General features: G+C 69.8%; 55 protein-coding genes and 4 pseudogenes (1 of these 59 only partly in view). 29 read left to right on the top strand and 30 right to left on the bottom strand.

Going from position 1 to position 55,296, the window contains the following annotated elements:
* From HPS01S_RS12320 to HPS01S_RS12280, 9 genes are all read left to right on the top strand, one after another.
* Positions 1-330: the 3' portion of an FAD-dependent oxidoreductase gene (locus tag HPS01S_RS12320; RefSeq protein WP_066156250.1), read on the top strand. 813 nt of this gene lie to the left of the window's left edge; only the last 330 of its 1,143 coding nucleotides appear in the window; the start codon falls outside the window, past its left edge; its stop codon occupies positions 328-330.
* Complete coding sequence (gene thiS / locus HPS01S_RS12315; protein ID WP_066156248.1) at positions 324-521, top strand: sulfur carrier protein ThiS; 198 nt, start codon at positions 324-326, stop codon at positions 519-521. Before HPS01S_RS12320 ends, thiS begins: the two co-directional genes overlap by 7 nt.
* A gap of 29 nt (positions 522-550) precedes the next feature.
* Positions 551-943, top strand: coding sequence for an aspartate 1-decarboxylase (panD, locus tag HPS01S_RS12310; RefSeq protein ID WP_066156245.1), 393 nt, complete (start codon positions 551-553; stop codon positions 941-943).
* On the top strand, positions 940-2,238 hold the full coding sequence (locus HPS01S_RS12305) for an adenosylmethionine--8-amino-7-oxononanoate transaminase (protein ID WP_255284210.1): 1,299 nt from the start codon (positions 940-942) through the stop codon (positions 2,236-2,238). The genes panD and HPS01S_RS12305 overlap by 4 nt, the downstream gene beginning before the upstream one ends.
* Complete coding sequence (gene bioD / locus HPS01S_RS12300) at positions 2,235-2,894, top strand: dethiobiotin synthase (RefSeq protein WP_066156243.1); 660 nt, start codon at positions 2,235-2,237, stop codon at positions 2,892-2,894. Before HPS01S_RS12305 ends, bioD begins: the two co-directional genes overlap by 4 nt.
* Positions 2,891-4,156, top strand: a complete 1,266-nt coding sequence (gene bioF / locus HPS01S_RS12295) for an 8-amino-7-oxononanoate synthase (protein WP_066156240.1) — start codon at positions 2,891-2,893, stop codon at positions 4,154-4,156. The genes bioD and bioF overlap by 4 nt, the downstream gene beginning before the upstream one ends.
* Before the next feature lie 2 nt (positions 4,157-4,158).
* Positions 4,159-4,938, top strand: a complete 780-nt coding sequence (locus tag HPS01S_RS12290; RefSeq protein WP_066156236.1) for a thiazole synthase — start codon at positions 4,159-4,161, stop codon at positions 4,936-4,938.
* Positions 4,935-6,533 carry a bifunctional hydroxymethylpyrimidine kinase/phosphomethylpyrimidine kinase gene (locus HPS01S_RS12285; RefSeq protein ID WP_066156233.1) on the top strand — a complete coding sequence of 533 codons (1,599 nt, stop codon included), beginning with the start codon at positions 4,935-4,937 and terminating at the stop codon, positions 6,531-6,533. The genes HPS01S_RS12290 and HPS01S_RS12285 overlap by 4 nt, the downstream gene beginning before the upstream one ends.
* Before the next feature lie 97 nt (positions 6,534-6,630).
* The gene (locus HPS01S_RS12280; protein ID WP_066156230.1) at positions 6,631-7,713 is read left to right on the top strand and encodes a TRAP transporter substrate-binding protein; all 1,083 of its coding nucleotides are present in this window, start codon (positions 6,631-6,633) and stop codon (positions 7,711-7,713) included.
* 15 nt (positions 7,714-7,728) lie between these two features.
* On the opposite strand, the gene HPS01S_RS12275 is transcribed toward HPS01S_RS12280, so the two are convergent.
* From HPS01S_RS12275 to HPS01S_RS12265, 3 genes are all read right to left on the bottom strand, one after another.
* Positions 7,729-9,510 carry a monovalent cation:proton antiporter-2 (CPA2) family protein gene (locus HPS01S_RS12275; RefSeq protein WP_066156227.1) on the bottom strand — a complete coding sequence of 594 codons (1,782 nt, stop codon included), beginning with the start codon at positions 9,508-9,510 and terminating at the stop codon, positions 7,729-7,731.
* Positions 9,511-9,662: 152 nt separating this feature from the next.
* Complete coding sequence (locus tag HPS01S_RS12270) at positions 9,663-11,012, bottom strand: dicarboxylate/amino acid:cation symporter (RefSeq protein WP_066156224.1); 1,350 nt, start codon at positions 11,010-11,012, stop codon at positions 9,663-9,665.
* 105 nt (positions 11,013-11,117) lie between these two features.
* Positions 11,118-12,140 (bottom strand): DctP family TRAP transporter solute-binding subunit, encoded by a 1,023-nt coding sequence (locus HPS01S_RS12265; RefSeq protein ID WP_066156221.1) that lies wholly within the window; start codon positions 12,138-12,140, stop codon positions 11,118-11,120.
* A gap of 21 nt (positions 12,141-12,161) precedes the next feature.
* On the opposite strand from HPS01S_RS12265, the gene HPS01S_RS12260 reads away from it, so the two are divergent.
* The 4 genes and pseudogenes from HPS01S_RS12260 (at position 12,162) to HPS01S_RS22215 (ending at position 15,277) form a co-directional block, all read left to right on the top strand.
* Complete coding sequence (locus HPS01S_RS12260) at positions 12,162-14,147, top strand: two-component system sensor histidine kinase NtrB (RefSeq protein WP_066156218.1); 1,986 nt, start codon at positions 12,162-12,164, stop codon at positions 14,145-14,147.
* Positions 14,126-14,782: a response regulator transcription factor gene (locus HPS01S_RS12255; protein WP_255284209.1), complete on the top strand. Its 657-nt coding sequence runs from the start codon at positions 14,126-14,128 to the stop codon at positions 14,780-14,782. Before HPS01S_RS12260 ends, HPS01S_RS12255 begins: the two co-directional genes overlap by 22 nt.
* Positions 14,783-14,806: 24 nt before the next feature.
* Positions 14,807-15,037, top strand: a pseudogene (locus HPS01S_RS22220) (DUF1653 domain-containing protein); the annotation flags it as partial.
* A 21-nt stretch (positions 15,038-15,058) separates the two neighbouring features.
* Positions 15,059-15,277, top strand: a complete 219-nt coding sequence (locus tag HPS01S_RS22215; protein WP_371836598.1) for an oxidoreductase-like domain-containing protein — start codon at positions 15,059-15,061, stop codon at positions 15,275-15,277.
* Here HPS01S_RS22215 and HPS01S_RS12245 read toward each other — a convergent pair.
* The gene (locus tag HPS01S_RS12245; RefSeq protein WP_066156215.1) at positions 15,274-16,368 is read right to left on the bottom strand and encodes a PA0069 family radical SAM protein; all 1,095 of its coding nucleotides are present in this window, start codon (positions 16,366-16,368) and stop codon (positions 15,274-15,276) included. The genes HPS01S_RS22215 and HPS01S_RS12245 overlap by 4 nt on opposite strands.
* Before the next feature lie 133 nt (positions 16,369-16,501).
* Between HPS01S_RS12245 and HPS01S_RS12240 the strand changes: the two genes are divergently transcribed.
* From HPS01S_RS12240 to HPS01S_RS12215, 6 genes are read left to right on the top strand one after another with little or no spacing between them, the layout of a single operon-like run.
* A complete protein-coding gene (locus tag HPS01S_RS12240) occupies positions 16,502-18,025 on the top strand; it encodes a wax ester/triacylglycerol synthase family O-acyltransferase (RefSeq protein WP_169803944.1) in 1,524 nt (507 codons plus the stop codon).
* Positions 18,026-18,070: 45 nt separating this feature from the next.
* The gene (locus HPS01S_RS12235; protein WP_066156210.1) at positions 18,071-18,910 is read left to right on the top strand and encodes an alpha/beta hydrolase; all 840 of its coding nucleotides are present in this window, start codon (positions 18,071-18,073) and stop codon (positions 18,908-18,910) included.
* 2 nt (positions 18,911-18,912) lie between these two features.
* Positions 18,913-19,791: an alpha/beta fold hydrolase gene (locus HPS01S_RS12230; RefSeq protein WP_066156206.1), complete on the top strand. Its 879-nt coding sequence runs from the start codon at positions 18,913-18,915 to the stop codon at positions 19,789-19,791.
* A 33-nt stretch (positions 19,792-19,824) separates the two neighbouring features.
* Positions 19,825-20,787 (top strand): ABC transporter ATP-binding protein, encoded by a 963-nt coding sequence (locus tag HPS01S_RS12225; RefSeq protein ID WP_066156201.1) that lies wholly within the window; start codon positions 19,825-19,827, stop codon positions 20,785-20,787.
* An 11-nt stretch (positions 20,788-20,798) separates the two neighbouring features.
* On the top strand, positions 20,799-21,560 hold the full coding sequence (locus tag HPS01S_RS12220; protein ID WP_066156624.1) for an ABC transporter permease: 762 nt from the start codon (positions 20,799-20,801) through the stop codon (positions 21,558-21,560).
* 22 nt (positions 21,561-21,582) lie between these two features.
* Positions 21,583-21,969: a DUF488 domain-containing protein gene (locus HPS01S_RS12215; RefSeq protein WP_066156198.1), complete on the top strand. Its 387-nt coding sequence runs from the start codon at positions 21,583-21,585 to the stop codon at positions 21,967-21,969.
* A 95-nt stretch (positions 21,970-22,064) separates the two neighbouring features.
* Here HPS01S_RS12215 and rbp read toward each other — a convergent pair whose 3' ends face one another.
* The 4 genes from rbp to HPS01S_RS12195 form a co-directional block, all read right to left on the bottom strand.
* On the bottom strand, positions 22,065-22,421 hold the full coding sequence (gene rbp / locus HPS01S_RS12210) for an RNA-binding regulator (RefSeq protein ID WP_066156195.1): 357 nt from the start codon (positions 22,419-22,421) through the stop codon (positions 22,065-22,067).
* A 134-nt stretch (positions 22,422-22,555) separates the two neighbouring features.
* A complete protein-coding gene (locus tag HPS01S_RS12205; RefSeq protein WP_066156192.1) occupies positions 22,556-23,530 on the bottom strand; it encodes a PAS domain-containing protein in 975 nt (324 codons plus the stop codon).
* Positions 23,523-24,530: a PAS domain-containing protein gene (locus HPS01S_RS12200; RefSeq protein ID WP_169803943.1), complete on the bottom strand. Its 1,008-nt coding sequence runs from the start codon at positions 24,528-24,530 to the stop codon at positions 23,523-23,525. Before HPS01S_RS12200 ends, HPS01S_RS12205 begins: the two co-directional genes overlap by 8 nt.
* A gap of 58 nt (positions 24,531-24,588) precedes the next feature.
* Positions 24,589-25,068 (bottom strand): hypothetical protein, encoded by a 480-nt coding sequence (locus tag HPS01S_RS12195; RefSeq protein ID WP_066156186.1) that lies wholly within the window; start codon positions 25,066-25,068, stop codon positions 24,589-24,591.
* Between the two features lie 57 nt (positions 25,069-25,125).
* Between HPS01S_RS12195 and HPS01S_RS12190 the strand changes: the two genes are divergently transcribed.
* Positions 25,126-25,770 (top strand): glutathione S-transferase, encoded by a 645-nt coding sequence (locus tag HPS01S_RS12190; RefSeq protein ID WP_066156183.1) that lies wholly within the window; start codon positions 25,126-25,128, stop codon positions 25,768-25,770.
* Positions 25,771-25,796: 26 nt separating this feature from the next.
* Here the strand turns inward: HPS01S_RS12190 and HPS01S_RS12185 are convergent.
* The 11 genes and pseudogenes from HPS01S_RS12185 to gcl all read right to left on the bottom strand — a co-directional run.
* Positions 25,797-26,270 (bottom strand): annotated as a pseudogene (locus tag HPS01S_RS12185) (DUF2894 domain-containing protein); the annotation flags it as partial.
* Entirely contained in the window at positions 26,189-26,884 is a 696-nt protein-coding gene (locus HPS01S_RS12180; protein ID WP_255284208.1) for an OmpA family protein, read from the bottom strand. The gene HPS01S_RS12180 and the pseudogene HPS01S_RS12185, both read right to left, overlap by 82 nt.
* The gene (locus tag HPS01S_RS12175) at positions 26,881-29,166 is read right to left on the bottom strand and encodes a DUF802 domain-containing protein (RefSeq protein WP_066156177.1); all 2,286 of its coding nucleotides are present in this window, start codon (positions 29,164-29,166) and stop codon (positions 26,881-26,883) included. The genes HPS01S_RS12180 and HPS01S_RS12175 overlap by 4 nt, the downstream gene beginning before the upstream one ends.
* Positions 29,156-29,875, bottom strand: coding sequence for a DUF3348 family protein (locus tag HPS01S_RS12170; RefSeq protein ID WP_066156173.1), 720 nt, complete (start codon positions 29,873-29,875; stop codon positions 29,156-29,158). Before HPS01S_RS12170 ends, HPS01S_RS12175 begins: the two co-directional genes overlap by 11 nt.
* Before the next feature lie 163 nt (positions 29,876-30,038).
* Positions 30,039-30,419, bottom strand: coding sequence for a glyoxalase/bleomycin resistance/extradiol dioxygenase family protein (locus HPS01S_RS12165; RefSeq protein WP_066156168.1), 381 nt, complete (start codon positions 30,417-30,419; stop codon positions 30,039-30,041).
* Positions 30,420-30,429: 10 nt separating this feature from the next.
* The gene (locus tag HPS01S_RS12160; RefSeq protein ID WP_066156165.1) at positions 30,430-31,587 is read right to left on the bottom strand and encodes an MFS transporter; all 1,158 of its coding nucleotides are present in this window, start codon (positions 31,585-31,587) and stop codon (positions 30,430-30,432) included.
* A gap of 7 nt (positions 31,588-31,594) precedes the next feature.
* A complete protein-coding gene (locus tag HPS01S_RS12155; protein ID WP_066156162.1) occupies positions 31,595-32,371 on the bottom strand; it encodes a DeoR/GlpR family DNA-binding transcription regulator in 777 nt (258 codons plus the stop codon).
* A gap of 59 nt (positions 32,372-32,430) precedes the next feature.
* Positions 32,431-33,750, bottom strand: a complete 1,320-nt coding sequence (locus tag HPS01S_RS12150) for a glycerate kinase type-2 family protein (RefSeq protein WP_066156158.1) — start codon at positions 33,748-33,750, stop codon at positions 32,431-32,433.
* Positions 33,751-33,773: 23 nt separating this feature from the next.
* Positions 33,774-34,691 (bottom strand): annotated as a pseudogene (glxR, locus tag HPS01S_RS12145) (2-hydroxy-3-oxopropionate reductase); the annotation flags it as partial.
* A gap of 15 nt (positions 34,692-34,706) precedes the next feature.
* Entirely contained in the window at positions 34,707-35,504 is a 798-nt protein-coding gene (gene hyi / locus HPS01S_RS12140; RefSeq protein ID WP_066156149.1) for a hydroxypyruvate isomerase, read from the bottom strand.
* Positions 35,505-35,527: 23 nt separating this feature from the next.
* Positions 35,528-37,315 (bottom strand): glyoxylate carboligase, encoded by a 1,788-nt coding sequence (gene gcl / locus HPS01S_RS12135; protein WP_066156146.1) that lies wholly within the window; start codon positions 37,313-37,315, stop codon positions 35,528-35,530.
* A 123-nt stretch (positions 37,316-37,438) separates the two neighbouring features.
* Here gcl and HPS01S_RS12130 point away from each other — a divergent pair, with 123 nt between their 5' ends.
* A complete protein-coding gene (locus tag HPS01S_RS12130) occupies positions 37,439-38,344 on the top strand; it encodes a LysR family transcriptional regulator (RefSeq protein WP_066156143.1) in 906 nt (301 codons plus the stop codon).
* A 1-nt stretch (position 38,345) separates the two neighbouring features.
* On the top strand, positions 38,346-39,794 hold the full coding sequence (locus tag HPS01S_RS12125) for an 8-oxoguanine deaminase (protein WP_066156140.1): 1,449 nt from the start codon (positions 38,346-38,348) through the stop codon (positions 39,792-39,794).
* Positions 39,795-39,806: 12 nt separating this feature from the next.
* Here the strand turns inward: HPS01S_RS12125 and HPS01S_RS12120 are convergent, their stop codons facing one another.
* Together HPS01S_RS12120 and HPS01S_RS12115 are read right to left on the bottom strand one after the other, a co-directional pair.
* A complete protein-coding gene (locus HPS01S_RS12120; RefSeq protein ID WP_066156136.1) occupies positions 39,807-40,523 on the bottom strand; it encodes an alpha/beta hydrolase in 717 nt (238 codons plus the stop codon).
* 94 nt (positions 40,524-40,617) lie between these two features.
* Positions 40,618-41,319, bottom strand: a complete 702-nt coding sequence (locus tag HPS01S_RS12115; protein ID WP_066156134.1) for an alpha/beta hydrolase — start codon at positions 41,317-41,319, stop codon at positions 40,618-40,620.
* Positions 41,320-41,477: 158 nt separating this feature from the next.
* On the opposite strand from HPS01S_RS12115, the gene HPS01S_RS12110 reads away from it, so the two are divergent.
* From HPS01S_RS12110 to HPS01S_RS12095, 4 genes are all read left to right on the top strand, one after another.
* On the top strand, positions 41,478-43,166 hold the full coding sequence (locus HPS01S_RS12110; protein ID WP_066156131.1) for an AMP-binding protein: 1,689 nt from the start codon (positions 41,478-41,480) through the stop codon (positions 43,164-43,166).
* A gap of 95 nt (positions 43,167-43,261) precedes the next feature.
* Positions 43,262-43,654: a COG4315 family predicted lipoprotein gene (locus tag HPS01S_RS12105; protein ID WP_066156128.1), complete on the top strand. Its 393-nt coding sequence runs from the start codon at positions 43,262-43,264 to the stop codon at positions 43,652-43,654.
* 6 nt (positions 43,655-43,660) lie between these two features.
* Positions 43,661-44,179 carry an RNA polymerase sigma factor gene (locus HPS01S_RS12100; protein WP_066156126.1) on the top strand — a complete coding sequence of 173 codons (519 nt, stop codon included), beginning with the start codon at positions 43,661-43,663 and terminating at the stop codon, positions 44,177-44,179.
* A gap of 3 nt (positions 44,180-44,182) precedes the next feature.
* Positions 44,183-44,965, top strand: a complete 783-nt coding sequence (locus tag HPS01S_RS12095; protein WP_066156123.1) for an anti-sigma factor family protein — start codon at positions 44,183-44,185, stop codon at positions 44,963-44,965.
* A 28-nt stretch (positions 44,966-44,993) separates the two neighbouring features.
* Here HPS01S_RS12095 and fghA read toward each other — a convergent pair whose 3' ends face one another.
* From fghA to xdhC, 8 genes are all read right to left on the bottom strand, one after another.
* Positions 44,994-45,857, bottom strand: a complete 864-nt coding sequence (fghA, locus tag HPS01S_RS12090) for an S-formylglutathione hydrolase (protein ID WP_066156118.1) — start codon at positions 45,855-45,857, stop codon at positions 44,994-44,996.
* Positions 45,858-45,880: 23 nt separating this feature from the next.
* On the bottom strand, positions 45,881-46,789 hold the full coding sequence (locus HPS01S_RS12085; protein WP_066156115.1) for an alpha/beta fold hydrolase: 909 nt from the start codon (positions 46,787-46,789) through the stop codon (positions 45,881-45,883).
* Positions 46,790-46,796: 7 nt separating this feature from the next.
* Positions 46,797-47,903, bottom strand: coding sequence for an S-(hydroxymethyl)glutathione dehydrogenase/class III alcohol dehydrogenase (locus HPS01S_RS12080; protein ID WP_066156111.1), 1,107 nt, complete (start codon positions 47,901-47,903; stop codon positions 46,797-46,799).
* 46 nt (positions 47,904-47,949) lie between these two features.
* A complete protein-coding gene (locus tag HPS01S_RS12075) occupies positions 47,950-49,149 on the bottom strand; it encodes a urate hydroxylase PuuD (protein ID WP_066156108.1) in 1,200 nt (399 codons plus the stop codon).
* A 228-nt stretch (positions 49,150-49,377) separates the two neighbouring features.
* A complete protein-coding gene (locus tag HPS01S_RS12070) occupies positions 49,378-50,130 on the bottom strand; it encodes a GntR family transcriptional regulator (RefSeq protein WP_066156106.1) in 753 nt (250 codons plus the stop codon).
* A 15-nt stretch (positions 50,131-50,145) separates the two neighbouring features.
* Positions 50,146-51,516 carry an NCS1 family transporter gene (locus HPS01S_RS12065; protein WP_157576292.1) on the bottom strand — a complete coding sequence of 457 codons (1,371 nt, stop codon included), beginning with the start codon at positions 51,514-51,516 and terminating at the stop codon, positions 50,146-50,148.
* Between the two features lie 38 nt (positions 51,517-51,554).
* On the bottom strand, positions 51,555-52,286 hold the full coding sequence (locus tag HPS01S_RS12060) for an aspartate/glutamate racemase family protein (protein WP_066156101.1): 732 nt from the start codon (positions 52,284-52,286) through the stop codon (positions 51,555-51,557).
* Positions 52,287-52,430: 144 nt separating this feature from the next.
* A complete protein-coding gene (gene xdhC, locus HPS01S_RS12055) occupies positions 52,431-53,252 on the bottom strand; it encodes a xanthine dehydrogenase accessory protein XdhC (protein ID WP_066156098.1) in 822 nt (273 codons plus the stop codon).
* 163 nt (positions 53,253-53,415) lie between these two features.
* Here xdhC and HPS01S_RS12050 point away from each other — a divergent pair, with 163 nt between their 5' ends.
* Positions 53,416-53,937 (top strand): hypothetical protein, encoded by a 522-nt coding sequence (locus HPS01S_RS12050; RefSeq protein ID WP_066156096.1) that lies wholly within the window; start codon positions 53,416-53,418, stop codon positions 53,935-53,937.
* A 12-nt stretch (positions 53,938-53,949) separates the two neighbouring features.
* Here the strand turns inward: HPS01S_RS12050 and uraH are convergent, their stop codons facing one another.
* On the bottom strand, positions 53,950-54,303 hold the full coding sequence (gene uraH / locus HPS01S_RS12045; protein ID WP_066156094.1) for a hydroxyisourate hydrolase: 354 nt from the start codon (positions 54,301-54,303) through the stop codon (positions 53,950-53,952).
* 71 nt (positions 54,304-54,374) lie between these two features.
* Between uraH and HPS01S_RS12040 the strand changes: the two genes are divergently transcribed.
* Complete coding sequence (locus HPS01S_RS12040) at positions 54,375-55,043, top strand: GntR family transcriptional regulator (RefSeq protein WP_066156089.1); 669 nt, start codon at positions 54,375-54,377, stop codon at positions 55,041-55,043.
* 8 nt (positions 55,044-55,051) lie between these two features.
* A pseudogene (locus HPS01S_RS12035) lies at positions 55,052-55,296 on the top strand (allantoinase); the annotation flags it as partial.

Below are 55,296 nucleotides of genomic sequence, written 5' to 3'. Positions count from 1 at the left end.
CGCCACCGCGTCTACATCGTGCCCAGGCCCTGCGACCACATCGTCATTGGTGCCAGCGAGATCGAGAGCGAGGACCGATCGCCCGTGAGCCTGCGCAGCGCGGTGGAGCTGATGGCCGCCGCCCAGAGCGTGCTGCCCGAGCTGGCCGAGGCGCGCATCGTGCACCTGGAGACCAACCTGCGCCCCGCCCTGCCCGACAACGAGCCGCGCATCGACCACCAGGACGGCCTGCTGCGCATCAACGGCCTGTACCGCCACGGCTGGCTGCTGGCGCCCGCGCTGGTCGAAGACGCCCTGCGGCAATGCTTCTCCCCCGTCACAACATGCTGACCTTCAACGACCTCACCCTGCCCTGCCCCGAGGGCCTGACGCTGGCCCAGCTGCTGGACGAACGGAGCATGGACCCCGATACCATCGCGACCGCCGTGAACGGCGCCTTCGTCCCGCGCGATCAACGCGCCACCACCGTCCTGCAGCCCAACGACACCGTGCTGACCTTCCAGGCCATCGTCGGCGGCTGACCCCCTTCACCGAACCCGGAGACCCCACCATGTTCCGCACCCTGCTCAAGTCCAAGATCCACCGCGTCGCGGTGACCCAGTGCGAGCTGCACTACGAAGGCTCCTGCGCCATCGACGAAGACCTGCTGGAGGCCTCGAACATCGCCGAGAACGAACAGATCCACATCTGGAACATCAACAACGGCGAGCGCTTCATCACCTACGCCATCAAGGGCGAGCGCGGCAGCGGCATGATTTCGGTCAACGGCTCGGCCGCGCGCCGCGCCTCGGCGGGCGACCTGCTCATCATTGCGGCCTTCGCGCAGGTGCACGAGGACCAGGTCGCCACGCACAAGCCCAAGCTGGTGTTTGTCGACGAGCACAACCGCGCGAACGGCTCGCGCGACCACGTGCCGGTGCAGGCACAGGAACAGGCGAAGTGAACACCGCCGACCTGGCGCAGCGCAGCCTGCGCAGCGTGTGGCACCCCTGCACACAGATGAAGCGCCACGAGGCCCTGCCGCCCGTGGCCATCGCGCGCGCCGAGGGGCCGTGGCTGTACGGCACCGACGGCCGCCGCTACCTGGACGCGGTCAGCTCCTGGTGGGTCAACCTGTTCGGCCACAGCCACCCAGCCATGCGCGCCGCGCTGGCCGACCAGATGGCCACGCTGGACCACGTGATGCTCGCGGGCTTCACCCACGCGCCGGTGGTGGAGCTGTCGGAGCGGCTGTCGGCGCTGACCGGCCTGGGCCACGCCTTCTACGCCAGCGATGGCGCCTCGGCCACCGAGATCGCGCTCAAGATGAGCGCACACTTCTGGCGCAACAGTGGGCGCCCGGCCAAGAGCCGCTTCGTCGGCCTGGCCGGCGGCTACCACGGCGAAACCGTGGGCGCGCTGGCCGTGACCGACATCGCCCTGTTCCGCGAGGCCTACGCGCCGCTGGTGCGGCTGGCCGCCACCGTGCCCAGCCCCGACCGGCGCGGCATCGGGGCCGACGCCGCCGCAGATGCATTGGCCGACTGGCTGGCGCAGCACCACGAGACCACGGCCGCGCTGATCGTGGAGCCGCTGGTGCAGTGCGCCGCCGGCATGGCCATGCACGATCCGGCCTACCTGCGCCAGGCGCGTGCGCTGTGCGACCGTCACGGCGTGCACCTGGTGGTGGACGAAATCGCCACCGGCTTCGGCCGCACCGGCACCCTGTTCGCGCACGAGCAGGCGGGCATCCGGCCCGACTTCCTGTGCCTGTCCAAGGGCCTGACCGGCGGCACGCTGCCGCTGTCGGCGGTGCTGACCACCGACGCGGTGTACAGCGCCTTCTACGACGACGACGTGGCGCGCGGCTTCCTGCACTCGCACTCCTACACCGGCAACCCGCTGGCCTGCCGCGCCGCGCTGACCACGCTGGACCTGTTCAAACAGGAAGACGCGCTGGCCCGCAACCGCCGCACTGCACAGGCGCTGGACGCGCTGCTGGCACCCCTGACCGCGCACCCGCGGGTGCGGCACGCCCGGCGCCAGGGAATGATCTGGGCCTGGGACATCGAGACGCCACTGCCCGACTTCGCGCGCCGCTACCAGGGCCACGCCCTGGCGCGCGGCCTGGTGCTGCGACCCATCGGCAAAACGCTGTACTTCATGCCGCCCTATGTGCTGGACGACGAAGCGATGCAGCACCTGGCCCACGGCGCGCTGGCCGCGCTGGAGGCCACCCTCAGCGAGGAACCCCGATGACCGCCTTCTTCGTGACCGGCACCGACACCGGCGTGGGCAAGACCTTCGTGAGCTGTGCGCTGCTGCACGCGATGGCACGCCGCCACCCGCGCGTGGTGGGCATGAAGCCGGTGGCCGCGGGCCTGGTTCAGACGCAGGACGGCTGGGACAGCGAGGACGCCATCGCCCTGCGCGCGGCCTCCACCGTGCGGGTGCCGCCCGCGCTGGACAACCCGGTGCGCCTGCCCGACCCGCTCTCGCCGCACCTGGCGGCCGAGCGCGCAGGCACCCGCATCGACATCCACCACCTGGTGGCCTGCCAGCGCGAACTGGCGCAGCACGCCGACGCCATGGTGGTGGAGGGCGCGGGCGGCTTTCTGGTGCCGCTCTCGCCCGAACACACCGGCGCCGACCTGGCCCAGGCCCTGGGCCTGCCGGTGCTGCTGGTCGTGGGCCTGCGCCTGGGCTGCCTGAACCACGCGCTGCTGAGCGCCGAGGCCATCCGCGCGCGCGGCCTGCCGCTGGCCGGCTGGGTGGCCAACCGCATCGACCCGGGCATGGCAGCGGCGGACGACAACATCGCCTTCCTGCGCCAGCGCCTGGGTGCGCCGCTGCTGGCCGACATCGCGCACAGCGCCGCACCGGACTTCCGCACGGTGCCCATCGAACTGCCATGACACACACACCATCCGCCAGCTCCTGGCTCGACGAGATCCCCGCCCGCATCGCGGCCCTGGACGCCGCCCACCTGCGCCGGCGCCGCCGCGCGGTCGAACCCGCGGGCGACAGCGCGGGAGGCGCCGTGCTGCGCGTGGACGGGCGCGAGATGCTGGCCTTCTGCAGCAACGACTACCTGGCCCTCGCCGGCCACCCCGACCTGGCCGACGCGGCCTGCGAAGGCGCAAGGTCCTTCGGTGTCGGCGCTGGCGCTTCGCCCCTGGTCAGCGGCCACAGCACCGCCAACGAGGCGCTGGAGCGCGAGCTGGCCGCCTTCGTGGGCCTGCCGCGCGCGCTCTACTTCTACGCCGGCTACGCCACCAACATCGGCATCGTGCCGGCCCTGGTGGGCGACGGCGATGCGATCTTCTCGGACGCGCTCAACCACGCCTGCCTGATCGACGGCGCGCGGCTCTCGCGGGCGCGCATCCACCGCTTCGCCCACACCGACCTGGCCGACCTCGCGAGCCAGCTCACCGCCAGCACGGCCCGCCGCAAGCTGGTGATCAGCGATGCGGTGTTCAGCATGGACGGTGATGTGGCCGACATCCCCGCGCTGCTGGCGCTGTGCGAACAACACGACGCCCTGCTGCTGCTGGACGACGCGCACGGTTTCGGCGTCTGCGGCCCGCAGGGGCGCGGCAGCCTGGCCGCCGTGGGCCTGACCGGCGACAGCGCCTCGCGCCGCGTGCTCTACATGGCCACGCTGGGCAAGGCCGCGGGCGTGGCCGGCGCCTTCGTGGCCGGACCGGACGACCTGGTGGAATGGCTGCTGCAGAAAACGCGCAGCTACATCTTCGCCACCGCCGCCCCCGCCCTGCTGGCCTGCGCGCTGCGCAGCAGCCTGCGCCTGATTGAACAGGGCGACGACCGCCGTGCGCAGCTGCGGCGCCTGATCGCCCAGCTGCGCGAGGGCCTGCAACCGGTGCTGGCGCGCAGCGGCTGGCAGCTCGGCCACTCGGACACGCCCATCCAGCCGCTGCTGATCGGTGGCAACGCCGAGGCACTGGCCGTGATGGAAGGCCTGCGCGAACAAGGCATCTGGGTGCCGGCCATCCGCCCGCCCACCGTGCCCGAGGGCACGGCGCGGCTGCGCATCGCGCTCTCGGCCGCCCACACCGACGAGCACATCCACCGGCTGGTCCAGGCGCTGGACCGGCTCGCCCCCGCATCGGCATCCAAGCCCGCACCCATGCCCGCAGCGTCCTTGCCAGGAGCCTGAACATGAGCACCCTCACCGTCTACGGCACCGCACTCGCCAGCCGCTTCCTGCTGGGCAGCGCGGGCTACCCCTCGCCCCAGGTGCTGCGCGAGGCCATCGCGGCCAGCGGCACGCAGGTCGTCACCGTGGGCCTGCGGCGCACCCTGGCCGCGGCCGGCGACAACGGCTTCGTCGCCGGCATCGTGAACAGCGGCGTGCGCCTGCTGCCCAACACCGCCGGCTGCCGCACGGCGCGCGAGGCCATCACCCTGGCGCACATGGCGCGCGAGCTCTACGGCACGCGCTGGATCAAGCTCGAAGTGGTGGGCGACGAACACACCCTGCAGCCCGACCCCTGGGGCACGGTGGAGGCCGCGGCGCAGCTCATCAGGGACGGCTTCGCGGTCTTCCCCTACTGCACCGACGACCTGGTGACCTGCCAGCGCCTGCTGGACGCCGGCTGCGAAGTGCTGATGCCCTGGGGCGCCCCCATCGGCTCGGGCCAGGGCCTGATCAACCCGTTCGCGCTGCGCACCCTGCGCGCGCGCCTTCCCGGCGTGCCGCTGGTGGTGGACGCTGGCATCGGCGCGCCCTCGCACGCGGCGCAGGCCATGGAGCTGGGCTTCGACGCGGTTCTGCTGAACTCCGCCGTGAGCCAGGCGGTGGACCCGGTGCGCATGGCGCGCGCCTTCGGCCTGGCCATCGAGGCGGGGCGCACCGCCTTTGAGGCCGGCGTGATGGCGCCGCAGGACATGGCCGTGGCCTCGACCCCGGTCAGCGGACACCCATTCCTGATCGCATGAACACGCCCCCCATCCTCTGGAGCATCGCCGGCACCGACAGCGGCGGCGGCGCAGGCTTGGCGGCCGACCAGCGCGCGGCCGATGCCTTCGGCGTGCACCTGTGCCCGGTGGTCGCCGCCGTCACGGCGCAGAGCACCACCGCGGTGACCCGCATCGACGCGGTGCCGCCCGATCTGCTGGACGCCCAGCTGGCCGCGCTGGCCGAGGACATGCCGCCCGCCGTCATCAAGACCGGCCTGCTGGGCAGCGCCGCCAACGCGCGGGTGGTCGCGCGCTGGGTGGACCGGCTGCGCACGCGCGCACCGCTGGCCTTCGTGATCGACCCGGTGCTGCGCGCGAGCACCGGCGCCGGTTTCGTGGACGAGGCGCTGATGCAGGTCTACCGCGACGAGCTGCTGCCCCGCGCCACCGCGATCACCCCCAACCAGCACGAGGCAGTGCTGCTGCTCGGCCCGGACGGCGACAGCGGTGTGCCGGCCATGGCCTCGGCACTGCGTGGGCAGGGCGTGCAGGCGGTGGTGGTCACCGGCGGCGACGCCGCCACGCCCGGGCTGTCGCACGACTGGATCGACACGCCGCACGCCCGCGGCTGGCTGACGCTGCCGCGGGTGGACACGCCGCACCACCACGGCACCGGCTGCACGTTCGCCACCTCACTGGCCGCCGCCCTGGCGCTCGGCTTTGTGGCGGCCGACGCCGCGGTGCTGGCCAAGATGGCGACCACGCACGCGCTGCGCCACGCACGCGCCGTGGGGCGCGGCGCCGGACCGGTGGTGGCCCGGGAGGGCTTCGCCACCGCCCCCTCGCTGCTGCCGCGCCTGTCGGTCGGCGCACAGGCACCGACCGACAGGCCCTCGAAGGCGCGCAGCCGCGACCCCGGTGTCTACGCCATCGTCGACAGCGCCGAACGCGTGGAGGCGGTGCTGCGCGCCACGCCCACGGTGGACACGATCCAGTTGCGCATGAAACGCCCGTCGGGCCTGGACGACGGCGCTTGGGCCACGAAGCTGCACGCCGCCATCGCCCGCGCCCAGCACGCGGCCGACGCGGCCGGCGTCACGCTCGTGGTCAACGACCACTGGCAGACCGCACTGCACGCCGGTGCCCGCGCCCTGCACCTGGGGCAGGAAGACCTGCTGGCACTCGGCCCCGACGAGCACGCGGCGCTGCAGGCGGCGCGCGAGGCGGGCGTGCAGCTGGGCCTGAGCTCGCACAGTCTCTGGGAGCTGTGCCGCGCCGCCGCGCTGCAGCCCGACCTGATCGCCTGCGGCCCGGTCTGGCCCACCACCACCAAGGACATGCCCTGGCGGCCCCAGGGCCTGGACAACCTGGCCTGGTGGGCCCACATGGCGCCGGCGCCGGTGGTGGGCATCGGCGGCGTCCTCGATCCGCCGCAGCTGCGCGCGGTGGCCGCCGCAGGCGCGGCCGGCGGCTGCGTGGTGCGGGGCCTGGGCGACGAGCCATCGCAGACGCTGTCGGCCTGGCGCAGTGCCTGGGCCGAGGGGCGGGCCGCCGCACAACGACACCCGGTGCCGACCCTGCCACACCCCTCGCTGTCCGGCCCATGCCAGCGTCCGGTAGGTGATAAGGGTTAGCCCATCTCTCTGGTAAGGTTCACGGGTTTGCCAACCGCCGGGCGACCGGGGCGCCAGACGCCCCGGGGCACCGGCATTTTTCATCCCGGAGAAAACCATGGATCGTCGTTCCCTGATCAAACACGCCGGCATCGCGGGCGTGCTCGCCGCTGGCGCGGCCCCCGCCGTGCACGCCCAGGCCGCCGTGCGCTGGCGCCTGGCGTCGAGCTTCCCCAAGTCGCTGCCCACCATCTTCGGTTCGGCCGAGAAGTTCTCGGAAACCGTCAAGGCCCTCTCGGGTGGCAAGTTCGAGGTGTCGGTGCACGCGGCGGGCGAGCTGGTGCCGCCGTTCGGCGTGGTCGATGCGCTGCAGAACAGCACCATCGAGATGGCGCAGACCGCGTCCTACTACTTCACCGGCAAGAACTCGATCTTCGCTTTCGGATGCGCGGTGCCCTTCGGCCTGACCGCCCGCCACATGGACGCCTGGATGGAACACGGCAACGGCCGCAAGCTGATGGACGAGTTCTACGCCGAGTACAACATCACCTCCATGAGCGCGGGCAACACCGGCACCCAGATGGGCGGCTGGTACCGCAAGGAGATCAAGTCGGCGGCCGACCTCAAGGGCCTGAAGATGCGCATGGGCGGCGGCCTGTTCGGCGAGGCCATGACCAAGCTGGGCGTGGTGGCGCAGAACATGCCCGCGGGCGAGGTTTACCAGGCGCTGGAAAAAGGCACGCTGGACGCCACCGAATTCGTCGGTCCGTTCGACGATGAAAAGCTCGGCTTCCACAAAGTCGCCAAGAACTACTACTACCCCGGCTGGTGGGAAGGCGGCGCCGAACTGGAGTTCTTCATCAACAAGAAGGCCTTCGACGCGCTGTCGGCCGAGAACAAGGCCATCGTGCGTGCCGCCGGCGCCGTGGCCGCCCGCGACATGACCGCCAAGTACGACGCCCAGAACCCGGCCGCCCTGCGCCGCCTGGTGGCCGCCGGCACCAAGCTGCGCGCCTTCGACAAGTCCATCATGGACGCCGGCTACAAGGCGTCGATGGAGGTGTTCGCCGAGCACGAGGCCAAGTCGCCCGAGTTCAAGAAGATCCACCAGGACATGCGCGCCTTCCAGCGCGACCAGGTGCTGTGGAGCAAGTTCTCCGAGTGGCGCTACGACAGCTACATCGCCGGTCTCAAGCTCTGAACCCGGCCTGACGGCTCAGCCAGTGACGCCGCCATGGGCGGCGTCCTTGTTCGCCATGTTGCGCAACACCAGGGCCCGGCCGGCGAACAGGCCGCCGGCCAGCTCCAGGTCGAAGCGGCCGGCGTCGCGGCGGCGCACCTCGGCCATGACCTCGTCGGCTTCTTCCGCGCTCGCACCGGTGGCGATCACCGCCTCGCGGCCCAGCAGCATGGCCGACTCGAACGTCTCGCGCACGAAGAAGTCGGCACCAGCCCTGGACAGCTCGATCGCATGTTCGCGGTCGAAGGCCCGCACCAGCACGCGCGCCTGCGGGCAGGCGTCCCTGGCAATCTCGGCGATGTGCGTGGCCGCCGCGCGGTCGTCGATGCACACCAGCACCGCGCTGGCAGCGTGCGCACCGGCCGCATGCAGCACGTCGGGGCGGCTGCCGTCGCCGTAATAGACCTTGAAGCCGTAGGATTCGGCGTCGCGGATCACCTGGGTGTCGTTGTCGATGATGGTCAGAGAGGCCCCGCGCGCCAGCACACCCTGGCTGGCGATCTGGCCGACACGGCCAAACCCGACGATGAGCACGCTGGCGGTGCGCTCGCCCACCGCCTCCACACCGTCCATCGACACCACGGCCTGGCGGGCGAAACGCTTGTGCAGCAGCACCGTCAGCGGCGTGAGCGCCATGGACAGCACCACGATGGCGGTCATGTTGGCATTGACCACCGGGTCGATCACCTTGGCGGCCAGCGCCGCTGCGAACAGCACGAAGGCGAATTCACCGCCCTGGGCCATCAGCACCGCGCGGTCCAGCGCGTCGATGTGCGAGCTTCTGGCCAGACGCGCCACGCCGTAGATGCACAGCGCCTTGACCACCATCAGCGCCAGCACGCCCGAGACGATGAGCGGCCAGTTCTGAGCCACCACCGCCAGGTCGAGCGACATGCCCACGCCCAGGAAAAACAGCCCCAGCAGCAGACCACGGAAAGGCTCGATGTCGGCCTCCAGCTGGTGACGGAAGGTCGATTCCGACAGCAGCACACCGGCCAGGAATGCGCCCATGGCCATCGACAGGCCACCCAGTTGCATCAGCAGCGCCGAGCCCAGCACCACCAGCAGCGCGGCGGCGGTCATGACCTCGCGCGCCTTGGCGTTGGCGAGCACGCGGAACAGCGGATTGAGCAGCCACAGGCCGGCCGCCACCAGCACGCCGATGGCGGCCAGGGCCATGCCCACCGCCGTCCAGCGCGCGCCCGCCGAGGCCACCACCTCACCGGCGACAGGGGGGGCCATGAAGGCCACCAGCGCCAGCAGCGGCACGATCAGCAGGTCTTCGAACAGCAGGATGGCCACGATCTTCTGTCCGCGCGGCGCCGCCAGGTCGCCCCGTTCGCCCAGCAGCTGCATCACGATGGCGGTGGAGGTCAGCACAAAGCCCATGGCGCTGATGAAGGACACCGGCCACGAGAAGCCGAACGCCACCCCCACCAGCGTGAGCAGCGCGCCGCACACCACCACCTGCAGGCTGCCCAGGCCGAAGATCGAGCGGCGCAGGTTCCACAGGTGCGAGGGCCGCATCTCCAGTCCGATCACGAACAGGAACATCACCACGCCGAGCTCGGCGGTGTGCAGGATGCTCTGCGGATCGGTGAACAGGCCAGCACCGAACGGGCCGATGGCCAGGCCCGCGGCCAGGTAACCCAGCACCGAGCCCAGGCCCAGGCGCTTGAACAAGGGCACGACCACCACCGCCGCGCCCAGCAGGGTCACCACCTGGATCAGGCTGCCCGAACTTGCTTCAGCCGCCATGAGTCCAGCCCGCAAGAGTTGCCACAACGACCCCCACCATCGCCACGTGCATGGCACGCCTCCTCGTCAGATTGGAACGAAACAGTCGTCGACTGCCGCGCTAGTGTGACGCAAAGCTCATGGGACCGGGTGGTCGACCGGCATGCCCCCGCTCAGCGTGGCGCGTCGGCGGCCACTGCCATGTGCGCCACCTGCTGGTCGAGGATGGCCTCGGGGTCGTCGGCTTCCTGGGCCGTGGGGTGGGCCAGGCCTTCGTTCAGGCGCTGCATGTCCAGGTCGCCGGTCCACTTGGCCACCACCAGGGTCGCCACGCCGTTGCCCACCAGGTTGGTCAGGGCGCGGGCCTCGCTCATGAAGCGGTCGATGCCCAGGATCAGCGCCAGGCCGGCCACCGGCACGCCGCCCACGGCCGAGAGCGTGGCCGCCAGCACGATGAAGCCGCTGCCGGTGATGCCGGCCGCGCCCTTGGAGGTGAGCAGCAGCACGGCCAGCAGGGTCAGCTGCTGCACCAGGGTCATGGGCGTGTCGGTGGCCTGGGCGATGAACACCGCGGCCATGGTCAGGTAGATGGACGTGCCGTCGAGGTTGAACGAATAACCGGTGGGGATCACAAGGCCGACCACCGACTTGCGGGCGCCCAGGTTCTCCATCTTCTCCATCATGCGCGGCAGCACCGATTCGCTGGACGAGGTGCCCAGCACGATCAGCAGTTCTTCCTTGATGTACTTGATGAACCGGACGATGGAGAAGCCGTGCAGGCGCGCGATCAGGCCCAGCACGCCGAACACGAAGATCAGGCAGGTCAGGTAGAAGGTGCCCATGAGCTTGCCCAGCGAGAACAGCGAATCGATGCCGTACTTGCCGATGGTGAAGGCCATGGCGCCGAAGGCACCGACGGGGGCCACCTTCATGATGATGCCGACGATGTCGAACAGCACGTGCGAGGACTTCTCGATGAAGTCGAACACCAGGGTGCCGCGGCCGCCGAACTTGTGCAGCGCGAAGCCGAACAGCACCGAGAACAGCAGCACCTGCAGGATGTCGCCCTTGGCGAAGGCGTCCACCACCGAGGTCGGGATCACGCCCATCAGGAAGTCGACCGTGCCCTTCATCTTGCCGGGCTCGGTGTAGGCGGCGATCGCCTTGGTGTCCAGCGCGGACGCGTCCACGTGCATGCCGTTGCCGGGCTGCACGAAGTTGACCACCAGCAGACCGATGACCAGCGCCAGCGTGGACACGATTTCAAAGTACAGCAGGGCCAGGCCGCCGGTCTTGCCGACCTTCTTCATGTCCTCCATGCCGGCGATGCCCACCACCACGGTGCAGAAGATGATGGGCGCGATGATCATCTTGATCAGCTTGATGAAGGCGTCGCCCAGCGGCTTCATCTGCTCCCCCAGTTCGGGGTGGAAGTGGCCCAGCAGCACGCCGATGGTGACGGCGGCCAGGACCTGGACATAGAGGGATTTGTAGAGCGGCTTGCGCTCGGCGGTTGCAGCCATGGCGTGTCTCCGTGGGGCTGTTTTGGGGGATGCGGGACGATACGCAGCCCCCCGCCGCGCGCCAACTGTGGCGTTCAACAGTCGTAGAACTACGTACCGGGCGGTTCAGCCGCTGCCGATGGCCCGCTGGACGTCGCGCAGCAGCCCCGCCCCCACGCTGCGCCCGAAGCCGTCCACCACCGGCCGCAGGTGGCGGCGCAGTGCCTCGCGCTCGGCCGCGCCCAGCGCGTGCAACCGCAGGCCGGGGGTCTGGCGCAGGGTCGCCAGGGCCTGGCGGTCCAGCGCCTCGGCCAGCCGGTTGCCGTGCGCCAGCGCCTCGGCCAGCGCGTCGTCCACCAGCGCCCGGTCGACCCGCGACAGGCTCTCCCAGAAGCGCGGGTGCGTGACCACCGCGTAGCCCAGGTAGCCGTGCTGCGTCAGCGTCAGGTGCGGCTGCAGCGCGGCCAGGCCCTGGGTCAGGAAGTTGCTCGGCGGATTCTCTGCCGCGTCCACCACGCCGCTGGCCAGCGCCCGCTGGGTTTCGCCAAACGGCAGCACCACCGGCTGCGCCCCCAGGGCGCGCATCTGCTCACCCAGCACCCGGGAGGCCTGCACCCGCACGCGCAGGCCGCGGTAGTCGGCGGGGGTGCGCAGCGCGCGCCGGGCGCTCATCTGCTTGAAACCGTTGTCCAGAAAACCCAGCCCCCGCATCTGCTGGCGCGCCAGCCGTTCCAGCAGCCCGCGCCCCACCGCCCCCTGCGTCACGCGGCGCACCTGGGCCAGGTCGGCGAACAGGTAGGGCAGGTCGAAGACCTCGAACTCGGGCACCCCGGCCATGCCGAACTTCGACAGCGAGGGCGCCAGCATCTCCACCGCGCCCAGGCGCAGCGCCTCCATCTCGTCGTCGTCGCCCCAGAGCTGCGAGTCCGGGTAGAGCTCGACGCGGATGCGCCCGCCTCCGCGCTGGTGCACCAGGGCCTGGAAGCGCAGCGCCATCTGGCCTTTGGGCGTGTCGGGCGCCACCACGTGCGAGAAGCGCAGCAGCACCGGCGGCGCACCCGCCAGCGCCGGCGCCCCCACCGCCGCACAGGCCGCCACCAGCAGGCGGCGGCGAGCGCACAACAGGGACGACGGGCGTTCGACAGACATGCTGGCTATGCTAGCGGGCCCATGGCTTCCGACACGCCCACGCGGCCCGCCCCCGACCTCGACGCGCTCGATCTGGACACGCGCCAGACCGCGGCCTTGACGCGCCGCGCGATGGGCTGGCTGGTGGCGCTGCTGCTGCTGGTGGCCGCGTCGGCGCTGGCGCTCTGGCTGTTCCTGCGCAGCGAGGAAACGCGCGAGGCCGACCGCCGACGCACCGCCGACGCCGAGTGGCTGGACCAGACCCTGCGCTTCCACTTCCGCCGCCTCGAAACCGACCTGGCCGCGCTGGCACAGGCCCACCAGAACGGCGGCGACGACCACGCGGTGGCCGCGCGCCACGGCCCCTGGTGGCAGAACCCCGGCCGCATCGCCTTTCACGGCTGGGTGCCGGCCGCGGCGCCGGGCGAGCGCAGTGGCTGGCCAGCCGAAATGATGGCCGCGGCCCAAGCCCCCGAACACGCCGCCGCCCTGGCCACCATGCTGGACACCACCCGCGGCCTGCAGCGCCCGGCATACGCCGGCCCCTTCGAAACGACGGACGGGGCCGACGCTTGGCTCTGGCTGGCCGTGCCGCACTTCGAGCAGGGCCGCTTCACCGGCGATGCGGTGGCCGCCGTGCCGCTCAAGCGCCTGCTGGCCGACGTGCTGCCCGCCTGGTTCCTGCAGGACCACGCGGTCGCGCTGGCCGGCGCAAGCGCCACGGCTGCGGCCGGCGACGCTCAACACTTTGTAGCGCCCATCCAGTTGCCCGGCGCGCAGCTGCGCCTGCAGGTCGCACTGACCGACAGCGCACCACCGATGGCCCCGCGCGCCTTTTTCGCCGTGGCTCTGCTGTGCCTGCTGGGCATGCTGCTGGCGCTGCTGGCCCTGTGGCGCGACAGCGCCCGCCGCCAGCGCGCCGAGGCCCGGCTGCAGACCCAGCTGGCGCTGCGCACCGCCATGGAACGCTCGGTCACCCTGGGCCTGCGCGCCTGGGACACCAGCGGCCGCCTGCTGCACGTCAACCCCGCCTTCGCCCGCCTCGTGGGCTGGACGCCGGCCGAGCTGATGGCGCACGGCGGCCCGCCGCCCCACACGCCACCCTACTGGCCCGCCGAGCAGGGCGATGAGTTCGAACAGGTGCAGCGCGCCGCACAGGCGCCCGAGGCCCTGGCCCTGCAGCTGCAGCACCGCGACGGCCAGCGGCTGGACGTGCTGGCGCACAGCGCGCCCTTGCGCCTGGCCAGTGGCGAGGTGGTGGGCTGGGTCGGCTCGGTGCTGGACGTGACCGAGCGCCGCCGCATCGAGCGCCTGGCCGCGCGCCAGCAGGAACAGCTCGAAGCCTCGGGCCGCCTCGTGGCCATGGGCGAGGTGGCGTCCACCCTGGCGCACGAACTCAACCAGCCGCTGGGCGCGCTCAGCAGCTTCGCCACCGGCCTGCTCAACCGGGTGCGCGAGCAGCGCATCACACTCGAAGAGATCGTGCCGGTGGTCGAGCGCATGGAGCGCATGGCCGACAAGGCCGGCCGCGTGATCCAGCGCGTGAACGCCCTCGCCCGGCGCCAGGAAACCGTGCGCCTGCCGCTGGCGCTGGCCCCGTGGGCTGCGCGCGTGGCGCAGGCCGTGCCGCTGCCCGAGGGCGTGCGGCTGGAACTGGCCCTGCCTGGGAGCGACGGCCCCACCGTGCCGGCCGACGCGCTGCTGCTGGAAAACGCCCTGCACAACCTGGTGCTCAACGCCGGCGAGTGGGCCGCGCGCAGCGGCCGTACCCCGCCCACCGTGCGCGTAGGCCTGGTGACCGGCGACGGCCAGATCGGCCTGCGCGTGTGCGACAGCGGCCCCGGCGTGCCGCCCGAGCAGCGCGCCACGGTGTTCGACGCCTTCGCCAGCCACAAACCCGGCGGCATGGGCATGGGCCTGGCCATCTGCCGCTCCATCGCCGAAGCGCACCACGGCCACATCGACCTGAGCGACTGCCCCGACCTGCTCGGCGCACAATTCACGCTGTGGCTGCCCCTGAACCCCTGACCCCCCCGAACCCGCCGGTCCACATCGTGGACGACGACGCGGACTTCCGCGACGGCCTGGCCTGGCTGCTCGATTCGCGCGGCCTGCACACCCGCGTGTGGACCGGGGGCGACGCCTTCGTGCAGGCGCTGCAGCGCGGCGAGCTGGGTGAACTGGCCCGGGCCTGCAGCGTGGTGCTGCTGGACATCCGCATGGAACCGCTCTCGGGCCTGGCCACCTTCGAGCAGCTCAAGGCCGCCCGCTGGCCCTGGCCGGTGCTCTTCCTCACCGGCCACGGCGACGTGGGCATGGCGGTGGCCGCGGTCAAGAACGGCGCCTGGGACTTCCTGGAAAAGCCGTTCCAGAACAACCAGCTGGTGGACAAGGTGGAGGCCGCGCGCGAGGCCGCCGTGCGCCTGCACACCGAGGCGCGCGAGAAGCTGCGCTTCCAGCAGGCGCTGGCCGCGCTGAGCGCGCGCGAACGCGAGGTGCTGGATGAGCTGCTGCAGGGCCACTACAACAAAAACATCGCCGACCACCTGGGCATCGCCCAGCGCACGGTGGAGTTCCACCGCGCCAACATCTTCGAAAAACTCGGCGTGGCCTCAGCGGTGGAACTGGCCCACCGCATGGGCCGGCTGATCGCCGACGACTGAGCATCTTCCGTTTTCTGTTTCTGCATGACCGCGCCGACCGACCACGACCTGCCCCCGCTGAACGCCACCCCGCCCGGCCTGTACCGCCACTACAAGGGCGGCTGGTACGACGTAATCGACACCGTACGCTGCAGCGAAACCCTGCAGGGCATGACGCTGTACCGCGCGCTCTACGGCGGCTTCGGCCTGTGGGTGCGGCCGGCAGCCATGTTCGCCGAGCGCGGCGTGTTCGAGGGCAAGGAACAGCCGCGCTTCACCCCGCACGACCCGGCGCGGGTGCCGCTGGGCGACCTGGCCACCGCCCGCGCCCTGATCGCCCACCTGCGCGGTCGCGCGCAGCGGGAGCGCGGCACCGACCTGGACACCGCCCTGCGCCCGCCGCCCCCCGAGCCCGACAGCTGCTGCGGCCGTGGCTGCAACGGCTGTGTGTGGGAAGGCTTCTACGAGGCGATGCACCACTGGCGGGTGGATTCACTCGATCTGCTCAAGGCCTAGAACAGATCCCCCTGCCCGCGCAGCGCCGCCGGCCGGAATAGGCTCAGTTCCAGCGGCTCGCGCTCGCGGTTGAAACCGAGGCGGTCGCAGGTCTTCACGAAGCGCTGGCGGATCAGGTCGGCCCAGATGCCCTGGCCCTTCATGCGCGTGGCGAAGTCGGCGTCGTAGTCCTTGCCGCCGCGCAGGTCCTGCACCCGCGCCATCACACGCTCGGCCCGGTCGGGGTAGTGCAGGTCCAGCCACTGGCGGAACATGGGCGAGAGCTCCCAGGGCAGGCGCAGCACCTGGTAGAACGCGCGCCTCGCGCCGGCCTCCCAGGCCGCTTCGAGCACGCGCTCCATGTCGTCGTTGAGGAACGGGATCTGCGGCGAGACGCTCACGCCGGTGGGCACACCCGCCTCGGCCAGGGTGCGGATGGTGCGCAGCCGCCGGTGCGGCGCGGCGGCGCGCGGCTCCAGCACGCGGGCCAGCTTCGCGTCCAGCGTGGTGACCGTCACGTACACGGCCGCCAGACCGGCCTGCCCCATGGGCGCCAGCAGGTCCAGATCGCGCTCGACCCCGCTGCCCTTGGTCACCATGCCCACCGGGTGCTGCGCCGCGCTCAGCACCTCCAGCACCGCGCGCGTGAACCGCAGCTCGCGCTCCACCGGCTGGTAGGCGTCGGTCACCGTGCCCACCACCAGCAGGTCGGGCTGGTAGCGCGGGGCCAGCAGCTCGCGCCGCAGCAGCTCGGCGATGTTGCGCTTGGCGACGATCTTCGTTTCGAAATCGAGCCCCGGCGAGAGGTTGAGGTAGCTGTGCGTGGGCCGGGCGTAGCAGTAGACGCAGCCGTGTTCGCAGCCGCGGTAGGGGTTGAGGCCGAGCCGGAAGCCGATGTCGGGCGAGTCGTTGGTGGTGATCGCGCTGCGCGCCTCTTCGAACATCACCTCGGTGGCCGGTGCCGCAGCCTCTTCGCCCTCGGCCCGCCGCTCGTCCAGCGTGCCCCAGCCGTCGTCGAAGGCGGCACGCTGGTCGCGCTCGAAGCGGTGCGGCTGGCGGTGGGCCACGCCGCGGCCTTTGAGGGCGTGCAGGGGAATGTGGACGTCGTTCATGGCGGTGCAGGGTCGGGATGGATACTGTACATAAATACAGTTATTTCGCAAGAGACAGGCGACGGTTTCCCGCGCTGCGGCGGCGGCCCACAATGGCCGGCAACCCCCACACACACCGGGACACACCATGGGCATGCGACAACTCTCCGGCCTGGACGCCACCTTCCTCTACCTGGAAACGCCGGAGATGCCGATGCACGTCGGCGCCATGCACCTGCTGGAACTGCCGGCCGGCCACCGCGGGCGCTATGTGAACGACCTGCGGCGGCACATCGCGGCCCGCCTGCCCGCCACGCCGGTGCTGCGCCGCCGGCTGTGGTGGATGCCGCTGAACATGGCCAACCCGGCCTGGGTGGATGCGGAACCCGACCTCAACGAACACATCGTCGAGATCCGGCTGCCCAGCGGCAGCGCCCGCCGCGCCGACGCGCGTACGCTGATGGAGGAACAGGTCTCGTTGCTGCACCCGGTCCTGCTGGACCGCCACCGGCCGCTGTGGAAGATGCACGTGATCGAAGGCCTTCCGCGCAGCGCCGCAGGGCGCAAGCAGGTGGGCCTCGTCACCCAGTTGCACCACGCGGCGGTCGACGGCCAGGCCGCGGTGGCGCTGGCCAATGTGCTGTTCGACCTGACACCCGAGCCGCGCGACATCGAGATCCGCCCGTCCCGGCGCACCAGGACCTTCCGGCTCGACATGGTCGAGATGCTGCGCGGCGCGCTGAGCCATGAGGCGGTGCAGGTGGCGCGCATCGTGCGCGATCTGCCGGCCACGCTGGGCACCGTCGCCGGCACGGCCAGGAGCGTGCTCAGCGCCAAGAACCTGCTGGGCCAGGGTTCGGGCAATGTCACGCTGGCGCCCGCCACGCCGATGAACGCCACCGTGACACCCGCGCGCGCCTTCGCCGCCGCCAGCGTGCCGCTGGCCGAACTCAAGGCCCTGGCGCGCGCGCATGGTGCCACCCTCAACGACGGGGTGCTCATGCTCTGTTCGTCCGCGCTGCGCGCCTACCTGCAGCAACACGGCGCGCTGCCGCGCAAGAGCCTGGTGGCCGCGGTGCCGATCTCGCTGCGCGAGGCAGGCGACACCCGCGCCGACAACCAGGCCTCGATGAGCCTGGTCAGCCTGGGCACGCACCTGGCCGACCCGGCCAAGCGGCTGGCGCACATCCGCGCCGCCACCGGGGCGATGAAGTCGACCATGGGCCGCATGAAGAGCATCCTGCCCACCGACTTTCCGTCCATCGGCGTGCCCTGGCTGATCGAGGCCGCGGCCTCGCTCTACGGCAAGGCCAAAGCCGCCGAGCGCCTGCCGCAGGTGGCGAACGTGGTCATCTCCAACGTGCCCGGCCCGCAGGTGCCCCTGTACCTGGCCGGCGCCCGCGTGCGCTCGAACCACCCGACCAGCATCGTGGTGCACGGGCTGGCGCTGAACATCACGGTGCAGAGCTTCGACGCCGCGATGGACTTCGGGCTGATGGCCGACGCCGCGGCGCTGCCGGACGTGAAGGCGCTTGCGCAGGCGGTGGACGCGGCACTGGACGAATTGCGGGCGCTGCCGGTGCCGGCGCCGGACGCCGCAGTGACATCCGCCACCGTGTCCCCCAAGCGACCCGCCTCTAGGGCCGCCGCACCAAAGAAAAAGCCGCGCGCTGGCTAACATGGACCGATGCCTATTTCGATGCCACCCGGCGTCTGCGCACGCATGAGTTCCACCCGCCACCGCCGCCAGCCCGCGCCTCCCGACCCGTCAGACCCGGACGCCGGGCTGCACACCGTGCCGCCCGGCCTCTGGCTGATGATGCTGGAGGCCCGCGCCCCCTGGGAGGCCATGGCCCTGGCCGCCGTCTCGCCCTGGCTCTCCCGCATGCCCTCGGGCGACGGCCACGCCGTGCTGGTGTTCCCGGGCCTGGGCGCCAACGACATGAGCACGCTGGCGCTGCGCCGTTTCCTCAGGCAGCACCGCTACGCCGCCTACGGCTGGGAGCAGGGCTTCAACCTCGGCCCGCGCGACGGCGTGCTCGAACGCTGCCGCGCGCGCATCGAGGCGCTGCACAAGAAACACCGGGGCAAGATCAGCCTGATCGGCTGGAGCCTGGGCGGCATCTACGCGCGCGAGATGGCCAAGGAGCTGCCCGATCTTGTGCGCTGCGTGATCACGCTGGGCACGCCCTTCACCGGCCACCCGAAGGCCACCAACGCCTGGCGCTTCTACCAGCTGGTCAGCGGCCAGCACCCGCACGACGAGGAGCTGCTGGCCCAGGTGCGCAGGCCACCGCCGGTGCCCACCACCTCCATCTACAGCAAGACCGACGGCGTGGTGGCCTGGCAGTGCAGCATCAACCCCATGCGCCACGCCCACACCGAAAACATCGAGGTGCACGCCAGCCACATCGGCATGGGCATGAACCCGATGGCGATGTACGCCATCGCCGACCGCCTGCGCCAGGACCCTGACCACTGGCGGCGCTTCGACGTGCAGGGCGCGCGGCGCTGGTTCTTCAAGGTGGCGCACCAGCCTGAAACGCTGACCCGTTGGTACTGAGCATGAAGGTCGAAGCCAACGGCGTCCGGATCGAGGTCGACGACCAGGGCCCCGCCGATGGCCCGGTGGTGCTGCTCATCATGGGCCTGGGCATGCAGCTGATCGCGTGGCCGCAGACCATGGTGCAGATGCTGGTGCGGCAAGGCTTTCGCGTGGTCCGCTTCGACAACCGCGACATCGGCCTGAGCCAGGGCTTCGACGCCGCCGGGGTGCCCAACATGGCGCTGGCCGGGCTGCGCCACGCGATGCACCTGCCGGTGCACAGCCCCTACTCGCTGGCCGACATGGCGCGCGACGCGCTGGGCGTGCTCGACGCCCTCGACATCGAACAGGCCCACGTCTGCGGCGCGTCGATGGGCGGCATGATCGCCCAGCACCTGGCGGCCATGGCACCCGAGCGCGTCGCCAGCCTCACGCTGATGATGACCACCAGCGGTTCGCGCCGCCTGCCCCAGCCCTCGTGGCGGGTGCGGCGCGCGCTGATGTCGCGGCCCATGAAGCCGGGCGCCGACGCCGCCGTGGACTGGATCATCCAGGTGCTGCACCTCATCGGCAGCCCCGCCTATCCGAGCGATCCCCAGGCCCTGCGGGCGCGGGCGCTGGAATCGGTGCAGCGCGCCTGGCACCCGTCGGGCTCGGCCCGGCAGCTGCTGGCGGTGGTGGCCGACGGCGACCGCTCGGCCCTGCTGCCCCACATCCAGGCACCCACTCTGGTGATCCACGGCGTGGACGACCCACTCGTGCCCGTGGCCTGCGGCGAGGACCTGGCGCAGCGCATCGCCGACGCCCGGGCCGATTTCATCCCCGGCATGGGCCACGACCTGCCCGAGGAACTGCTGCCGCGATTCGCCCAGGGCATTGTGGACAACGCCCGCCGCTGAGCAGGCAAACGCCACCCCGGCCACAATGGCGGGATGACCCTCAACCCCGTTTCCCTGCCCACCGACGCCATCGTCAGCGTGCGTGGCGTGAGCAAGACCTACGACGGCGGCTTCCAGGCGCTGAAGAACGTCACGCTCGACATCCGCCGCGGCGAGATCTTCGCCCTGCTCGGCCCCAACGGCGCCGGCAAGACCACCCTCATCAGCACCATCTGCGGCATGAGCAATGCCACCGAAGGGACCATCACGGCCGACGGCTTCGACACCGTGCGCGACTACCGCCAGGCGCGCGCCACCATCGGCCTGGTGCCGCAGGAGCTGCACACCGACGCCTTCGAAACCGTCTGGGCCACGGTCAGCTTCAGCCGCGGCCTGTTCGGCAAGGCGCCCAACCCGGCGCTGATCGAGCAGATCCTCAGAGACCTCTCGCTCTGGGACAAGAAGGACAACAAGATCATGACGCTCTCGGGCGGCATGAAGCGGCGCGTGCTGATCGCCAAGGCGCTGTCGCACGAACCCAAGATCCTGTTCCTGGACGAACCGAGTGCGGGCGTGGACGTGGAACTGCGGCACGACATGTGGCGCCTGGTTCGACAGCTGCGCGAAGCCGGCACCACCATCATCCTGACCACCCACTACATCGAGGAAGCCGAGGACATGGCCGACCGCATCGGCGTGATCCGCAAGGGCGAGCTGATCGTGGTGGAAGACAAGAATGTGCTGATGCGCCAGCTCGGGCGCAAGGAACTGGCGCTGTCGCTGCCGCACCCGCTGACCGCTGTGCCCGAGGCGCTGGCGCACTGGCCGCTGCAGCTCTCGGCCGACGGCCTGACGCTGACCTACGGCTTCGACACCCAGAAGGACGACACCGGCATCGCCGAGCTGCTGGCCGCGCTGGCCACGCAGGGCATCGCCTACAAGGACCTGCGCACCAGCGAAAGCTCGCTCGAAGACATCTTCGTCAGCCTCGTCCATGACCAGAAAGCGGAGGTTTGACCATGGCGGGTCTGAACATCCATGCCGTGCGCGCCATCTACATGTTCGAGATGAACCGCGCCTTCCGCACCTGGGCGCAGAGCATCATCGCGCCGGTGCTCACCACCTCGCTGTACTTCATCGTCTTCGGCACGGCCATCGGCTCGCGCATGGGCGACATCGGCGGCGTGGACTACGGCGCCTACATCATCCCCGGCCTGCTCATGCTCTCGCTGCTGTCCGAGAGCATTTCCAATGCGTCCTTCGGCATCTACATGCCCAAGTGGTCGGGCACCATCTACGAACTGCTGAGCGCGCCGGTGAACTGGGTCGAGGTGCTGCTGGGGTACGTGGGCGCGGCCGCCAGCAAGAGCCTGCTGCTGGGCACGCTGATCCTGCTCACCGCGCGCTTCTTCGTGCCCTATCACATCGCCCACCCGGTGTGGATGGTCGGCTTCCTGCTGCTGACGGTGGTGTCGTTCTGCCTGTTCGGCTTCATCATCGGCCTGTGGGCCGACAGCTTCCAGAAGCTGCAGGTGATCCCGCTGCTGGTGATCACGCCGCTCACGTTCCTGGGTGGCGCGTTCTACAGCATCAACATGCTGCCCGAACCCTGGCAGACCGTCTCGCTGTTCAACCCGGTGGTCTACCTCATCAGCGGCCTGCGCTGGGCCTTCTACGGCCAGGCCGACGTGCACATCGCCGTCAGCACCGGCATGACACTGGTCTTCATGGCCGCCTGCCTGACCGTGGTCTGGTGGGTGTTCAAGACCGGCCGGCGCATCCGGCGCTGAGCCACGCCACAGGAGCACGCCCATGACTCTGCGCATCGTCCGGCTCGGCACCGAGCGGCACCCCGACGAAGGCACCCGCATCGGCACGGTGCGCCGCCCGCCGCGCGGCGTGCCCAAGGCGGACTTCGCCAGCGGCAACTGGTATGACGTGTGGTTCCCGGTGCTCGCCCCCAGCGCCGAGACCATGAAGCTGGGCCAGGCCGCCGAAACCCCGGCGCAGTGGGCCGTCTTCGTGCGCCAGTACCGCAAGGAAATGGCAGCCGCCGAGGCCGAACACAGCCTGAACCTGCTGGCCAGCCTCTCGCATACCTCGAACCTGTCGGTCGGCTGCTACTGCGAGCACGAGTCGCACTGCCACCGCTCGGTGCTGCGCGAGCTGCTGGCAGCGCGGGGAGCCGATCTGGCCTGAACCTTGGGCGCCCCAAAGAAAAAAGCCCCGGGGCTTCGGCCTTGGGGCTTTTTTGCAGGACCCGGCGCGGGGCCGGATCAACCAATCTGCAGGGCTCAGTAGCCGCCGCGGCCGTAGCCGCCGCCACCGGAGCGGTTGCCACCGCCGTAGCCACCGCCACCCGAGCGGTCACCACCGAAACCACCGGTGCGCGGGGGACGCGCTTCCATCGGACGTGCTTCGTTCACGGTGACGCTGCGGCCACCCAGGGACTGGCCGTTCATGCCGTTGATGGCGGCTTGCGCCTCGGCATCGCTGCCCATTTCGACAAAGCCGAAACCCTTGGAGCGGCCGGTGTCGCGCTCCATCATGACCTTGGCACTGCTGACAGAGCCGAATTCGCTGAAAGCCTGTTGCAGGTCGTCGTCGCGCACGGAATACGGCAGGTTGCCGACGTAAAGTTTGTTGCCCATGGAGGACTCCTAAGAAAGCAGATACACAAAAAGCGATGGGGTCCCGAAAGCACAACAAACCCGAAAGTGCACCGTGGCACGCGAAACTGACCGATCACTTGGATTGCACGGGCCGAATGCCCGCGCAGGCGGGATTATGCGCCCGGAATGTCCTGGGCGCTTTTTTCGTCGACAACCGTGGTGAGAATCAGCAGGCCGCCGGGGTCTTCGTTCAGCTCGCTGCACACCATCACATCGACAGAATGACCGTCGGCATGGCGCCACCAGGCCTGCTGCCACCCGGTGTGGCCTTTCTCGAACAGCACCCGGCGGTGCTCTTGCCACTGCTGCGCGTCCGCCCAGAAGGTCTCCGCGCGCAGCCCCTCCACCTGGGCGCCCGGGTATCCGAAACAGCGCTCGAACGCGGGGTTGACCTCCACCACCGCCTGTGTATTGGCCGCCTGTACCACCAGGGCCGTGGGGTTGAGCTGGAAGATGCGTCGGAAGCGGCGCAGGGAACGGTCGCGCTCGTGCTCCAGCCGCAAGCGGTCCTCCATCTGGCTCCGCCGTCGCCGGTAGACCTCGTCGGTCGCCTGGCGTGTCTGAGACAGCTGCAACCCGATCAGCAGCAGGATGGCGCTGCCCGTGAGCCAGTAGCGCAGGTCGGCCCCCATGCTCGCCGGCGGCAGGTGCCCGCTCGTCTCGGCCCAGGTCAGCCCCCCCAGAATGGCCATGCTGGCCACCGTGGTGGCCAGCAGCGCACGCAGGCTCAGGTAGGTGCCGGCCATGACCACCGCACCCTGGAATGCGAACCCCGACGCCGCCCGCACCGAGCCGAAGCTGTACACCGACCAGGCCGCCACCATCAGAATGCCCGTCACCACCAGCGGACTCTCCCAGCGGCGCCGATGCGATCTCAGCAACAGGTAGGACAGCAGTGCCACCCCTGCCATCGACCAGGATATGTGCGCCAGGGACTCATCGGGTGGCGCCAGCAGGTGGTCCGCCAAAGCCATGCCCGCCAGCAGCAGCGCCACGCACAACTGCACCCAGCGCAGGCTGCGGTTGTGGTGCCGATGCTGGCTGCGTTCGATCTCGGAAGGATCTTCGAGCGGCAGGGAGTCAAGCACCCTGGCCTCCTTCCAGCGGTGCATAGACCGTCGGCATCGCGCTGGTCGTGTGACCGGGCACACGCAACACCGTGATGCGAAGGCCGTCGTCCGCATCGTCGTCCCGCTCGCTGCAGATCTGCAGAGGAACCTGCTGCCCGTTGCGCCCGACGCCGGTGATGCTGTGCCAACCCGTGCGCCGGTGGGCCCGGCGGTCCTGCGAGAAGGCTGCATAGGCTTCGTCGTGCAGCCAGAGGAACCCGTCGCGCCGGCTCAGCACCTCCTGGCGCGTGTAGCCCAGCGCGCGCTCGAATGCGAGGTTCACATCCAGGATGGCGCCGTTGCGCATGGACTGCACGAAGATCGGCGTGGGGCTCGTCCGGAACAGGCGCGAGAAGCGGCCCTGCCCCAGGTCGCGGTCCAGCTGGGCCCGCAGGCGCTGCGTGGCCTCCTGAAGATGCAGCTCCTGCGCCAGACGCACCTGCGTGCGGTTGAGGGACATCATCGCGGCCACGCCCACCAGGCTCGCGCTCTGCGACAGCCAGTTGCGCCAGCTCACGGCGAAGCGCGGCTGCCCGGCCAGCAGACCGGCGGCATCGGCCCAGGTCAGCAGACCGAGCAGCGCCACCGCCGCAGCCGTGGTCCAGAGCAGCCCACGCCGGCTCAAGAAGATGCCCGCTGCGACCAGCCCCATCAGGATCAGCACGATGTTGATCGTGCGCACCGAACCGAAGAACCAGGTCGACGCCGCCGCCATCCCGAACAGGAAGACCACCAGCAACCAGGCCACGCTGTTGTAGCGGCGGACCTTCAGCAGCACCCAGGCCAGAGCCCCCATGACCGCCAGCACCAGCGTCATCATGCTGTCGGCCGTGACCGGCATCCCGATGAACCGGTCCACCGCAAACAGCACCATGCCCAGCACCGACGTCATCCATGACAGGCGCATGGCAATCTCCGCGCGCGCAGCCACGATGGACGGCGGTTCGGGCCAGACGGCGGTGGGGTCGGGACGGCTCAAGAGATTCAGAAATTGGAACAAGGCGCGCATTCTGACGCAGAGCGGATCCTGGCCACGCTCATCGGCGCGGCATCTCGAAGCCCGACACCACCCAGGCCTCGGCGCTGGCCATGTTCAGCCGGAAGGTCGGCGGCACCGGGACGCAGGCCAGTTCCTCACCATATTCGTAGGTCGCGCGCAGCGTGGCGGTCGCCCCCTCTTCGTCGGGCACGATGGCCAGCGCCACGCGCAGGCGTCGCCCGTCCACCGTCACATTCACGCTCTTGTTCAGCTCCGCGTGGCGCTGCTGCTCGGATCGTCGTATGAACTCGCTGGCCGTCTTCACCAGCGTGTTGAACGCGTTCACGTCCAGCGGCTTGGGGTTCTTCTTGTCGCGCCCCATGGTCCAGGGGCCGACCAGCGCGGGCTCGGCCTGCCCTTCGAGGAACATGGCCACGGCCCATCCATCGTCGTCTTCGTTCTTGATCACACGCGCCGTCCAGCGCTCGTCGCTCCACACGCGGTCTTCGTGGATGGGGTCCTGGGTGTCTTCGGTCATGGGGGGCGATGGTAATGGCCGCGTGGGTTCGCCCGGTTTGCGCTGTAATGCCGGGCCATGGACACGCTCCCGCTGCTCTACACCTACCGCCGCTGTCCCTACGCGATGCGCGCGCGCATGGCCCTGCTGCAGGCCGGCGTGGCATTCGACGCGTTCGAGATCGTTCTGCGCGACAAACCGGCCGAGCTGATGACCCTTTCGCCCAAAGGCACGGTGCCGGTTCTGCGGCTGCACGATGGCAGCGTGCTGGAACAGAGCCTGGACATCATGCGCTGGGCCTTCGCCACCAACGGCGATGACGACGGTTGGTGGGCACGCGCGCAGAGCGACGAAAACCTCGCGCTGCTGGCCGCCTGCGATGGCCCTTTCAAACAGCACCTGGACCGCACCAAGTACCCCGAGCGTTTCGGCGAGGGCGCCGACGCCAAGGCACTGCACCACGCGCAGGCGGTGGAGGGGCTTCTCAAGCCGCTGGACAGGCAACTGCAACGTGCCGGGCAGCTGGGAGGAGCCACTCCGTGCGCCACCGACATCGCGATCTTTCCGTTCGTGCGGCAGTTCGCGGCGGTGGAACCGGCCTGGTTTGAGGCGCTGGCCCTGCCTGCGCTGCAGGGCTGGCTGGGTAGGTGGTTGTCTGACGGACTGTTCACCCGCGCCATGTGCAAGCTGGAGGCGAACCGGGTGGTGGCCTTTCCGGCATGAGCGCATACGCACAGCACAACCCTGCGTCACATCTTCTGCCGCCTTGCCTTCACGGCCTTGCCCGCTGCAGGCTGTCTGAGCACCCCATGCGCCTGCTCCAGCCAGAGCAGGGTCTCGGTGTGGGTCAGGAAGCGGCGCAGGTAGTGCGGCGAGAGCTCGCCCATGCGGGCCAGGGTCTCCAGCATCAGCCGCTGGGGGTTGAGCGGGCCTGCGTTGGGCGGGGCGCGGTCCAGCGCACGCTGCACCTGCACCTCAGCGCCGATGCGCTCCCAGGTTTCGCGAAAGCGCTGCGCGCTGCGCAGTTCGGGCCAGGGGCCACCGCTGCCGACAACCCCTTCGCGCGCGGCGGTCGATGCGCGCTCAATGTGGGCATTGAGCTCGGCCAGGGGCGATGGGCGCGCGGTGGCGGGCTTCATGGTCAGGGTCGGGGGGCCTGTGTGCCCACGTCGCCCGCGGCGGCGCTGGCGCGCGGCACGGGCGCCATTTCCACCCGGCGGTTGAGCGCCCGACCCTGTTCGTCGGCGTTGCTGGCCACGGGCTGTTCGGCGCCGAAGGCGGCGGCGAACACGCGCGAGCGCGGCATGCCGCTGGTGATCAGCGCCCGCGTGACCGTGAGCGCACGCTGGGCCGAGAGTTCGAGGTTGTCCTCGTAGCGCTGGCTGGGGCCCTTGACCACGGTCTTGTTGTCGGTGAAGCCGCTGACCATGAGCATTTCGTCGCGCTCGCCCAGGTAGACCTGCAGCGGCGGCACCAGGGCCTTGAGCAGCTGTTCGCCTTCGGGGCGCAGCTGGTCGGAATTGAAGTCGAACAGCACGCTGCCGCTGATGCCGATGCGGCCGTTGTTGAGCGTGACACGGCCGCTGGCCAGCGGCACGGCCAATGCCTTTTCCAGCGCCATGCGGCGGGCTTCTTCCTGCTGGCGCTTGGCGATCTCGCTCTGCAGGCTGTTGACCAGATCGACCTGGGTGAGCAGCACCCCGATGAAGACCAGCACGAAGGCTCCGACCAGACCGGCCATGAGATCGCCGAACACCGCCCAGGCGGGCGCGGTGATCTCGGCACTGTCGTCGCCGTCGACCTGCAGGTCTTCCGATGCGTCGTGGAAGGCGCTCACGCCGCGACCCCTGCGCTGGCCTTGGCAACCGGCCCTCGCAACCGGCGCAGGTCTTCGATGATGCCCTGCTGGGCACTGATCGACAGGTCGATCACCTCGCGCGCCTGCGCCACGTAGTAGGCGAGCTGCTCGTCGCTGCGCGCCAGCGACTGGCCAATGGCGTTCTCGACCTTCTGCAGGTTCTGCACCAGCTGCTCGTGGCTGGCGGCCAGCTGCTGCGTGCCCTGCTGGAAGGCCTCGCCCAGGCTGGCCAGCTGGGCCGCGCTGGTGGCGGCCTGTTCGGCCATGGCCTCGGCGCGGCCGGCCTGCGCGCCCACGGTGTCGGCGAACTGCTGGCCCACGCGGTCGAGCACGCCGGTGGCCGAGCCGACCAGGTGTTCGATGGCGGCGCGCTGCTCGCCCGTGGTCTGCTGCACCTGCTGCAGCAAGGTGCCGATCTGGCCGACCAGTTCGGCGCGTTCGCCCAGCGTGGCGTTGTCGCGCTCGGCCAGGCGGCTCATCTGTTCGCGCAGCTGGCCGATCACCTCGGCGGCGGCCTTGGGCGCTTCGGACGCGGTCTGCATCAGGCGGGCCATGGGCGCTTCCAGCGCCGTACCCAGGGTGGCGAGCTGGGTGGCCAGCGCGGCCTGCAGATCGGCCAGGCGCTGCACGGCGGCATCGCCGCGCGCGGCCTCTTCCTCGCGCAAGGTCTGCAGCTGCCGCGCGAGGGCGCTGAAGGCCTGGCCCTGCTGTTCGGACCGGGCCTGCTGGCGCTGCAGCTCGGCCTCGTGCAGGGCGGCCAGTTCGTTGCGCCACAGCGCGGCCAGCTCGTCCATGCGCTGCGCGTGCTGCTGGGTCCACGCGGCTTCGCTGGCGGTGCGCGCGTCCACCAGGGCCTCGGTCTGCGCGATGAGGCGGGCCACGCCGTCCAGGCTGCGGTCGGTCTGTTCGCTGCTGTGTTGCGTGAGGCGGGTGGCGGTGTCCTGCAGCGCCTGCAGCACGGTGCGCTGCTGCGCGAGGGTCTGTTCGCCGGCCTGCTGCCACTGGCTGCGCAGGTCCTGCGCCATGCGCTCCAGCGCGGCCGTGAGTGCGGCCTGCTGCTGCTGCTCGGCCTGGGCGCGCAGGCTCTGGGCCTCGGTCTGCGCGGCCTGCACGCTGGCCAGCAGCTGGCCGGCGCGCTGGTCGAAGCCACTGTTGAAGGCGGTGAGCGACTCACCCAGGCCTTGCAGCAGCTGCTGGCTGCCCTGTTCGTGCCGGTTCAGCGCACGGGCCCAGGTGTCGGCCACGGTGGCCGTGGTGGCGCTGAAGCGGGCCGACAGGCCTTCAAGCTGGGCCTGCACCGCGGTGTTCACGCCCTCGTGCAGGCGGCTGGATTCGGCGGCGATGCCGGCCATGGCCTGCTGCACCACGGGCTGCAGGCTGTCGGTGGCGGCGCGGGCGCTGGCGGCCAGGCTCTCGCGCAGCGACTGTTCCACCGACTTCGCCAGCCCGGTGTAGGCCGCAGCGGCTTCGCGCTGGAACTCGGCCTGGCGGGCCAGCAGGGCCTCGTCCAGCCGCTGGCTGCGGCGCTCGACCTGTTCGATCAGCGTCTGCAGGTGCTGCGCGGCCGCGGGCAAGGCCTCGGCCTGGCGCTGCAGGGCCTCAAAACTCTGCTGGCGCTGGTGCGCGGCCGAGAACGGGCGCAGCGTGGTGGCGGCCAGTGCGTCCAGCGTGCGCAGGGCCTGGGCGCGCTCGCGCCGCGCCAGCGTGGCCATGAGGCCGAGCATGGCCGAGGTGGCGACCCCCGCCACCGAGGTGCCGAAGGACAGGCCCAGGCCCTTGATGGGCGCGGCCAGCGCGGCGCGGATGGCGTTCAGGTCGGCCGAGCCTTCGAGCGCGAACACGGCGCCCTTGAAGGTGACCACCATGCCCAGGAAGGTGCCCAGCATGCCGAGCATGACCAGCAGGCCGATCAGGTAGGGCGTGAGCGCCAGGCCGGGGAAGGCGCTGCGCTCGCCTTCGATGCGCTGGCGCACCGCGTGGCGCAGCGGCGCGGGCACGCTGGGCAGCCAGTCGGCCAGCTGGGCCAGCGGTTGCGGCACGCCGGCCATGGCGGCGCGGAAGCCGGCGGTGGTCTGGCCGAAGCGGCGCAGCTCCCAGGCGCCGCCCAGGTAGACGGCGCCGATCAGCAGCGTCATGCCCAGCGCGAAGGCGCTGGTACCAACGAAGCCGCTGGCCACCCAGGCGACGGCGGCCAGGCCCACGAGGAAGGCCGAAAACGACAGGGCGCGGTAAGGACGGGAGGTGGAGGTTTCAGTGCTCATGGGCAAGGGCTTCGATCAGGCCGGTCACGGGCTGCAGGCGCAGGTCGAGTTCGGCGAGCAGGGTCTGCTCGAACTCGGCCGCGAAGGTCTGCAGCCAGCGCAGGTCGTCGGGGGTGTCGGGAGTGTCGGGTTCGCGGGCCTGGGCCGCTTCGCGGCGCAGCGCCGCAAAACGCGCCTTCAGAAAGGCCGGCAGGGTGGACAGCAGGCGCTGCTCGCGCCCACCGAAGAAGCCGTCCATCACGGCGTCGGTGGCGGCCAGCTGGGCCATGGCCGGCGTGGACTGCGCCAGCTGCTGGCGCACGTGTTCGCGCAGCGCGTCGATGCTCATCTCCATGCGGCGCTGCTGATCGCCCAGCCGCTGGTGGTACAGCGCGAACTCGGTGTCGAGGTCGTTCGGATCGGGCTTGTGGGCCGGCGCGGTGGTGATGGAGCGGGCCAGCACGGCGCGCACCCGGTCGAGCTCGGCGCTCAGTGCGGCGTGCAGGGCCGCCGGCCCGGTGCGCGGCGGGCGACGGGCGGCGGCCGTGCCGGCCGCCTCGATTGCCGACTGTGCGGCGTGCAGCTGGATGGTTTCGGCCACATGAAGCCAGCCACCCAGGCGCTCGGCCACGTCCTGCCGCGGCGCGTCGGGCGACGCGCCCGCAGGCAGCGCACGCGCGAGCTGGCGCGCCAGGGCAGAAGGAGCAACGTGGTGGAAGGAACTGCGCAAAACGGGTCCGCAGCGCCCCGGAGGGCGCCGGTGGTGAATCGATTCTGAAGGGGGTGTTCCCGGCCCGCGAGGGGCCGGGTGCGGCGCCGGCGGGTCGCCAGCGGCAGGGCGTAATTAGAAACGATCCGGCGGCCGGGTTTGTAACCGCCGCCCGGCCCCTCCCTCAGGCCGTGATTTCGATCCGCGTGCCGTCGGGCATGGCCAGCACCGCTTCATAGAAGCCGTCGCCCGTGGTGCGTGGGCCGGAGACGAGACAGCCCGCGTGGCGGCAGCGCGCCGCCAGGGCATTCACCGCCTCGGCGCTGCCCAGCGAAAGGGCCAGGTGGTCCCAGCCCGGGCGCTCGGCGTCGGGCACGGCCTCGATCCAGGGGCCGGTCATGAGCTCGATCTGCACGCCGCCGGGCAGCGCGGCGAAGCGGGAGACAAAGCCGGGCCGGCGCTGGCTGCGGTAGGACTCGTCGACGGTGGCGCCGAAATAGGTCTGCCAGAACGCGGCGGCGGCGTCGAGGTCGCGCGTCCAGAGGGCGATGTGGGCCAGTTTCATGGAGAGTCCTTCAGGCGGGGCGCGCCACCACGCGGTGGGCCAACAGGGGCAGCAGGGCGAGCAGGGCCGCCAGCAGGGCGAAGGCGATGGGCAGGCCCACCAGATGCGACACGAAGCCGATGGCGGCGGGGCCGAGCAGCACGCCGGCATAGCCGGTGGTCGAGATGGCCGCGATCGCCAGCCCCGGGGCCATCACGGTCTGCGCACCGGCGCGCCGGAAGAGCACCGGCACCAGGTTGGAAGCGCCCAGGCCGATGCAGAAGAAGCCCGCCATCGCCAGACCCGCCGACCCTGCCAGCAGCACCAGCACAAAGCCACCCACCGCCAGCAGACCGCCAACCGTCAGCACCACCCGGTCGCCCAGGCGGGCGCACAGCGCGTCGCCGCCGAAGCGCCCTGCGGTCATGGCCACCGAAAACACCATGAAGCCCAGGCCCCCTTGCGCCGCGGCCAGCAGGCCGCCTTCGGTCAGCAGCAGCGCGCTCCAGTCGAGCACCGCGCCTTCAACGAGAAAGCACACGCCCGCCAGCAGCGCCAGCAGCAGCACCGGGCCGCGCGGCCAGGCCAGTGCTGGCGCTTCGGCGGCCGGCGTGGTGCCCAGCAGGCGCGGCGCCATCAGGCCCATCGCGGCCAGCATGAGCCCGGCGCCCAGCAGCGTGCCCGCCAGGGGCGACCAGCCCGCCGACAGCAGCGCGGTCATGAAGGCTGCGCCCAGCAGACCGCCGACGCTGAACAGCGCATGGAAACCGGACATCAGCGGCCGGCCCGCGCCGCGTTCGACCGCCAGCGCGTGCACGTTCATCGCCACGTCCAGCGAGCCGAGCGCGGCGCCGAACACCATCAGGGCCAGGCCGAGCGTCAGCGGCGCGTCCGCCAGGGCGAGCAGCGGCAGCAGCAGGGCCACGCCCAGGCCGCCCGCGATCACCACCGGCCGGCTGCCGTGGCGCGCACTGAACCAGCCGGCCCAGAGCATCGCCACCACCGAGCCGATGCCCAGGCACAGCAGCAAGGCGCCCAGCACGCCATCGCCCACCCCCAGGCGCTGCTTGGCGAATGGCACCAGCGGCGCCCAGCAGGCCAGCCCGAAGCCGGCGACCAGGAAGGCCAGGCGCGTGGCCAGGCGGGTGGCGGGGCAGTCAGTACGCTCCGTCAACACAGCGGTGGTCATGGATGCATCACTCCGGCCGGTCCGCTTTGAGCACCTGCGTGCCCTGCTTCGCCAGCGCCTTCAGGAAGGCAAAGTCGGCGTCGTGTTCGACCACGAAATGATCGATCTCGCGGGTGGGGGTGACGCGGTGCGGCAGCAGCAGGCCGAGCTTGTCGTTGGTGGCCATCGCCACGCAGCGCTGGCTGGCGGCGCGCAGCGCGCGCTTGAAGGCGGCGTCGGCAGCATCCACCGTGCAGATGCCCGTGTCCACCAGCACGCCGCAGGTGCCCAGAAAGCAGCGCTGGATGTTCATCTGCCCCACGGCCAGCACGGCGGTGGCGTCGATGCAGCCGCCCACCAGCGGGTCGACCGCGCCGCCCACCATGATCAGGTGCACGTCCTGGCGGCGCAGCAGCGCGGCGGCGATGTCCACCGAATTGGTGGCCACGGTGAGCGCGTATTCGGACGGCAGGCATTGCGCCAGCGCGAGATTGGTGCTGCTGCTGTCCAGGAACAGGAATTCGCCGGGTTCGATGATGGCCACCGCTGCCCGCGCCAGCGCGGCCTTGCGCTCGCGCCGCTCGTCCATGCGCACCGCCATGGGGGTGGCGCCAGGCAGCGGCGGCAGCGCGCCGCCATAGACGCGGCGACACAGGCCTTCGCCGGCCAGCGCGCGCAGGTCGCGGCGGATCGCGTCTTCCGAGACCTGGAATTCGTCCGCCAGCGTGGCGGCCACCACGGACTGGCCCTGGGCCAGCCGTGCGGCAATCTGGTCGCGGCGGGCCAGGGGGATGTCCGTGTTCATGCGCGCATCATATCGTGCACAAACAAGAATCACAACATGCACGAACGTGCACGATCAACCTACGGCCGGGTCACGAGCAGCGCGCGGAAGTCGTTGACATTGGTGTGCGTGGGGCCGGTGAACACCAGGTCGCCCAGGGGTTCGAAGAAGCCGACCGCGTCGTTGCGCGCCAGGTGGTCGGCCAGCTTCAGGCCCCGGGCCGAGGCGCGCGCCAGCGTGTCGGGCGCGACCAGGGCGCCCGCGTTGTCCTCCACGCCGTCGATGCCGTCGGTGTCGGCCGCCAGCGCCCACACGTTCGCATGCCCGTTCAGCGCCTGCGCCAGGCCCATGCAGAACTCCCCTGCCCGCCCGCCCCGCCCTTTGGGCTGGCCTTCGGTGCGCGGGCGCACAGTCACCGTGGTCTCGCCGCCGCTGAGGATGACACAAGGCGCCTCGAAGCTGCTGCGGCCGAGCGTGGCGGAGCGCGCCAGCGCCGCATGCACCTTGCCGACCTCGCGCGACTCGCCCTCGATCTCGTCGCTGAGCACGTAAGCGCGCACACCCAGCGCCCGTGCGGCCTCGGCTGCGGCCTCCAGGCTCTGCTGCGGCGTGGCAATCAGGTGCGTGGTGCAGCGCGCCAGACGCGGGTCGCCGGGCTTGGGGGTTTCGAGTGCGCCCTGCTCCAGTTGCAGCCGAACCGCTGCGGGCACCTCTATGCCGTAGCGGTGCAGGATGTCCAGCGCGTCGGTGCAGGTGGTTGCGTCCGCCACGGTCGGTCCGCTGGCGATCACGCTCACGTCGTCGCCCGGCACATCGCTGATGGTCAGCGTGACCACGCGCGCCGGCGCGCAGGCCGCCGCCAGGCGCCCGCCCTTGATGCGCGAGAGGTGCTTGCGCACGGTGTTCATTTCGCCGATGTGCGCGCCGCTCTCCAGCAGCTGGCGGTTGATGCGCTGCTTGTCTGCCAGCGTCAAGCCGTCGCACGGCAGCGTGAGCAAAGAAGAGCCCCCGCCCGAGATGAGGCACAGCACCAGATCGTTTTCGGTCAGCCCTTGCGTCAGCGCCAGGATGCGCTGCGCCGCGTCGAGACCGGCGGCGTCGGGCACCGGGTGCGCCGCCTCGACGACCTCGATGCGCTGTGCGAGCTCTTCCGGTCGCGGCGGCGTGTGGCCGTAGCGCGTGACCACCAGACCCGACAGCGGTGCGTCCGCAGGCCACAGGGCTTCGACCGCGTGCGCCATTGCCCCACCGGCCTTGCCGGCGCCCAGCACCAGCGTGCGGCCCTTGGGCGGCGCCGGCAGGTGCGCCGCGGTGTTGTGCAACGGCAGCGCGCGCTGCACCGCCACGTCGTACAGGTGGCGCAGCAGGGCGCGCGGGTTTTCAAGGGTGGGCTGGGTCATGGTCGCCGCAGTCTAGCGGTGCATCAGGCGGCGGGTTCTGGGGCGATCTCGTGGTTTGCCATGAGTTCGAGCGAACGGCACAAGGCGGAGTGGTCGAGACCAGCGAGGCCGTGCGCCGCACAGCTCTGCATCAGCTGCGCCGCGCTGGCCGTGTTCGGCAGACTCACACCCAGCTCCTTCGCGCCCTGCAGCGCGAGGTTCAGGTCCTTCTGGTGCAGCTCGATGCGAAAGCCCGGGTTGAAGGTCCGCTTGACCATGCGCTCGCCATGCACTTCCAGGATGCGGCTGGCGGCGAAACCGCCCATCAGGGCCTGACGCACCTTGGCCGGGTCGGCGCCAGCCTTGCTGGCGAACAGCAGGGCCTCGGCCACCGCCTCGATGTTGAGCGCCACGATGATCTGGTTGGCCACCTTGGTGGTCTGGCCGTCGCCGTTGCCGCCCACCAGCGTGATGTTCTTGCCCATGGCCTCGAACAGCGGCTTGACGCGCTCGAACGCTGCCTCCGGCCCGCCGACCATGATGGTCAAGCTCCCGGCCTTGGCGCCCACCTCGCCACCGCTGACCGGCGCGTCCAGGTAGTCGCAGCCCAGCGCGTTGATCTGCTGCGCGAACTGCTTGGTCGCCATCGGGCTGATGGAGCTCATGTCCACCACGGTTTTGCCCGCCGACAGGCCCTTAGCCACGCCGGTCTCGCCGAACAGCACGTCTTGCACATGGGGCGTGTCCGGCACCATGGTGATGATCACGTCGGCCCGCCTGGCCACCTCGGTGGCGTTGGTGCAGACCGTCGCGCCCGCCTCCGCCAGCTCGGCCGGGATCTTGCTGCGGCTGGACACGAACAGCATGTGCCCGGCCTTGATGAGGTTCAGCGCCATGGGCGTGCCCATGATGCCCAGGCCGATGAAGCCGACCTTGGTGCCGCTCTTGGTCATGTGGTGTCTCCTATCGGGTTCTGTTCAGAGTGTTTGACCGTGGGCGGCGATCCAGCCCAGACCGCGGTCCGTGCCGCCGGGCGTGCCGTCCTTCGGCTTGTATTCACAGCCGATCCAGCCGCTGTAGCCCAGCGCGTCGATGTGGTCGAAGACGTTGCGGTGGTGGATCTCGCCGGTGCCGGGTTCGTGCCGGCCGGGTGTGTCGGCCAGCTGCATGTGGGCGATGCGCGGCAGCAGCTCTCGGATGGTGTTGCAGAGCTCGCCCTCCATGCGCTGTGCGTGGTAGATGTCGTACTGAAGGAAGACGTTGTCCGCACCCACTTCGTCCATCAGCGCGATGGCCTGGCGGGGGCGGTTGACGAAGTAGCCCGGCATGTCGAAGCTGTTGATGGGTTCGATCAGCAGCGGCAGCCCAAGCTTCTTCGCCTCGGCGGCCGCGTAACGCACGTTGGCCACCCAGGTGGCGCGCGCCTGCGCCTCGCTCACGCCCGCGGGCACCAGACTGGCCATGCAGTGCCAGCGCTGCACGCCGATCACCGGCGCGTACTCGGCGGCTTTGGCCACCCCGGCGCGGAACTCGTCTTCACGGCCCGGAATGCAGGCCAGGCCGCGCTCGCCCGCCGCCCAGTCGCCCGGCGGCAGGTTGTGCAACACCAGCTGCAGGCCGTTGCGCTGCAGGCGCTCGGCGATGTCTTCGGCCTTGAAGTCATAAGGGAACAGGAACTCCACGGCCTTGAAACCGGCCTTCGCCGCCGCGTCGAAGCGGTCGAGGAAGGGCAGCTCGTTCCAGAGCATGGAAAGGTTGGCGGCGAATTGCGGCATGTCGTTTTCCTTTGTTGTTGTGTTCAGTCCAGCAGGCCCGCAGTTTCGAGACCCTGCGCGGCGCGGCAGTCGATGTCCTCGAACTCGACCACCTTGTCGATCTCGGTGCCCATGGCGATGTTGGTGATCCGTTCCAGTATGCATTCCACGACGACAGGCACGCGGTGCTCGGCGGCCAGTTGCTGCGCCTGGCTCAGCGCGCCTTGCAGTTGCTCCGGGTCGGTCACGCGCAGGGCCTTGCAGCCCAGGCCTTCGACCACGGCCACGTGGTCCACGCCATAGCCCCGCAGATCGCCCGCGGCATCGGGCACGTTCTGGTTCTCGAAGGCCAGCTGCACGCAGTAGTCCATGTCGAAGCCGCGCTGGCTCTGGCGGATCAGACCCAGGTAGCTGTTGTTGACCAGCACGTGCACATAGGGCAGGCGGAACTGCGCGCCCACGGCCAGCTCCTCGATCAGGAACTGAAAGTCGTAGTCGCCCGAGAGGGCCACCACCTGCTTCGTCGGGTCGGCCGCCACCACGCCCAGCGCGGCCGGCAGCGTCCAGCCCAGCGGGCCGGCCTGGCCGCAATTGATCCACTGGCGCGGACCGTAGACGTGCAGGAACTGCGCCGCCGCAATCTGGGACAGGCCGATGGTGCTGACGTACACCGTGTCGCGGCCGAAGACCTGGTTCATCTCCTCGTACACGCGATGCGGCTTCATCGGGATCTGCTCGAAATGCGTCTTGCGCAGCATCACGCGTTTGCGTTCGGCGCAGCGCTCGGCCCAGTCGGTGTAGCTCGGCCAGGCGTTTGCAGCGACGCGCTCGCGCGCCACCTGCACGAACAGCTCCAGCGCTGCCTTCGCGTCGCTCACGATGCCGAAGTCGGGCTCGAACACGCGGCCGATCTGCGTCGGCTCGATGTCCACGTGCACGAACTTGCGACCCTTGGTGTAGGTCTCGACGCTGCCGGTGTGGCGGTTGGCCCAGCGGTTGCCGATGCCCAGCACGAAGTCGCTGGCGAGCATGGTCGCGTTGCCGTAGCGGTGGCTGGTCTGCAGGCCCACCATGCCCGCCATCAGCGGGTGGTCGTCGGGGATGGCGCCCCAGCCCATGAGCGTGGGGACCACCGGCACGCCGGTGAGTTCGGCGAACTCCACCAGCAGGTCCGCCGCATCCGCATTGAGGATGCCGCCACCGGCCACGATCAGGGGCTTGCTCGAAGCGGCCAGCATGTCCAGCGCCTTCTGAATCTGCTTGCGCGTGGCGGCGGGCTTGTAGACCGGCAGCGGCTCGTAGGTGTCGATGTCGAACTCGATCTCGGCCATCTGCACGTCGAACGGCAGGTCGATCAGCACCGGGCCCGGGCGACCCGAGCGCATGAGGTGGAAGGCCTGCTGGAACACGCGCGGTACCAGGGCCGGCTCGCGCACCGTCACCGCCCACTTGGTCACGGGCTTGGCGATGCTCTCGATGTCCACCGCCTGGAAGTCTTCCTTGTAGAGGCGTGCGCGCGGCGCCTGGCCGGTGATGCAGAGAATCGGTATCGAATCGGCGCTGGCCGAGTACAGGCCGGTGATCATGTCGGTGCCGGCCGGACCGCTGGTGCCGATGCAGACGCCAATGTTGCCGGCCCTGGCGCGGGTGTAACCCTCGGCCATGTGCGAGGCGGCCTCCACGTGGCGGGCCAGCACGTGGGCGATGCTGCCGCGCTCGCGCAGGTCCGCATACAGCGGATTGATGGCGGCGCCGGGTACGCCGAAGGCCTGGGCAATGCCCTCCTTCTCCATCACCAGCACCGCCGCCATCGCGGCCTTCATCTTCGCCATGTCTGTCTCCAGTGGTTTGTGGACTGGGACCGATGCTATGGAGGCCATACGGTCTTGTGAATGCCACTGGCGGTCAGTTGATTCGATACTTGCGGTATGCAATCGCGCCGATAACATGCCCCCATGGACCGTTACAAGGAAATCGAAGCCTTCGTGCAGGTGATGGAGCACGGCAGCCTGGCCGCCGCTGCGCTGCACGCCGGCATCACCCCGGTGATGATGGGCCGGCGCATCGACGCGCTGGAGAAGCGCCTGGGCACGCAGCTGATGCACCGCTCCACCCGGCGGTTGGTGCTGACCGACGCGGGCGCACGCTTCCTGGACGAATGCCGCCCGCTGCTGGCACAGTGGGCGCAGGCGGAGGCCAGCGTGGCGGCGCAGAAGCACCAGGCCAGCGGGCACCTCATCGTCTCGGCGCCGGCGGCCTTCGGGCGGCTGCACGTGGCGCCGCACGCCAGCGCCTTCCTCAAGGCCAACCCGGAGGTCAAGCTGTCCTTCAACCTGACGGACCGGGTGGTGGACCTGGTGCGCGAGGGCTACGACATGGGCATCCGCATCGGCGGTGCGATCGACCCGAACTTTGTGGCCATCAAGCTGGCCACCAACCAGCGCGTGGTCTGCGGCACGCCGGCCTACTTCCGCAAACACGGCAAGCCCGCGACGCTGGACGACCTGAAGGACCACAACTGCCTGGCCTTCAACTTGCAAGGGGGCCAGCAGCGCGGCTGGTATTTCCAGCAGGACGGCAAAACGGTGACGGTGCGCGTGGACGGCAACCTGGACTGCAACGACGGCGAGCTGCTGCACCGCTGGGTCAGCGAAGGCATGGGTCTGGGCTGGCGCAGCACCTGGGAGATCCAGGCGCAGCTGCAGCGCGGCGAGCTGGTGACCGTGCTCGACGACTTCGCCCTGCCCGCCTACGACATCCTGGCCGTGTACCCGCAGCAGCGCCACCTGCCGGCCAAGGTGCGCTTTTTCATCGAGCACCTCAAGAAGACCTACGCCAAACCCCACTACTGGTTGAAGTGACATGAACTCCCTGCTGATCCACAACGCCGCCTGCATCGCCACCTTCGACCACGCCGACCCGTCGAAAGGGCGCGAGCTAAAGGACGCTTCGCTGTTCGTGCGCGACAACGTCATCGAGTGGATCGGCCCCACCGCCGAGCTGCCGCGCGCGCTGCGCGAATCGGCCGGCGAGGTGATCGACGCGCATGGCCACCTGGTCACGCCCGGGCTGGTGAACACACACCACCACATGTACCAGAGCCTCACGCGCGCCATTCCCGGTGTGCAGGACGCCGAGCTGTTCTCCTGGCTGCGCGGGCTCTACCCGATCTGGGCCGGGCTGACGCCGGAGATGGTGCAGGTTTCGACCCAGGTCGCCATGGCCGAGCTGCTGATGAGCGGCTGCACCACCAGCAGCGACCACCTCTACATCTACCCCAACGGCGTGCGGCTGGAAGACAGCATCGAGGCGGCGCAGCGCATCGGCATGCGTTTCCTGGCCACACGCGGCAGCATGAGCGTGGGCCAGTCACAGGGCGGCCTGCCGCCGGACCGGGTGGTGGAAAAGGAAGACGCCATCCTGAAAGACAGCCAGCGCCTGATCGAGGCCTGGCACAGCGCCGACCACGGCGCCATGGTGCAGGTGGCCCTCGCGCCGTGCTCACCGTTCTCGGTCAGCCCCGCACTGATGCAGCAGAGCGCCGAACTCGCCCGAAGCTTCAAGGGCCAGGGCGTGCGCCTGCACACCCACCTAGCCGAGAACGACCACGACATCGCCTACAGCCGCGAGAAGTTCCACATGACGCCCGCGCAGTACGCGCAGGAACTGGGCTGGCTGGGCGACGACGTCTGGCACGCGCACTGCGTCAAGCTCGACGACGAGGGCATCTCGCTGTTCGCGGCCAGCCGCACCGGCGTGGCGCACTGCCCCTGCAGCAACATGCGCCTGGCCAGCGGCATCGCGCCCGTCCGCCGCATGCTGGACGCCGGGGTGCCGGTGGGCCTGGGCGTGGACGGCAGCGCCAGCAACGACGGCGCCCACATGGTGAACGAAGCGCGGCAGGCGCTGCTGCTGGCGCGCGTGGGCCGCGCGCTCTCAGCCCCCGAGACCCGCGGCGGCAAGACCTTCTTCGGCTGCGACCTCGGGCCGGCCGAGATGACCGCGCGCGACGCGCTGCACATCGCCACCCGCGGCGGCGCGCAGGTGCTGGGCCGCCAAGACATCGGCCACCTGGCGCCGGGCATGTGCGCCGACCTGGCGCTGTTCGACCTGCGCACCCTGGGCTTTGCCGGCGGTGCGGTGCACGACCCGCTGGCGAGCCTGCTGCTGTGTGCCAGCCCGCAGGCGGCCTACACGGTGGTCAACGGTCGGGTGGTGGTGCGGGAAGGCCGGCTCGTCACCGTGGACCTTGGCCCACTCGTGGAACGGCACAACCGCCTGGCCATCGAACTGGCGAACGCGGCACGCTGAGCGCCGCCGCGCTCAGTGCCAGGGCGCGAGCAGCACCGATAGCCAGCCGTTGAGGTCGCGGATCTCCCGCGGGCAGACCTCGTGCCCCATCGGGTAGTCGTGCCAGGCGATGTCGTAGCCCAGGCGCAACAGCTTGTCGCGCGAGGACTCGGCGCGCTGCGGCAGCACCACCGGGTCCTGCCGGCCGTGCGCCATGAAGATCGGCACGTCGCGGTTGGCGGGGCTGGCCTCGGCCTCGGTCGCAATCGACAGCGGCAGGTAACCCGAGAGCACCACCAGGCCGGCCAGCCGCTGGGGCGCCCGCAGGCCCGCCATCAGCGTCATCACCGCGCCCTGAGAAAAGCCCAGCAGCACCACGTGGCCGGGTGGCACGCCGCGCGCCGCCTCGCGGTCGATCAGCGCCTGCACCACCTCGCAGGAGGCGCGCAGGCCCTCCTCGTCCTGCGTCGACACCGCACCGGTTTCGGCCGCTACCGGGCGCGGGTCGTACCAGGCGCGCATGGGCTGACCGGGTTCACCGTCGCCGAGGCTTACGGTGCGCAGCGGGGCGTTGGGAAACACGAACCGCACCGGCCCGGCGGACGACAGGTCCAGCTCGGTCACCAGCGGCGCAAAGTCCTGCCCGTCGGCCCCCAGTCCGTGCAGGACGATCAGGGTGGCGGAAGGCACCGCCGACGGGTCACCGCCGGTCACGGTTTCGCGCAGCTGGATCTTCCGACGGGTGCTCATGGCATCAGCATAGCGCCAGCCATGGCGTTGTTACAGGTCGCCGGCGCTCTGGCGCCGGCTGGTTGCAGTTGAATTGATCGGTAACAAATATTTGTCACGCCGGGTTCGACAACCGACCCTCCAGCCAGGCGTTGAGGTCGGCGATCTCGTCCATACACACCTCGTGCCCCATGGGATAGGAATGCCAGTGCACCGGGTAGCCCAGAGCCGCCAGCGCGTCGCGCGCCGCCTCGCCGCGCGCCAGCACCACGATGTCGTCGGCATCGCCATGCGCCATGAAGACTGGCACCCCCCGGTTGGCCTCGCTGGCCTGCGCCGCGGTGGTCGCCGCCAGCGGCAGGTAGCCCGACAGCGCCACCAGGCCCGCCAGCCGCTGCGGTGCGCGCAGGCCGGCCAGCAAGGTCATGGCGCAGCCCTGCGAAAAGCCCATCAGCACCACGCGGTGCGCCGGCACACCGCGCTGCACCTCCCGTTCGACCAGCTGCAGCACGATGGCCTGGCTCTCGCGCAGGCCCGCCTCGTCCTCCTTGCGCGGCGCGGCCGGGTCTGTGCTGAGGGAAAAGATGTCGTACCAGGCGCGCATCTCATAGCCCCCGTTGATCGTCACCGGCCGCGCCGGTGCGCTGGGGAACACGAAGCGCACCGGTCCGATGGTCGAGAGGTCCATGGCCTGAGCCACCGGCACGAAGTCGCGGCCGTCGGCCCCGAGGCCGTGCAGCACCACAATGCTGGCCACCGGCTGGGCGGCCGGGTCACCGCCGGTGGTGAATTCAATGAGTTCGATGGAAGAGGTCATCCGGTCAGCATAGCGCTGGTCTGTGGCATTGAGATGCGGCCCATCCTGGTCAGCGCTGCGTGCAAACTGGAGCGCAGGCTCTAGAAAACACGCGGGAAAGCCCGCTGCCGACGGCCGGCCCGGCCCCGGTAGAGTCCGGCATTCACCTGGAGACCAGCATGACCAAGATTTCGCCCGACTACCTCGCCCTGCAACGCCTGTACCACTGGGAGAAAACCGCCCCGTCGCGGGTGGCCCTGACCCAGCCCATGGGTGCAGGCGTGGTGCAGGACTTCACCTGGGCCCAGGTGGCCGACCACAGCCGGCGCATGGCTGCGCACCTGAAGGCCCAGGGCTGGGCGCCCGGCAGCAAGGTCGCCATCCTGTCCAAGAACTGCGCCTGGTGGATGATGAGCGACCTGGCGATCTGGATGGCTGGCTACGTCTCGGTGCCGCTCTACCCGACGCTGGCGCCCGACACCATCACCCAGATCCTGACCCACAGCGAGTCCAAGGCGCTGTTCGTCGGCAAGCTCGATGGCTGGGAGCACATGAAGCCCGGCGTGCCCGCCGGCCTGCCCTGCATGAGCTACCCGCTCTCACCCGACGACGCGAAGCAGGCCTACGAGGGCTGGGATGCCATCGTTGCGCGCACCACCCCGATGAAGGAGTCGCCCGTCCGCGGAGAGGACGAGCTGGCCACGCTGATCTACACCTCGGGCACCACCGGCCTGCCCAAGGGCGTGATGCACTCCTTCGGCAATTTCGCCTGGGCGCTGGACCGCGGCCTGCAGCGAATTCCCCTGACCCAGGACGACCGCATGCTGTCCTACCTGCCGCTGGCGCACGTGGTCGAGCGCATGCTGGTCGAGCACGGCTGGCTGCGCACGGCCATGCACGTGTATTTCGCCGAGTCGCTGGACACCTTCACCGCCGACCTGCAGCGCGCCCGCCCCACGGTGTTCTTCTCGGTGCCTCGGCTGTGGGTCAAGTTCCAGCAGGGCATCCACCACAAGATGCCGCCGGCCAAGCTGAACCGGCTGCTGGGCATTCCCCTCATCGGTGGTCTGGTGCGCAGGAAGATCCGCAAGGCCCTGGGCCTGGACCAATGCCGCTTCGCCGCGGGCGGCGCGGCGCCCATGCCGCTGGCCCTGCTGGAGTGGTACGGCCAGCTCGGCATTGCCATCAACGAGGGCTACGGCATGACCGAGAACCTGGCGCTCTCGCACATCACCGAAGCCGGAAAGAACCAGCGCGGCACCGTCGGCCCGACCTACCCCGACGTGCAGCAGCGCATCGACCCCGAGACCGGCGAGATCCAGATGAAGAGCCAGGCGCTGATGCAGGGCTACTACAAGGAGCCGGAGAAGACGGCCGAGGTGTTCACCCCCGACGGCTGGCTCAAGACCGGCGACAAGGGCAGCATCGACGCGCAGGGCCTGCTGCACATCACCGGCCGCGTGAAGGACCTGTTCAAGACCGGCAAGGGCAAGTACGTGGCACCGGCGCCGATCGAGGACAAGCTGGTGATGCACGAGGCCATCGAGGCCTGCGTGGTCACCGGCGCCAACCTGGGCCAGCCGCTGGGCATCGCCATGCTCAATGCCGATGCCGTGGCCCAGTCGGCCAGCGCCGAAGGTCGCGCCGCCCTGGAAAGCTCGCTGGCGGCCCACATCAAGGCCATCAACGCCACGCTGGACCCGCACGAGCGCCTGCAGTGCCTGGTGGTGACCACCACCGCCTGGACGGTGGACAACGACGTGATCACGCCGACCTTCAAGGTCAAGCGCAACCGCATCGAAGACCTGTACGCAAAACACTACGAGGCATGGGAAAACTCCGGCAAGACCGTGCTCTGGCAGTCCTGAGGTAAAAAAAGCGGGATCGGCAGGGAATAAACCGGTGGGCCACGGTGTTTACCGTTTGCCAACCGGTTTTTTTCATTCCCTTCCAGGAGCTCACCATGTCCCGATTCCCCATCCTTCGCACGGCCGCCGCCCTGACGCTCGGCACCGCCGCACTGATCGGCTGTGCCAGCAGCACCAGCGCGCCCGGCGGCGTCATGGCCCGCGACGGCATGCTCACCGGCCCCAACGGCATGACGCTCTACACCTTCGACAAGGATGTGGCCGGCAGCGGCAAGAGCACCTGCAACGGCCCCTGCGCCACCAACTGGCCCCCGCTGATGGCCGGCGCTGCCAACGCTTCGGGCGACTACAGCGTCATCACCCGCGACGACGGCGGCCGGCAGATCGCCTACAAGGGCAAGCCACTCTACTACTGGATCAAGGACACCAAGCCGGGCGACAAGACCGGCGACGGCTTCAACAAGGTCTGGCGCGTGGCCACCCCCTGATCCCCCTTGGGCCCCGAAGACACCCTGCCCCACATCCCCCGCCTGCGCCGATACGCGCGGCTGCTCACGGGGGACGCCAGCCGCGCCGACGATCTGGTGCAGGACACGCTGGAACGCGCCTGCCACAAGTGGCCGCTCTGGAAGCCGCGGCCCGACGGCAGCGGCCTGCGCGCCTGGCTGCTGTCGCTGATGCACAACCTGCACCTCAACCAGGTCCGCGACCAGGTGCACGAGCGCGACACGGTCGAACTGGAGGAGCGCCACGAACCCAGCCACGACCCCTTGGCACGGGTGCCCGAGCGGCTGGACCTGGAGCACGCGCTGGCCGAGTTGAGCCCGGTGTTGCGCGAAACCGTGTTGCTGGTCTGTGTGGAAGAGCTGTCCTACACCGAGGCCGCCCAGGTCCTGGGTGTGCCCGTGGGCACGGTGATGTCGCGCCTCTCCCGGGGCCGCGAACAGCTGCGCCGGCTCACCAGCGGAGAGCCTCCGACCGCGGTCACGCCCCGGCTGAAAATCGTTGCCTGAATCATGAACGCCGACCCCATCCCGCCCGTGACCGACGCCGAGCTGCATGCCTGGGTCGACGGCCAGCTGCCGGCCGACCGCTCCGACGCGGTGTCGGCCTGGCTGCAGGACCACCCCGAGGACGCGCGGCGCGTCCAGGACTGGCAGGCCCAGCGCACCGCGCTGCAAGGCCTGCAGCGCAGCGTGCTCGACGAGCCGGTGCCGCTCGCGCTGGCCCGGGCCACCCGCCCGGCGCGCCGCGCCGTCTGGCCGCAGGCGCTCGCCGCCAGCGTGCTGCTGGCGCTGGGCTTCGCTGGTGGCTGGTGGGGCCGCAGTGCCGGCGATCCGGCCGCCCGCCTGGCCGGCGCGACTCCGGGCTTCGTGCAGGAGGCGCGCGTGGCCCACGCGGTCTACACGCCCGAGAAGCGCCATCCGGTCGAGGTCGGCGTGGCCGAGCAGGCGCACCTGATCCAGTGGCTGTCCCGGCGGTTGGGCACGCCGCTCACCGCCCCGCAACTGCAGGAGCAGGGCTTCGCGCTGATCGGCGGGCGCCTGCTGCCCGGACAGAACAGCGAGGCGCGCGCCCTGTTCATGTACGAATCGGCGGCCGGCGAACGCGTGACCCTGCACGTCTCGGTGCTGGGCGACCAGGCCGGCCAGGACACCGCGTTCCAGTTCATACGGGTGGGCGAGACCGAGACCTTCTACTGGGTCGACCGCCGCATGGGCTATGCCCTCAGCGGCAACCTGGCGCGCGAACGGCTGGCGGTGCTGGCTGATGCGGCCTACCGGCAGTTGCCGCGCTGACCAGGGGTCCGGTGCGCTGGGTGATCGCTCAGGCCAGCGCCTGCGCGTGGTGGCGCAGGTGGTCGTCGATGAAGCTGCTGATGAAGTAGTAGCCGTGGTCGTAGCCGGCGTGGCGGCGCAGCGTGAGCGGCTGGCCCGCCTGGGCGCAGGCGGCCTCGAAAGCTTCAGGGTAGAGCTGCTCGGTCAGGAATTTGTCGGCCAGGCCCTGGTCGATCAGGATGCCCCCGGGATATGGCGCCGTCTGCTGCGCCGCCATCAGCAGACCGGCGTCGTGCGTGGCCCAGGTCGACTCGTCCTGCCCCAGGTAACCCAGAAAGGCCTTGTGGCCCCAGGGGCACTTCGTCGGCGCACAGATGGGCGCAAAGGCCGAGAGGCTGCGGAACACGCCGGGATGGCGCAGCGCGAGCGTGAGCGCGCCGTGGCCACCCATGGAGTGGCCCGTGATGCCGAGGCGGTCGCCGTCGAGGCCGAATTCGGCCACCACGCCGGGGATCAGGTCCTGCAGCAGGTAGCTCTCCATCTGCCAGTGGCCGGCCCAGGGGTGTTCGGTGGCGTCCAGGTAGAAGCCGGCGCCCACGCCGAAGTCCCAGTGGTGGTCCTCGCCGTCGATGCCGCTGTTGCGCGGGCTGGTGTCGGGGAACAGCAGGGCCAGTCCCAGCTGCGCGGCCATGCGCTGCGCGCCGGCCTTCATGGTCGCGGTTTCTTCGGTGCAGGTGAGACCGGCCAGATACGTGAGCAGCGGCACTTTCTGCCCGGCCAGCGCCTGCGGCGGCAGGAACAGCGCAAAGCGCATCGGCAGGCCGATCTGGTTGACCGAGAAGTGTTTGTAGAAGCGCTGCACGCCGCCGAAGCAGCCGTGTTCGCTGAGCAGTTCAAGTCGTTCGAGGGCCATGGTGTTGTTCGTGATGAAAAGAGTCAGCGGCGGATCAGTTCAAGAACTGCGTCGGCAAACGCGCGCGGCGCTTCCTGCGGCAGGTTGTGGCCGATGCCGGGCAGCACGCGGTGCTGGCGCAGGCCGGTGAAACGGTGGGCGTTGGCGGCGGCGGGCTCCCAGGGGCGCACGCCGTCGGCCGTGCCGTCGAAGCTGATGGTGGGCACGGTGATGGGTGGCTGGGCGGCGATGCGGCGCTCCACCGCGGCCACCGCCGGATCGCCCGGCACCAGGCCAAAGCGGTGGCGGTAGGAGTGGATGACCACGTCCACAAAGTCGGGGTGGTCGAAGGCGGCGACGCTGCGCTCGAAGGTGGCGTCGTCGAACGCCCAGGTCCGCGACCAGAGTGCCCACAGCCGGCGGCACAGCGCGCGCCGGTCCTGCGTCAGCGCCGCGCGGCCGCGCTCGCTGTGGAACAGGTACTGGTACCAGAGGCGCTGCTCGTTCTCGGGCGTGTCCGGCACCATCGCGCGGGCGATGTGCTGCAGGTTGTAGCTGTTGACCGTGACCAGACCGGTGCAGCGTTCGGGCCACAGCGCTGCCACCACGCAGGCAGCGCGGCCGCCCCAGTCGTATCCGGCCAGCACGGCGCGTTCGATGGACAGCGCGTCGAGCAAAGCCCGCAGGTCATCGCCCAGCACCGCCTGCTCGCCCGAGCGCGGCGTGGCCGCGTCAAGAAAACGCGTGCCGCCGTAGCCGCGCAGGTAGGGCACGACCACGCGGCAGCCGGCGGCGGCCAGCATCGGTGCAACGTCGACATACGAATGAATGTCGTACGGGAAGCCGTGCATCAACAGCACGGCCGGGCCGTCGGCCGGCCCGGCCATGTGGCAGGCCACCTCCAGCACGCCGGCGCGCACGCGGGTGTCGGCGTTCAGCAGCGGCAGCGCCATGGCGGGCTCAGAACTCGACGACGGAACGGATGGACTCGCCGCGCTTCATCAGCGCAAAGCCTTCGTTGATGTCTTCGAGCTTGAGCTTGTGGGTGATCAGGCTGTCGATGTCGATCTTGCCTTCCATGTACCAGTCGACGATCCTGGGCACGTCGGTGCGGCCACGCGCGCCGCCGAAGGCCGAGCCTTCCCACTTGCGGCCGGTGACCAGCTGGAACGGCCTGGTGCTGATCTCGGCGCCAGCCTCGGCCACGCCGATGATGATGCTGCGGCCCCAGCCCTTGTGCGTGCACTCCAGTGCCTGGCGCATCACCTTGGTGTTGCCGATGCACTCGAACGAGTAGTCGGCGCCGCCGTCGGTCAGCTGCACGATGGCATCGACGATGTTCTCGTGGTCCTTGGGGTTGAGGAAGTGCGTCATGCCGAACTGGCGGGCCATGGCCTCGCGCTCGGGGTTGAGGTCGATGCCGATGATCTTGTCGGCACCCACCATCCTTGCGCCCTGGATCACGTTCAGGCCGATGCCACCCAGGCCGAACACCACCACGTTGGCGCCCGCCTCCACCTTGGCGGTGAACAGCACCGCGCCGATGCCGGTGGTGACGCCGCAGCCGATGTAGCAGACCTTGTCAAAGGGCGCGTCTTCGCGGATCTTGGCCAGCGCGATCTCGGGCACCACGGTGTGGTTGGCGAAGGTGCTGGTGCCCATGTAGTGCAGGATGGGCTTGCCGTCGATGGAGAAGCGGCTGGTGGCATCGGGCATCAGGCCCTTGCCCTGCGTGCCGCGGATGAGCTGGCAGAGGTTGGTCTTGCGGCTCAGGCAGAACTTGCACTGGCGGCATTCGGGCGTGTAGAGCGGGATGACGTGGTCGCCCTTCTTGAGCGAGGTCACGCCGGGGCCAACGTCCACCACGATGCCCGCGCCTTCGTGGCCCAGGATGGCGGGGAACAGACCCTCGGGGTCGGCGCCCGAGAGCGTGTAGTAGTCGGTGTGGCAGATGCCGGTGGCCTTGATCTCGACCAGCACCTCGCCGAACTTCGGCCCCTGCAGATCGACGGTTTCGATGGTCAGGGGTTCGCCGGCTTTCCAGGCCACCGCAGCGCGTGTTTTCATGGGGTCTCCCGTTGGTTGGAAAACCCTGAGGGTAGCGCAGGACGCTTCAGTTCACCGGTGCGCCGGCCTTGAACCACTGCGCGAACAAGGCCCGTTCGTCCTCGGTCAGGCCGGTGGCGTTGTTCATCGGCATGAGCTTCTGCACCACCACCTGCTGGTAGACCATCTGGGCGTTCTTCTTGAGCTCGTCCGCCGAGTCCAGGCGCACGCCCTTGCTCTGCAAGGCTTCGCCGTGGCACATCACGCAGCGCTGCGCCACCACCGGCTGCAGCTGCGCATAACCCACAGTGGCCGGCGCCGCTGCCGCCGGCGCGGTGGGCGCGGGGCGCAGCCAGACGATCAGGCCCAGCAGCACCATCACGCCCACGGCCGCGTATTTCCAGGGGTGCGGGTTGCGGCCGAGCTTGTAGCCGTGGCGCATGACGAAGAACTGGCGGATGGCCGCGCCCGCGAACATGATGGCGATCAGGATCAGCCAGTTCTGCGGGTGGGCGTAGGTGAAGCTGTAGTGGTTGCTGAGCATGGCGAACAGCACCGGCAGCGTGAAGTAGGTGTTGTGCACGCTGCGCTGCTTGCCGCGGATGCCGTGGATCGGGTCCACCGGCCGGCCGGCCTTCATGTCGGCCACCATGGTGCGCTGGCCGGGAATGATCCAGAAGAACACGTTGGCGCTCATGGCCGTGGCCAGCATCGCGCCCATGAGCAGGAAGGCGGCGCGGCCGGCGAACATCTGCGTGGCCGCATAAGCCGCGATGCAGACCAGCACCAGCACCAGCGCGCCCACCTTGGCGTCGCCGTTCTTCGTCTGGCCCAGGGTGCGGCAGATGATGTCGTACGCGAACCAGAACACCACCAGAAAGGCCAGTGCCGCGGCAATCGCGCCCGCAGGCGACCATTCCATGACCCGAGGGTCGATCAGGTAGACGCTGGGGCTCCAGAGGTAGGAGATGAGGAACAGCGCAAAGCCCGAGAGCCAGGTGGAATAGCTTTCCCAGTAGAACCAGTGCAGGTGGTCGGGCAGTTTGGGCGGCGCGGCCTTGAACTTGACCGGGTGGTAGAACCCGCCGCCGTGCAGCGCCCAGAGCTCGCCGCCGACGCCGTCCTTCTTGAGCTGTTCGTCCTCGGGCGGTGTGAGGCTGCTGTCGAGAAAGACGAAGTAGAAGGAGGAACCGATCCAGGCGATGGCGACGATGACATGCAGCCAGCGCAGCAGCAGATTGGCCCAGTCGAGCAGATAGGTTTCCATGGCACCTCAACACGTGGACGGTGACACCGTCAGGGTTTGCGACTCACCACCGCGGGCGCTCTGAGCCGACTGAGGGCCGCGTAAATGAGCGCCCGGGCTGAGGCCCAGGCACCCGCTCCGCTGCGACCGGATGAACAAAGTGTATACACTTTTTGGAGACAGTTGATCCGGGGTTTACCCGGGGTGGTGCCCAGCCACCAAGCACGGGGCGTGCCACCCGCGCAGGGGTCACATCATCAGCGCGTTGACCAGATCCAGCTGCCGACTGACCCGCACCTGTCCCAGGTCGAGGCTGGCCTCCAGGCGCTGCAGGTGGTCCATCATGTTGGCCACTGCCGAGTCCGCATGGCCGGTTTCGCAGATGCGCAGGAACTGCTCGTGTTCGTCGGTCGAGCAGTGCGCGTCGTTGCTGCTCTGATAGAGCATGGCAATCAGGGAACTGCGCGCCACCAGCTCGGTGAGGATCTCGGTGAGGATGCGGTGCCCGGCGGCCTCGGCCAGTGCCACGTGGAAATCCCCGAGCAGCTTTTCCCGGACGGCGCCGAGCGAGGGCCCCTTGAGCGCGGAGCGCTCCATGCGGATGTGCTGGCGCAGCTGCTCGAAGTCCGCCGGCCGGGCGCGTGCCACGAACAGCCGCACGATCTCCGCCTCGATGAGGCGGCGCGCCGAGAACACCTCGCGCGCCTCTTCCACACTCGGCTGGCACACGTAAGTGCCTTTGTCGGGAATGGTCTCGACCAGCTTGTCCTTGGCCAGCATGAGCAGCGCGGCGCGCACCTTGGTCCGGCTCACCCCGTAGACCCGGCCGAGGGCCTCCTCGCGCAGCCAGGTGCCCGGCGGGATGCGCTTTTCCACGATGGCGGCGGCGACATCCTGCGCGATGCTCTCCACCGTCGGACCGCGCTCGGTCGTGTCCAGCGCGTCCTCCGGCCCCACCTGTGGTGCATGGGCGTTCACCGGGCTGCTGCGTTTTCTGGGCATGCCCGGATTCTAGGCTCAGGCCCTCCGGCGGCTGGCGGTCATCGGGGCCGCCACGCTCGGCTCGCCATCGAGAAAGCGGCGGCACGGCGCCCAGTGGTTCATCAGCAGGTAGTACACCACGCCGGCCGGCAACAGGCTCGCGTACCAGCTGATGGACGGGAAGGACAGCGCCACGGCCGCACCGGCCAGCGTGGCCAGCATGCCGGCCCAGTTCACACCCCGGTACGGGCCGTTCTCGTCGTAGAGCTTGGCCAGATCGAGGCGGCGGCCGCGCAGCACGTAATAGTCCACCACCAGCACCGCGAAGATCGGTCCCAGGAAGGCGGAATAGGTCTGCACGAACATCTGCAGGCCCGAGGCGGATTCGTCCTTCACGAGCACCCACGGGAAGGTGCAGAAGGCCAGCAGACCGACCACCACCGCCGACTTGCGGAACGAGAGGCGGAACAGGTCCATGAGCACATAGGCCGGGGGCACCACGTTGTTGAGCACGTTGGTGGTGACCTGGGCGAAGGCGATGAACAGCAGCGTGGTGACCAGCAGGGGCGTGTTGTCGACCGCGCTGGAGAACACCTTGATCGGATCGGCCGTGCCGGTGGCCCCGGAGACCATCAGGCCGATCAGGCCCATGAACAGGGTGGCCGGCAGGATGCTCATGGCGTAGATCGTGGTCAGGGGACCGGGCCGCACGTTCTTGTGCAGTTCGCGCGAGTAGTCGCTGACGTTGAGCATCATGGTGCTGTAGATGCCCAGGAACAGCATCGTCGCGCCCCAGAACGGCATGCCCCAGGTGCCCTCGATGCTGGTGATGCGCTCGTTGATGGCGCCGCCGAACTTGGTGATCACGGCGTAGAACATGTAGATCAGCGACGCGATGATGAACACGCTGCCCACGTTCTCCAGCCACTTGATGCCCTTGAAGCCGTAGACCGAAAGCGCGATCTGCAGCAACTGGAAGATGACGAACCAGGCCACCAGGTTGTCCCATCCCAGCAGCGTGGCCGACACCGCGTTCAGCGCGCCGGCACCGATCCAGCTCTGGAAACCGAACCACACCACCGCCGGCACCGCGCGCACCAGGCCAGGCAGGCGGGTGCCCGAGAAGCCGAAGGCGGTGCGCGCCTGCACCATGAAGGGGATGCCGTACTTGTGGCCCGCGGCGCCGTTGATGGCCAGCGCCACACCGATGACGAAGCAGCCGATGGCAATGGCCACCACCGCCTGCAGCATGTTCAGCTGGCCGACCAGGCTGGAGCCCATGGCAAAGGTGCCGATGGACACGCAGCCACCCAGCCAGGCCAGCAGGTAGGACCAGCGGTCCATGATCCGGGTTTCCTGTGGTGCCAGCGATTCTTCACCGGCCACTTTCTCTTGCGCTTCGCTCATGGTGTTGTCTCCTTGTGGGTGGAAGCAGGATGCGCCGCTCAGGCGCTGAAGTGACTGAAACGGCCCGCAAAGGCCTTGGGACGGGGGAAGTCCAGGTCGCCGTGCTTGCTGGTGTGCAAGCCCAGGTGCACCAGAGATTCGGCCAGCTTGACCGCCGCGGTCACGCCTTCGACCACGGGCAGACCCACGGCCCGCGAGATCTCGTCGGTGAGGTCGGCCATGCCGCCGCAGCCCAGGACGATGGCGCCGACCCCATCCTCTTGCTTGGCCCGCAGGCTCTCTTCGATGATCCTGCGCAGGGACGCATCGGGGTCGTGCTCCAGGTCCAGCACCGGGATCTCGGCGGCGCGCACCCGGCGGCACTGGTGCTCGAAACCGTACTGGGCCAGCAGGTGCTCGGCAATGACACAGGTGCGGCCCAGCGTGGTGACCACGGAGAAGCGGGTGGCGATCAGGGCGGCCATGTGGAAGGCCGCCTCGGCGATGCCGATCACGGGCGCCCGGGTCAGTTCGCGGGCCGACCACAGACCCGGGTCGCCGAAGCAGGCGATCACGTAGGCATCGGTGCCCTCACGCTCGCCAGCCAGCACCTCCTCGGCGACCCCGATGGCGGCCACGGCTTCGTCGAAATGGCTCTCGATCGACACCGGACCGCTGGCGGGCTGGCTGGCCACGATCAGTGTGCCCGGCCCGGCCACGCGGCGTGCGGCCTGGCCAATGGTGTCCGTCATCGCCTGCGTGGTGTTCGGGTTGATCACGCGCAGTTTCATGGCATCTCCTTGTTGGATTCAAATTTCGAACACATAGTTTGTATACAATAATCGAACGCAACAAGGGGCTGAGCGCCCCAAATGACTGGGGTTTACCCGCAACGGATAGAAAAAGCCGGCCGCATGGCGACCTGTGGCGCAGCGTCAGGCGCTGCGCTGGATCAGCAGCTGGGCGACCACCGAAGCCGCGATCACCGCCGGCTCCTTGCCGCCGATGCCGGGCAGTCCGATCGGGCAGGTGATGCCCCCGAGCTCACCGTCCGTGAAACCCCGCTCCAGAAGCCGGCGCCGGAAGGTGGCCCATTTGGTCCTGCTGCCGATCAGGCCCACAAACGGCAGGTCGCCCGACGCCCGGCGCCGCTGCAGGCAGGCCGCCACGATGTCCAGATCCTCGGCGTGGGAGAAGCTCATGATCAGCACCCGCGCGCCAGGCGGCAGATCGCGGACCGCGTCCTGCACCGGCTCGGAATGTTCGGCGCACACCGTCGATGGCAGGCGGTCCGGGAACACGCCGTCGCGGCTGTCGATCCAGTGCACCGCGAACGGCAGCGGCGCCAGCGCCCGCACGATGGCCTGCCCGACGTGGCCGCCGCCGAACAGGGCGACCGGCGTGAGCACCGGTGCCAGCCGTTGCCGCAGGGCGCCCGCCTCGGCCAGCGTGACCGGCTCGAAGCGCAGCTCCACCACCCCGCCGCAGCACTGCCCGAGGCTGGGACCGAGCGCCACCCGGTGTGTCCAGGGCATCGACGCGCCGGCTGCCAGCGCGTCCCGGGCCTGCTTCAGCGCGTCCCATTCCAGGTGGCCGCCACCGATGGTGCCGATCTGCCCGTCGGGCCAGACGGCCATCCAGGTGCCGGCCTCCCGCGGCACCGAGCCCTGGGTGTGCGACACCGACACCAGCACCGCCGGTGCCCGCGCCAGGCGTTCAAACAGGGGGGCAAGATCGGGGTGCTGTGTGGCGTGCATGCCAAAAATCCGTCCATATACGCCGATGCGGCGACCGCCTGGCAGTATCCACCGGGTTCTTGCTTGGGCAAGTGGGCAAAGAGCCATAAACTGCATCCTCCCAGCCCTATGGCGCCCTGCCTGGCGGCGACTTCGCCGATCACGAAGACACCGAGAGACAACCATGCACGCTCCAACTGCCCGTTTCATTGCCGCCCACCGACTGGCCTCCCTGGCCGTGGTCGCCCTGCTCGCCGCCTGCGCCTCGCCGGTGCCCACGCCGCCGCCCGCCGAGCCCGCGCTGGAGACCACGGCCCCGCCGTCCGAAGCGCCGGTGGCCATCGAACCGCCGCCCACCTACGTGTCGCACGCGGCCACTCCGCGCGACTACCGCCGCGATGGCGCACAACACATCTACGGCAAGAACGCCCACCGCATCTTCAAGGGCAAGATGCCGCCGCTGCTGCAGGGCGTGGGCACCATGCAGCTGGAGCTGGACCACCGCGGCCGGATCGTCACCATGAACTGGATGCGACCGCCCAGCCATCCGGGCGCCAAGGCCGAGATCGAGCGCGCCATCCAGGAAGCCGCGCCCTACCCCGCGCCAGTGCTCATGGGCCGTGTCTACTACGTCGACACCTGGCTCTGGGACAAGAGCGGGCAGTTCCAGCTCGACACGCTGACCGAAGGCCAGAGGAACCGGTGACCCCCGGCAGCTTCAGCTGCCTCTGTACGTGCTGTAGCTCCAGGGGCTGACCAGCAGCGGCACGTGGTAATGCTGGTCGGTGTGGGCCACGCCGAAGTCCAGCGCCACGCGGTTCAGGAAATTGGGCTCGGGCAGCGCCACCCCCCTGGCCGCGAAATAACCCTTCACATCGAACACCAGCCGGTAGGTGCCGACCTTCAGGCTGGCGTTGTCGTACAGCGGCCCATCCGGATTGCGGCCGTCGTGGTTCAGCGTGAAGCGCTTGACCAGCGTGGCCTGCTCGCCGTCGGTGGTGTAGAGCTCGACAGCCATGCCCGCCGCGGGGCAGCCGTGCATCGTGTCCAGAACGTGGGTGCTCAGGCCCATGGTGAAGTCCTCGTGAAGTTCGGTCGACCAAAAGTGTATACACTTTTTGTTTTTCTGGATATGATGACTTCATGGAAACGTCCAGCACCAGCCAGATCGTCGAGTCGCTGACCCGGGCCATCGTCGAGCACCGCCTGCACCCGGGCACCAAGCTCGCCGAGCAGAAACTGGCCGACCACTTCGGGGTGTCGCGCACCCTGGTCCGCCAGGCCCTGTTCCAGCTGTCCCAGAACCGCCTGATCCGGCTCGAACCCGCGCGCGGCGCCTTTGTGGCCGCCCCCTCGGTGGAGGAGGCCAAGCAGGTGTTCGCGGTGCGGCGCATGCTGGAAGTCGAGATGACACGCGCGTTCGTTCGCCAGGTCAGCCCCGCCAAGCTCAAAGCGCTGCGCGAGCACGTGGCCCAGGAGAAGCAGGCCGTGAGCAACCAGGACGTGCCCGGCCGCACCGAGCTGCTGGGCGACTTCCACGTGCGCATGGCCGAACTCATGGGCAACGAGGTGCTGGCCGAGCTGCTGCGCGACCTGATCTCGCGCTGCGCCCTGATCACGCTGATGTACCAGAGCACCGCGGCCGCCGAGCACTCCAACGAAGAGCACGCCGACATCGTCAAGGCGCTCGCCGCCAGGGACGAAGAGCTGGCCGTGCGCCTGATGAACGAACACCTGCTGCATGTGGAGGAGGGCCTGACCTTCGACCGCAAGCTGCCCACCAACGACCTGTCCCTGGCCCTTTCTTCCTGAGCACCCGCATGATCTACGACAGCACCGCCCCCTACCCGCGCGACCTGATCGGCTACGGCCGCGACGTGCCCCACGCCCGCTGGCCGGGCGGTGCGCGCATTGCGGTGCAGTTCGTCCTCAACTACGAAGAGGGCGGCGAAAACTGCGTGCTGCATGGCGACAAGGCCAGCGAACAGTTCCTCTCGGAAATGTTCAACCCGGCCGCCTTCGAGGCCCGCCATATCAGCATGGAAGGCATCTACGAGTACGGCTC

Origin of the sequence: Hydrogenophaga pseudoflava NBRC 102511 (genome assembly GCF_001592285.1) — a bacterium.
GTDB classification, from domain to species: domain Bacteria; phylum Pseudomonadota; class Gammaproteobacteria; order Burkholderiales; family Burkholderiaceae_C; genus Hydrogenophaga; species Hydrogenophaga pseudoflava.
Note: the sequence above shows the minus strand (reverse complement) of the source record. Positions and strands in the feature narration are given on the sequence as shown.

Excerpts from the sequence above, each read along its gene's own strand:
- HPS01S_RS12280 (WP_066156230.1), top strand. The coding sequence starts at position 6,631 with ATGGATCGTCGTTCCCTGATCAAACACGCCGGCATCGCGGGCGTGCTC.
- HPS01S_RS12130 (WP_066156143.1), top strand. The coding sequence starts at position 37,439 with ATGGACCGTTACAAGGAAATCGAAGCCTTCGTGCAGGTGATGGAGCAC.
- HPS01S_RS12290 (WP_066156236.1), top strand. The coding sequence starts at position 4,159 with ATGAGCACCCTCACCGTCTACGGCACCGCACTCGCCAGCCGCTTCCTG.
- HPS01S_RS12225 (WP_066156201.1), top strand. The coding sequence starts at position 19,825 with ATGACCCTCAACCCCGTTTCCCTGCCCACCGACGCCATCGTCAGCGTG.
- HPS01S_RS12240 (WP_169803944.1), top strand. The coding sequence starts at position 16,502 with ATGCGACAACTCTCCGGCCTGGACGCCACCTTCCTCTACCTGGAAACG.
- HPS01S_RS12160 (WP_066156165.1), bottom strand. The coding sequence starts at position 31,587 with ATGACCACCGCTGTGTTGACGGAGCGTACTGACTGCCCCGCCACCCGC.
- HPS01S_RS12190 (WP_066156183.1), top strand. The coding sequence starts at position 25,126 with ATGGACACGCTCCCGCTGCTCTACACCTACCGCCGCTGTCCCTACGCG.
- HPS01S_RS12265 (WP_066156221.1), bottom strand. The coding sequence starts at position 12,140 with ATGTCTGTCGAACGCCCGTCGTCCCTGTTGTGCGCTCGCCGCCGCCTG.
- HPS01S_RS12115 (WP_066156134.1), bottom strand. The coding sequence starts at position 41,319 with ATGACCTCTTCCATCGAACTCATTGAATTCACCACCGGCGGTGACCCG.
- bioF (WP_066156240.1), top strand. The coding sequence starts at position 2,891 with ATGACACACACACCATCCGCCAGCTCCTGGCTCGACGAGATCCCCGCC.
- rbp (WP_066156195.1), bottom strand. The coding sequence starts at position 22,421 with ATGGGCAACAAACTTTACGTCGGCAACCTGCCGTATTCCGTGCGCGAC.
- HPS01S_RS12235 (WP_066156210.1), top strand. The coding sequence starts at position 18,071 with ATGAGTTCCACCCGCCACCGCCGCCAGCCCGCGCCTCCCGACCCGTCA.
- HPS01S_RS12070 (WP_066156106.1), bottom strand. The coding sequence starts at position 50,130 with ATGCCCAGAAAACGCAGCAGCCCGGTGAACGCCCATGCACCACAGGTG.
- HPS01S_RS12080 (WP_066156111.1), bottom strand. The coding sequence starts at position 47,903 with ATGAAAACACGCGCTGCGGTGGCCTGGAAAGCCGGCGAACCCCTGACC.
- HPS01S_RS12150 (WP_066156158.1), bottom strand. The coding sequence starts at position 33,750 with ATGACCCAGCCCACCCTTGAAAACCCGCGCGCCCTGCTGCGCCACCTG.
- xdhC (WP_066156098.1), bottom strand. The coding sequence starts at position 53,252 with ATGCACGCCACACAGCACCCCGATCTTGCCCCCCTGTTTGAACGCCTG.
- HPS01S_RS12105 (WP_066156128.1), top strand. The coding sequence starts at position 43,262 with ATGTCCCGATTCCCCATCCTTCGCACGGCCGCCGCCCTGACGCTCGGC.
- HPS01S_RS12260 (WP_066156218.1), top strand. The coding sequence starts at position 12,162 with ATGGCTTCCGACACGCCCACGCGGCCCGCCCCCGACCTCGACGCGCTC.
- HPS01S_RS12275 (WP_066156227.1), bottom strand. The coding sequence starts at position 9,510 with ATGGCGGCTGAAGCAAGTTCGGGCAGCCTGATCCAGGTGGTGACCCTG.
- HPS01S_RS12195 (WP_066156186.1), bottom strand. The coding sequence starts at position 25,068 with ATGACCGAAGACACCCAGGACCCCATCCACGAAGACCGCGTGTGGAGC.
- HPS01S_RS12075 (WP_066156108.1), bottom strand. The coding sequence starts at position 49,149 with ATGGAAACCTATCTGCTCGACTGGGCCAATCTGCTGCTGCGCTGGCTG.
- HPS01S_RS12060 (WP_066156101.1), bottom strand. The coding sequence starts at position 52,286 with ATGAAACTGCGCGTGATCAACCCGAACACCACGCAGGCGATGACGGAC.
- hyi (WP_066156149.1), bottom strand. The coding sequence starts at position 35,504 with ATGCCGCAATTCGCCGCCAACCTTTCCATGCTCTGGAACGAGCTGCCC.
- fghA (WP_066156118.1), bottom strand. The coding sequence starts at position 45,857 with ATGGCCCTCGAACGACTTGAACTGCTCAGCGAACACGGCTGCTTCGGC.
- HPS01S_RS12230 (WP_066156206.1), top strand. The coding sequence starts at position 18,913 with ATGAAGGTCGAAGCCAACGGCGTCCGGATCGAGGTCGACGACCAGGGC.
- HPS01S_RS12155 (WP_066156162.1), bottom strand. The coding sequence starts at position 32,371 with ATGAACACGGACATCCCCCTGGCCCGCCGCGACCAGATTGCCGCACGG.
- HPS01S_RS12175 (WP_066156177.1), bottom strand. The coding sequence starts at position 29,166 with ATGAGCACTGAAACCTCCACCTCCCGTCCTTACCGCGCCCTGTCGTTT.
- HPS01S_RS12110 (WP_066156131.1), top strand. The coding sequence starts at position 41,478 with ATGACCAAGATTTCGCCCGACTACCTCGCCCTGCAACGCCTGTACCAC.
- HPS01S_RS12085 (WP_066156115.1), bottom strand. The coding sequence starts at position 46,789 with ATGGCGCTGCCGCTGCTGAACGCCGACACCCGCGTGCGCGCCGGCGTG.
- HPS01S_RS12215 (WP_066156198.1), top strand. The coding sequence starts at position 21,583 with ATGACTCTGCGCATCGTCCGGCTCGGCACCGAGCGGCACCCCGACGAA.
- HPS01S_RS12065 (WP_157576292.1), bottom strand. The coding sequence starts at position 51,516 with ATGAGCGAAGCGCAAGAGAAAGTGGCCGGTGAAGAATCGCTGGCACCA.
- HPS01S_RS12270 (WP_066156224.1), bottom strand. The coding sequence starts at position 11,012 with ATGGCTGCAACCGCCGAGCGCAAGCCGCTCTACAAATCCCTCTATGTC.
- HPS01S_RS12285 (WP_066156233.1), top strand. The coding sequence starts at position 4,935 with ATGAACACGCCCCCCATCCTCTGGAGCATCGCCGGCACCGACAGCGGC.
- HPS01S_RS12095 (WP_066156123.1), top strand. The coding sequence starts at position 44,183 with ATGAACGCCGACCCCATCCCGCCCGTGACCGACGCCGAGCTGCATGCC.
- HPS01S_RS12125 (WP_066156140.1), top strand. The coding sequence starts at position 38,346 with ATGAACTCCCTGCTGATCCACAACGCCGCCTGCATCGCCACCTTCGAC.
- HPS01S_RS12040 (WP_066156089.1), top strand. The coding sequence starts at position 54,375 with ATGGAAACGTCCAGCACCAGCCAGATCGTCGAGTCGCTGACCCGGGCC.
- panD (WP_066156245.1), top strand. The coding sequence starts at position 551 with ATGTTCCGCACCCTGCTCAAGTCCAAGATCCACCGCGTCGCGGTGACC.
- HPS01S_RS12120 (WP_066156136.1), bottom strand. The coding sequence starts at position 40,523 with ATGAGCACCCGTCGGAAGATCCAGCTGCGCGAAACCGTGACCGGCGGT.
- bioD (WP_066156243.1), top strand. The coding sequence starts at position 2,235 with ATGACCGCCTTCTTCGTGACCGGCACCGACACCGGCGTGGGCAAGACC.
- HPS01S_RS12165 (WP_066156168.1), bottom strand. The coding sequence starts at position 30,419 with ATGAAACTGGCCCACATCGCCCTCTGGACGCGCGACCTCGACGCCGCC.
- HPS01S_RS12050 (WP_066156096.1), top strand. The coding sequence starts at position 53,416 with ATGCACGCTCCAACTGCCCGTTTCATTGCCGCCCACCGACTGGCCTCC.
- HPS01S_RS12245 (WP_066156215.1), bottom strand. The coding sequence starts at position 16,368 with ATGAACGACGTCCACATTCCCCTGCACGCCCTCAAAGGCCGCGGCGTG.
- gcl (WP_066156146.1), bottom strand. The coding sequence starts at position 37,315 with ATGGCGAAGATGAAGGCCGCGATGGCGGCGGTGCTGGTGATGGAGAAG.
- thiS (WP_066156248.1), top strand. The coding sequence starts at position 324 with ATGCTGACCTTCAACGACCTCACCCTGCCCTGCCCCGAGGGCCTGACG.
- uraH (WP_066156094.1), bottom strand. The coding sequence starts at position 54,303 with ATGGGCCTGAGCACCCACGTTCTGGACACGATGCACGGCTGCCCCGCG.